47 protein-coding genes and 1 pseudogene (1 of these 48 running past the window's edge) are annotated in these 57671 nt (G+C 63.4%); 17 read left to right on the top strand and 31 right to left on the bottom strand.

All coding sequences use genetic code 11. From position 1 onward, the window contains the following. Together JQ609_RS25220 and JQ609_RS25215 are read right to left on the bottom strand one after the other, a co-directional pair. Positions 1–440: the beginning of a UPF0280 family protein gene (locus JQ609_RS25220; protein ID WP_212275510.1), read on the bottom strand. Its footprint begins 469 nt before the window's first position; 440 of the gene's 909 nt are visible here — the first part of the coding sequence; its start codon is at positions 438–440; its stop codon lies beyond the left edge, outside the window. After that, on the bottom strand, positions 437–1885 hold the full coding sequence (locus JQ609_RS25215) for a 6-hydroxynicotinate reductase (protein ID WP_212275508.1): 1449 nt from the start codon (positions 1883–1885) through the stop codon (positions 437–439). The genes JQ609_RS25220 and JQ609_RS25215 overlap by 4 nt, the downstream gene beginning before the upstream one ends. A 298-nt stretch (positions 1886–2183) precedes the next feature. On the opposite strand from JQ609_RS25215, the gene JQ609_RS25210 reads away from it, so the two are divergent. The 5 genes from JQ609_RS25210 to JQ609_RS25190 all read left to right on the top strand — a co-directional run bounded on the left by JQ609_RS25210 (position 2184) and on the right by JQ609_RS25190 (position 9717). After that, entirely contained in the window at positions 2184–2666 is a 483-nt protein-coding gene (locus tag JQ609_RS25210; RefSeq protein WP_212275506.1) for a (2Fe-2S)-binding protein, read from the top strand. After that, on the top strand, positions 2666–6214 hold the full coding sequence (locus tag JQ609_RS25205; RefSeq protein WP_212275504.1) for a molybdopterin cofactor-binding domain-containing protein: 3549 nt from the start codon (positions 2666–2668) through the stop codon (positions 6212–6214). Before JQ609_RS25210 ends, JQ609_RS25205 begins: the two co-directional genes overlap by 1 nt. A gap of 61 nt (positions 6215–6275) precedes the next feature. Further along, a complete protein-coding gene (gene pncB, locus JQ609_RS25200; RefSeq protein WP_212275501.1) occupies positions 6276–7580 on the top strand; it encodes a nicotinate phosphoribosyltransferase in 1305 nt (434 codons plus the stop codon). A 55-nt stretch (positions 7581–7635) separates the two neighbouring features. Beyond that, complete coding sequence (locus JQ609_RS25195) at positions 7636–8931, top strand: O-acetylhomoserine aminocarboxypropyltransferase (RefSeq protein ID WP_212275499.1); 1296 nt, start codon at positions 7636–7638, stop codon at positions 8929–8931. Between the two features lie 3 nt (positions 8932–8934). Beyond that, entirely contained in the window at positions 8935–9717 is a 783-nt protein-coding gene (locus tag JQ609_RS25190) for an alpha/beta fold hydrolase (RefSeq protein ID WP_212208514.1), read from the top strand. A gap of 194 nt (positions 9718–9911) precedes the next feature. Here the strand turns inward: JQ609_RS25190 and JQ609_RS25185 are convergent, their stop codons facing one another. From JQ609_RS25185 to JQ609_RS35245, 5 genes are all read right to left on the bottom strand, one after another. Further along, positions 9912–10937, bottom strand: a complete 1026-nt coding sequence (locus tag JQ609_RS25185) for a S1C family serine protease (RefSeq protein ID WP_212208515.1) — start codon at positions 10935–10937, stop codon at positions 9912–9914. A gap of 81 nt (positions 10938–11018) precedes the next feature. Beyond that, the gene (locus JQ609_RS25180; RefSeq protein ID WP_212275497.1) at positions 11019–11468 is read right to left on the bottom strand and encodes a hypothetical protein; all 450 of its coding nucleotides are present in this window, start codon (positions 11466–11468) and stop codon (positions 11019–11021) included. 7 nt (positions 11469–11475) lie between these two features. Continuing rightward, complete coding sequence (locus JQ609_RS25175; RefSeq protein WP_212275495.1) at positions 11476–13077, bottom strand: GMC family oxidoreductase; 1602 nt, start codon at positions 13075–13077, stop codon at positions 11476–11478. 137 nt (positions 13078–13214) lie between these two features. After that, positions 13215–13778, bottom strand: a complete 564-nt coding sequence (locus JQ609_RS35250; protein ID WP_249128399.1) for a cytochrome P450 — start codon at positions 13776–13778, stop codon at positions 13215–13217. A gap of 61 nt (positions 13779–13839) precedes the next feature. Next, the gene (locus JQ609_RS35245) at positions 13840–14439 is read right to left on the bottom strand and encodes a hypothetical protein (RefSeq protein ID WP_249128394.1); all 600 of its coding nucleotides are present in this window, start codon (positions 14437–14439) and stop codon (positions 13840–13842) included. A 193-nt stretch (positions 14440–14632) separates the two neighbouring features. Here JQ609_RS35245 and JQ609_RS25165 point away from each other — a divergent pair, with 193 nt between their 5' ends. After that, positions 14633–16243: an NAD(P)/FAD-dependent oxidoreductase gene (locus JQ609_RS25165; protein ID WP_249128392.1), complete on the top strand. Its 1611-nt coding sequence runs from the start codon at positions 14633–14635 to the stop codon at positions 16241–16243. 150 nt (positions 16244–16393) lie between these two features. Here the strand turns inward: JQ609_RS25165 and JQ609_RS25160 are convergent, their stop codons facing one another. The 11 genes from JQ609_RS25160 to JQ609_RS25110 form a co-directional block, all read right to left on the bottom strand. Beyond that, positions 16394–19711: a carboxyl transferase domain-containing protein gene (locus JQ609_RS25160; RefSeq protein WP_212275494.1), complete on the bottom strand. Its 3318-nt coding sequence runs from the start codon at positions 19709–19711 to the stop codon at positions 16394–16396. A 76-nt stretch (positions 19712–19787) separates the two neighbouring features. Then, on the bottom strand, positions 19788–20672 hold the full coding sequence (locus JQ609_RS25155) for an ABC transporter permease (protein ID WP_212275492.1): 885 nt from the start codon (positions 20670–20672) through the stop codon (positions 19788–19790). Further along, positions 20669–21625 (bottom strand): ABC transporter permease, encoded by a 957-nt coding sequence (locus JQ609_RS25150; protein WP_212275490.1) that lies wholly within the window; start codon positions 21623–21625, stop codon positions 20669–20671. The genes JQ609_RS25155 and JQ609_RS25150 overlap by 4 nt, the downstream gene beginning before the upstream one ends. A gap of 4 nt (positions 21626–21629) precedes the next feature. Then, positions 21630–23177, bottom strand: coding sequence for an ABC transporter substrate-binding protein (locus JQ609_RS25145; protein WP_212275488.1), 1548 nt, complete (start codon positions 23175–23177; stop codon positions 21630–21632). 23 nt (positions 23178–23200) lie between these two features. Then, entirely contained in the window at positions 23201–24199 is a 999-nt protein-coding gene (locus JQ609_RS25140; protein ID WP_212275486.1) for an ABC transporter ATP-binding protein, read from the bottom strand. Next, positions 24196–25275 (bottom strand): ABC transporter ATP-binding protein, encoded by a 1080-nt coding sequence (locus JQ609_RS25135; protein ID WP_212275484.1) that lies wholly within the window; start codon positions 25273–25275, stop codon positions 24196–24198. Before JQ609_RS25135 ends, JQ609_RS25140 begins: the two co-directional genes overlap by 4 nt. Next, a complete protein-coding gene (locus tag JQ609_RS25130) occupies positions 25275–27656 on the bottom strand; it encodes a CaiB/BaiF CoA-transferase family protein (RefSeq protein ID WP_212275482.1) in 2382 nt (793 codons plus the stop codon). Before JQ609_RS25130 ends, JQ609_RS25135 begins: the two co-directional genes overlap by 1 nt. A 140-nt stretch (positions 27657–27796) precedes the next feature. Continuing rightward, entirely contained in the window at positions 27797–29239 is a 1443-nt protein-coding gene (locus JQ609_RS25125; protein WP_212275480.1) for an amidohydrolase family protein, read from the bottom strand. Between the two features lie 124 nt (positions 29240–29363). Continuing rightward, a complete protein-coding gene (locus tag JQ609_RS25120) occupies positions 29364–30389 on the bottom strand; it encodes an ABC transporter substrate-binding protein (protein WP_212208599.1) in 1026 nt (341 codons plus the stop codon). A 43-nt stretch (positions 30390–30432) separates the two neighbouring features. Then, the gene (locus JQ609_RS25115) at positions 30433–31209 is read right to left on the bottom strand and encodes an ABC transporter permease (protein WP_212208528.1); all 777 of its coding nucleotides are present in this window, start codon (positions 31207–31209) and stop codon (positions 30433–30435) included. Further along, positions 31206–32072 (bottom strand): ABC transporter ATP-binding protein, encoded by an 867-nt coding sequence (locus JQ609_RS25110; protein WP_212275544.1) that lies wholly within the window; start codon positions 32070–32072, stop codon positions 31206–31208. Before JQ609_RS25110 ends, JQ609_RS25115 begins: the two co-directional genes overlap by 4 nt. A 192-nt stretch (positions 32073–32264) precedes the next feature. Between JQ609_RS25110 and JQ609_RS25105 the strand changes: the two genes are divergently transcribed. Next, the gene (locus tag JQ609_RS25105) at positions 32265–33023 is read left to right on the top strand and encodes a GntR family transcriptional regulator (protein WP_212275478.1); all 759 of its coding nucleotides are present in this window, start codon (positions 32265–32267) and stop codon (positions 33021–33023) included. Between the two features lie 101 nt (positions 33024–33124). On the opposite strand, the gene JQ609_RS25100 is transcribed toward JQ609_RS25105, so the two are convergent. Further along, the gene (locus JQ609_RS25100) at positions 33125–33544 is read right to left on the bottom strand and encodes a nuclear transport factor 2 family protein (protein WP_212275476.1); all 420 of its coding nucleotides are present in this window, start codon (positions 33542–33544) and stop codon (positions 33125–33127) included. Positions 33545–33711: 167 nt separating this feature from the next. Between JQ609_RS25100 and JQ609_RS25095 the strand changes: the two genes are divergently transcribed. Continuing rightward, a complete protein-coding gene (locus JQ609_RS25095; protein ID WP_212208532.1) occupies positions 33712–34953 on the top strand; it encodes an amidohydrolase family protein in 1242 nt (413 codons plus the stop codon). Between the two features lie 103 nt (positions 34954–35056). Further along, entirely contained in the window at positions 35057–36271 is a 1215-nt protein-coding gene (locus JQ609_RS25090) for a mandelate racemase/muconate lactonizing enzyme family protein (RefSeq protein WP_212275474.1), read from the top strand. A 166-nt stretch (positions 36272–36437) separates the two neighbouring features. On the opposite strand, the gene JQ609_RS25085 is transcribed toward JQ609_RS25090, so the two are convergent. From JQ609_RS25085 to JQ609_RS25060, 6 genes are all read right to left on the bottom strand, one after another. Continuing rightward, positions 36438–37673 carry an ABC transporter substrate-binding protein gene (locus JQ609_RS25085; RefSeq protein ID WP_212275473.1) on the bottom strand — a complete coding sequence of 412 codons (1236 nt, stop codon included), beginning with the start codon at positions 37671–37673 and terminating at the stop codon, positions 36438–36440. A 95-nt stretch (positions 37674–37768) separates the two neighbouring features. Further along, complete coding sequence (locus JQ609_RS25080; protein ID WP_212275471.1) at positions 37769–39811, bottom strand: hydantoinase/oxoprolinase family protein; 2043 nt, start codon at positions 39809–39811, stop codon at positions 37769–37771. A 2-nt stretch (positions 39812–39813) separates the two neighbouring features. Beyond that, the gene (locus JQ609_RS25075) at positions 39814–41478 is read right to left on the bottom strand and encodes a hydantoinase B/oxoprolinase family protein (protein WP_212275469.1); all 1665 of its coding nucleotides are present in this window, start codon (positions 41476–41478) and stop codon (positions 39814–39816) included. A gap of 58 nt (positions 41479–41536) precedes the next feature. Beyond that, complete coding sequence (locus JQ609_RS25070) at positions 41537–42853, bottom strand: aspartate aminotransferase family protein (protein WP_212275467.1); 1317 nt, start codon at positions 42851–42853, stop codon at positions 41537–41539. A gap of 34 nt (positions 42854–42887) precedes the next feature. Further along, positions 42888–44123 (bottom strand): MFS transporter, encoded by a 1236-nt coding sequence (locus JQ609_RS25065; protein WP_212275465.1) that lies wholly within the window; start codon positions 44121–44123, stop codon positions 42888–42890. 81 nt (positions 44124–44204) lie between these two features. Further along, positions 44205–45050 (bottom strand): CmcJ/NvfI family oxidoreductase, encoded by an 846-nt coding sequence (locus tag JQ609_RS25060; RefSeq protein ID WP_212275463.1) that lies wholly within the window; start codon positions 45048–45050, stop codon positions 44205–44207. 283 nt (positions 45051–45333) lie between these two features. Between JQ609_RS25060 and JQ609_RS25055 the strand changes: the two genes are divergently transcribed. Next, entirely contained in the window at positions 45334–46113 is a 780-nt protein-coding gene (locus tag JQ609_RS25055; RefSeq protein ID WP_212275461.1) for an SDR family oxidoreductase, read from the top strand. 141 nt (positions 46114–46254) lie between these two features. Here JQ609_RS25055 and JQ609_RS25050 read toward each other — a convergent pair whose 3' ends face one another. Further along, entirely contained in the window at positions 46255–46554 is a 300-nt protein-coding gene (locus JQ609_RS25050; RefSeq protein WP_192734913.1) for an HU family DNA-binding protein, read from the bottom strand. A 128-nt stretch (positions 46555–46682) separates the two neighbouring features. Beyond that, entirely contained in the window at positions 46683–46844 is a 162-nt protein-coding gene (locus JQ609_RS25045) for a hypothetical protein (RefSeq protein ID WP_212275459.1), read from the bottom strand. 58 nt (positions 46845–46902) lie between these two features. Between JQ609_RS25045 and JQ609_RS35240 the strand changes: the two are divergent. Beyond that, a pseudogene (locus JQ609_RS35240) lies at positions 46903–47093 on the top strand (ABC transporter substrate-binding protein); the annotation flags it as partial. A gap of 31 nt (positions 47094–47124) precedes the next feature. Here the strand turns inward: JQ609_RS35240 and JQ609_RS25040 are convergent. After that, positions 47125–48492, bottom strand: a complete 1368-nt coding sequence (locus JQ609_RS25040; protein ID WP_212275542.1) for an FAD-binding oxidoreductase — start codon at positions 48490–48492, stop codon at positions 47125–47127. 73 nt (positions 48493–48565) lie between these two features. Here JQ609_RS25040 and JQ609_RS25035 point away from each other — a divergent pair, with 73 nt between their 5' ends. Together JQ609_RS25035 and JQ609_RS25030 are read left to right on the top strand one after the other, a co-directional pair. After that, a complete protein-coding gene (locus JQ609_RS25035; RefSeq protein WP_212275457.1) occupies positions 48566–49420 on the top strand; it encodes a VOC family protein in 855 nt (284 codons plus the stop codon). Between the two features lie 39 nt (positions 49421–49459). Continuing rightward, positions 49460–50071 carry a TetR/AcrR family transcriptional regulator gene (locus tag JQ609_RS25030; protein ID WP_212275455.1) on the top strand — a complete coding sequence of 204 codons (612 nt, stop codon included), beginning with the start codon at positions 49460–49462 and terminating at the stop codon, positions 50069–50071. On the opposite strand, the gene JQ609_RS25025 is transcribed toward JQ609_RS25030, so the two are convergent. Then, positions 50058–51011, bottom strand: a complete 954-nt coding sequence (locus JQ609_RS25025) for a fatty acid desaturase (protein WP_212275454.1) — start codon at positions 51009–51011, stop codon at positions 50058–50060. The two genes, JQ609_RS25030 and JQ609_RS25025, sit on opposite strands and share 14 nt — an antisense overlap. 25 nt (positions 51012–51036) lie before the next feature. Beyond that, on the bottom strand, positions 51037–52056 hold the full coding sequence (locus tag JQ609_RS25020; RefSeq protein ID WP_212275452.1) for an alpha/beta fold hydrolase: 1020 nt from the start codon (positions 52054–52056) through the stop codon (positions 51037–51039). Positions 52057–52232: 176 nt separating this feature from the next. Here JQ609_RS25020 and JQ609_RS25015 point away from each other — a divergent pair, with 176 nt between their 5' ends. From JQ609_RS25015 to JQ609_RS25005, 3 genes are read left to right on the top strand one after another with little or no spacing between them, the layout of a single operon-like run. After that, complete coding sequence (locus JQ609_RS25015; RefSeq protein WP_212275450.1) at positions 52233–53561, top strand: sugar ABC transporter substrate-binding protein; 1329 nt, start codon at positions 52233–52235, stop codon at positions 53559–53561. Positions 53562–53566: 5 nt separating this feature from the next. Then, positions 53567–54490 carry a carbohydrate ABC transporter permease gene (locus JQ609_RS25010; protein WP_409410526.1) on the top strand — a complete coding sequence of 308 codons (924 nt, stop codon included), beginning with the start codon at positions 53567–53569 and terminating at the stop codon, positions 54488–54490. After that, positions 54487–55311, top strand: a complete 825-nt coding sequence (locus JQ609_RS25005) for a carbohydrate ABC transporter permease (RefSeq protein ID WP_212275446.1) — start codon at positions 54487–54489, stop codon at positions 55309–55311. Before JQ609_RS25010 ends, JQ609_RS25005 begins: the two co-directional genes overlap by 4 nt. On the opposite strand, the gene JQ609_RS25000 is transcribed toward JQ609_RS25005, so the two are convergent. Then, positions 55298–56008 (bottom strand): cysteine hydrolase family protein, encoded by a 711-nt coding sequence (locus JQ609_RS25000; protein ID WP_212275444.1) that lies wholly within the window; start codon positions 56006–56008, stop codon positions 55298–55300. The two genes, JQ609_RS25005 and JQ609_RS25000, sit on opposite strands and share 14 nt — an antisense overlap. Positions 56009–56181: 173 nt before the next feature. Between JQ609_RS25000 and JQ609_RS24995 the strand changes: the two genes are divergently transcribed. Further along, a complete protein-coding gene (locus JQ609_RS24995; protein ID WP_212208552.1) occupies positions 56182–57195 on the top strand; it encodes a formamidase in 1014 nt (337 codons plus the stop codon). Positions 57196–57671: the final 476 nt, after the last annotated feature.

Here is a 57671-nt window from a genome sequence, read left to right as displayed (position 1 = left end):
TCCGGCCGGTCCATCAGGGCGACGGTGAATTGTTCGCCGCCGGTCAGATGCAGCGCGATGTCGCCGCCATTATTGACATAGCCGCGCTCGAGACGGGCCGCGTCCAGCATCGCGCCGAGAATCTCTTCCGCGACGGAGCCGGCCACCGCTGCCATGGGCGTGATGAAATGATGGGCGGCAAACGGAGCGACCGCCGCATGCATGCGGCACGCGACCACGCCTTGCAGGGCGCATTGCACGGGATTTACCGGCTGACGCAGCGTCGTCAATTCCTCGCAGAGTTCATCGAGCAAACCGGTGAAGCGACGCACTGCGGCGTCATAGGCGGCGCGGACCTCCGCCTCCTGCCCCTTGGCCTCAATGATCAGATCGATTGGACCGTCCTGCAAATGCAGCCGCTTGCCGTCAGGAAGAAGCGCTATTTGCGGCAGCCGTTTCATGCGTGCCGTCCCGGAATGTAGGGCATCGGGCGGACTTCGGTGTTGTCCTTGAGCGAGGCCAGCGGCCGGACGTAGTCCATGTGGCCGCCGAGCGCCGCATAGTCCGAAAGCCGCAGCGTGAATTCGATCGGCGCCACCAAGGCAGGCGTCGGCACATAACCGAAGGCGCCGGCTGGCATTTGGGTAACATCGACCATGAACGTGATGCCGCCGCCCGGCCAGACGTAAACCGGCGCACCGCCGCTGGTGACCCGCGTCAGCGCATCCTTGACCGACCGCGTCAGCCGCACCGGATTGTCGGTGACCCCGGCGCGCAGCGAGCCGCCGGCGCCGCCCATGAACAACACCGTGCATAGCGCCGGTTCGCAATTTTCCTGGATACGCTCGACCGAGAGCTTCAGATCGAGCGGAATCTGCGTCTCAACCGGCTTGAGCGCCTCGTCGAGCACGTAGTAGGCGGCGTGCTCGCCGGTGGTCGAAACCATCAGCATGGTCAGGCCGGGCCGCGCCTCCCTTGGATTGAACGGGCCCAGCACGGACAGCGGATCGGAAATCTTGGTGCCGCCCCAGCCGGTGCCGGGCTCAGCGACCTGGAAGTAACGTCCCGGCGTCGAACGCCGCCCCTTCATCTTGATCCCGGTATCGGGAATATCGAGCAGCTTGCCGGCTTGATGCTCCGAGAGAACGCCGGTGATGTGGTCGTCCACGACAACGACCTCATCGACCTTGCCGTGCCATTGCTTGGCGAACATGCCGATCGTGGCCGAGCCGCAGCCGACCCGCATCCGCTCTTCCGCGACGCCGTTGACAACAGGCGGATACCCGGCCTGCACCACGACGGTCGCGCCGCCGTCGATCGTCAGTTCGATCGGCTTGCAATTGGAGAGGTCCATCAACGCGTCGCAGGTGACGCGCCCCTCTTTCTTGGAACCGCCGGTCAGATGATGCACGCCACCGAGCGAGAGCATCTGCGAGCCATATTCGCCTGTTGTGACATGGCCGATCGCCTCGCCCTGCGCGCGGACGGTCGCGGTCTCGGGGCCAAGATGGCGATCGGTGTCGATCTTCACCTTGACGCCGCAATAGCTGAAAATGCCTTCGGTCACGACGGTGACCATGTCGACGCCGTCGATCTCCGACGACACGATGAAGGGCGCCGGCTTGTAGTCGGGGTACGTCGTGCCGGCGCCGATCGCGGTCACGAACACATTGGGCTCACGGACCAGCTTGCCGTCCCAATCGCCGCCGCCGGCCTGGAACGGCACCAGCCGTCCGCCATGCGACACCGTTCGCTCCAGCACGATATGCGGATCGACGCGCACCAATACGCCGTTATGATTGGCATAGCGATCGCACGCGCCCGCCGCGCCCGGTTTGATGTAGCACATCACCGGACAGGCATCGCAGCGGATCTTGTCGTCACCGGCAGTCGTTGTATCCGTCATCGTGAACAAGCCTGCTCGCTGGGAGGCGTCGATCATACCCGCATTCCCGCGAGACGATCATTTTGTTCGTACACGAACGATGTTGCGCGCGGACGGAAACCCTGTCAAGCGGGGCCCCAAGCGAAAAACCGCGATTGCCGCATAAAAACTCATTTGCCTCGCGCCGTGTTTATAAAGCGGGCAAGGCATTGCGTCAGGGAACGCCCCGCTTGCACGTTTGTATACAAACGGTATCTTCGAAGGACGTCCGCACCAAATTTTGCAGCGCAACCGGGGCCCAGGGATCAAGGCGCAGAGCATGACGCAGAGCACGATGCGCCTGACCGTCAACGGCAAAAGCTGCGATGTCGACGCCGCGCCCGACACCGCATTGCTTTATGTGCTGCGCAACGACCTCGCCTTGAACGGACCGAAATATGGCTGCGGGCTCGGCGAGTGCGGCGCCTGCGCGGTGCTGATCGACGGTGAGGCGGCGCGTTCCTGCGTGATCCCGATCGAAGGCTGCGCCGGGCGCGACATTGTGACGCTTGAAGGCCTCGGCTCGCGCGAGCACCCCGATCTGGTTCAAGAGGCCTTCATCCGCGAGCAGGCCGCGCAATGCGGATACTGCCTGAACGGCATGATCATCAGCACCAAGGCGCTGCTGATGCGCAACGCGCATCCTTCCGAGGCCGAAGTGCTGGAAGCACTACGCTACAATCTGTGCCGCTGCGGCGCACATATCGAGATCATCCGTGCCGCGATGCGCGCCGCGGGCCACGCCGTCGAGGCGCACGACTGATGGCAACGTCGGAGACGCCAGCGAGCAGTGAACGAGCGCAGGGATCGCTGTCGGTGGTTCGTCCGGCAGAGGCGAGTGCGTTCGAAACCTTCATCAAGATCACCGCTGATGGTTCGGTCACCGCCTACAACGGCCACGTCGATCTCGGCACCGGAATCCGCACCGCACTCGGACAGATCGTCGCCGAGGAACTCGACGTGTCCTTTGCCCGCGTCGTCGTGGTGCTGGGCGACACCTCTGTCGTTCCCAACCAGGGCGCGACGATCGCCAGCGAAACCATCCAGATCACGGCGGTGCCGCTGCGCAAGGCTGCAGCGCAGGCGCGGCAATTTTTGATCGCGCGTGCGGCGGAACGGCTGGAGGTAGCGGCCAGTGATCTCAACATCGAAGACGGGCTGATCCGCGGCAAGGATAACCGCACTATCAGTTATGGAGAATTGATCGCCGGCGAGATCATTCGGCTCGAACTCACCGAAGACGTAACGGTGAAGGACGTCAGCGCCTATTCCATCGTCGGGCAATCGGTGCCCCGCGTCGACTTGCCGGCGAAGGCCACCGGCGAACTCGTTTACGTTCACGACATGCGCGTGCCCGGTATGCTGCATGGCCGCGTCGTGCGGCCGCCTTATGCCGGCATCGACGCAGGCCCGTTCGTCGGCACCAGCCTGATCGCGGTCGATGAAGCTTCGGTGCGCGATATCCCGGGGCTGGTGGCCGTGGTGAGGATCGGCGATTTCATTGGCGTGGTTGCCGAGCGCGATGAGAACGCGATCAAGGCGGCGGCGCAGCTCAAGGTGAGCTGGAAGCCGGTGCCTGTCCTGCCCGATCTCGGCGATCTCCAAACGGCGCTGCGCGCCAACCCATCGACGCCGCGGACGCTGATCGACAAGGGCAACGTCGACGCCGCCATCGCGTCCGCCGCCAAGCCGATGGCGCGCACCTATGTCTGGCCGTATCAGATGCACGGCTCCATCGGCCCCTCCTGCGCGGTCGCCGACTATCAGGACGGCGCGATCCGGGTGTGGTCCGGCACGCAGAACCCGCACATCCTGCGCACCGATCTAGCACTGCTGATCGAGCGGCCCGAAGCCGAGATCGATGTGATCAGGATGGAAGCCGCCGGATGCTATGGCCGCAACTGCGCCGACGACGTCACCGCCGACGCGCTGCTGCTGTCGCGCGCGGTCGGCCGTCCCGTCCGCGTGCAATTGACGCGCGAGCAGGAACACGCCTGGGAACCAAAGGGCACCGGGCAATTGATGGACGTCAATGGCGGGTTGAACGCCGACGGCAGCGTCGCGGCCTATGATTTTGCGACGCGCTATCCGTCGAACGGCGCGCCGACACTGGCGCTGCTGCTCACCGGGCGGATCGCGCCGGAGCCCGCCGTGTTCGAGATGGGCGATCGCACCGCGATTCCGCCTTACGATTACGATCACATGCGCGTGGTGGCGCACGACATGCCGCCGATCGTGCGCGCCTCCTGGTTCCGCGGCGTCTCGGCGCTGCCCAATACTTTCGCGCATGAATCCTATATCGACGAACTCGCCGCTGAAGCCGGTGTCGATCCGATCGAATATCGGCTGCGTTATCTGAAGGACGCGCGCGCCGTCGATCTCGTCAATGCGGTCGCCGAGCGCGCGGGCTGGAAACCGCGGCCGGTACGGCAGGAGCCTGAAGCCGAGGGCGACATCGTGCGCGGGCGCGGCTTTGCTTATGCGCTCTATGTGCACAGCAAATTCCCGGGCTATGGCGCGGCGTGGTCGGCGTGGATCGCCGATGTTGCCGTCAACAAGGCGACCGGCGATGTCAGCGTCACCCGCGTGGTCGCGGGCCAAGATTCCGGGCTGATGATCAACCCGGAAGGGGTGCGTCATCAGATCCACGGCAACGTGATCCAGTCGACCAGCCGCGCGCTGATGGAAGAAGTCTCGTTCGACCGCGCGTCCGTGACGGCGCGCGAATGGGGCGCCTACCCCATCGTCAAATTTCCTGACCTGCCGAAGATCGATGTCTTGATGCTGCCGCGGCAGGACCAGCCACCGCTCGGCGTCGGCGAGTCCGCCTCGGTCCCCAGCGCTGCCGCCATCGCCAACGCGATCTATGATGCGACCGGTGTGCGCTTTCGCGAATTGCCGTTCACGCCGGAGCGCATTTTGCGGGGATTGCACGGCGACGCGGCGGCGGTGCCGGAGGCATTGCCTGCGCCGCCGCCCGTACCCGATCTCACCAAATGGCAAAACCCGTTTGCCGGACGGCGCGGCGTGCTGGCGACGGCGGCGGCATTATGCGCGGCGGTGGTCGGCATCGGCGCTGCTGTACTGCCGTGGCGCGCGATCGGGCCGATCGCGCGGCCGGATGCGTCAGTCTATTCGGCGGCGACCATCGCGCGCGGCCAGCAACTCGCGGCGCTCGGCGACTGCGCGGTCTGCCACACCAGCATCAATGGCGTGCTCAATGCCGGCGGCCGGCCGCTCGATACGCCGTTCGGGGTTATCTACAGCACCAATATCACGCCCGACGTGGAAACCGGCATCGGCGCATGGTCCTATCCCGCCTTCGAGCGATCGATGCGCGAAGGCATCCATCGCGATGGACGGCACCTCTATCCGGCGTTTCCCTATACGCACTTCGCGAAGACGACCGATGCCGATCTGCAGGCGCTCTACGCCTACCTGATGGCGCAATCGCCGGTGCGCGCGGAAAATCCGGAAAACAAGTTGGCGTTCCCGTTCAACATCCGCCCGCTGCTGGCCGGATGGAACGCGCTGTTCCATCAGCCAAAGCCGTTCCAGGCAGACCCGAGCAAATCGGACGTGTGGAATCGCGGCGCCTATCTGGTCGAAGGCCTCGGCCATTGCAGCGCCTGCCATTCGCCGCGCAATGCGCTGGGAGCGGAAAAGCAAAGTGCTTACCTCGCGGGCGGCTTCGCCGAAGGTTGGGAAGCACCCGCCCTGACGTCACTGTCGCAGGCGCCGATCCCCTGGAGCGAAGATGAGCTCTACGCCTATTTGCGGACCGGCGAGTCGCGCTTGCACGGCGTCGCCGCGGGACCGATGGCGCCGGTCGTGAAGGAACTCGCTGCGCTGCCCGATCAGGATATCCGCGCCATGGCCGTCTATCTCGGCTCGTTCAATGAGACCGCCGCCGACAAGCGGGCACAGGATGCCCTCGCCGCCAAACTCGAGGCGGCGACCAGCACCCGGCTCGTTGCGGCCTCCAGCGTCGGCGCGCGGATCTACCAGGGTGCCTGTGCGGTCTGCCACGAGGTCGGCGGCGCGCCCTTGTTCGGCAGCCGGCCGTCGCTGGCGCTGAACAGCAACCTGCACAGCGCCGTGCCCGACAATCTGATTCAGGTAATCCTGCACGGCATCAAAGCCCCCGTGACCAGCGACCTCGGCTATATGCCCGCCTTCAAGGACAGCCTGACCGACGGCCAGGTTGCGGAGCTGGCCGCCTACCTGCGGCGACAATTTGCCCCGGAGAGGCCGGGATGGGGCGATATCCACGCAACCGTTGGGCGAATCCGGCAGGAAATGGCGCGCTGAGCTGGCATGCCGCCGCCAAAAGCCACTGGTTGGGCCGCCGCGGGCGCGATAGAGTTCCGGCATGGCAGTCACAGATATTGCATCCCGGACCTACAACCACGGCTGGCGGCTCGATCCGATCGTTCGCAGCCTGCTGGATACCGACTTTTACAAGCTGCTGATGCTGCAGATGATTCGGGAATTCTACCCGGATCAGCAGGTGACGTTTTCGGTGATCAACCGCAGCAAGCATGTGCGGCTGGCCGAGATCATCGATGAGGGCGAGTTGCGCGCCCAGCTCGACCACGCCCGCTCCATCCGCTTCACCAAGAAGGAACTGATCTGGCTCGCCGGTAATACGTTCTACGGCAAGACCCAGATGTTCTCGCCCGACTTCATCAACTGGCTCGCCAATTTCCGCCTGCCCGAATACGAGCTGCGCAAGGTGGACGGCCAGTATGAACTGCATTTCCACGGGCCGTGGACCCACACCACGATGTGGGAAATCCCGGCGCTCGCGATCCTGAACGAACTGCGCTCGCGCCAGGCGCTGAAGGGACAGGGGCGATTTGCGCTCGACGTGCTCTATGCCCGCGCCAAGGCAAAACTCTGGACCAAGGTCGAGCGGCTGCGCAAATTGGAAGGCTTGCGGTTGTCCGACTTCGGCACCCGCCGCCGTCACGGTTTTCTGTGGCAACGCTGGTGCGTCGAGGCGGTCAAGGAAGGCCTCGGCTCATCGTTCACAGGCACCTCCAACGTGCTGCTCGCGATGGACAATGATCTCGAAGCGATCGGCACCAATGCGCATGAATTGCCAATGGTCGCGGCGGCCCTTGCGAATGACGATACCGAATTGCGCTGGGCGCCCTATCGCATCCTCGATCAATGGCGCCATACCTATGGCGGCAATTTGCTGATCGCCCTGCCCGACGCCTTCGGCACCAAGCCGTTCCTGCGCGATGCGCCGGACTGGGTCGCCGACTGGACCGGCTTTCGACCCGACAGCGCGCCGCCGATCGCGGCCGGCGAAGACATTATCAAGTGGTGGAAGCAGAAGGGCCGTGATCCCCGGGAGAAGCTGCTGGTGTTCTCCGACGGCATGGACGTCGGCTCGATCGAAGAGACCTATCGGCATTTTACCGGGCGGGTCCGCGTCAGCTTCGGTTGGGGTACCAACCTCACCAATGATTTCGTCGGCTGCGCGCCGGACGGATCGGCCGATCTCGATCCTATCTCGATCGTCTGCAAGGTGACGTCGGTCGATGGACGGCCGGCCGTCAAACTGTCGGACAATCCGGAAAAGGCGACAGGCTCGCCCTCCGAGGTCGAGCGATACCTACGCGTATTCGGAAATGCCGGCCGCGTCCGCGCCGCCGTGCACGTCTGAACCGGCAACACGCAACACGCAATCCCTGGCCACCCAACGATCTGACGAGGCCCGCATGCCCGCACCCAAGCCGCCTGCCTTTGAAACCCTGAGCCTGCATGCCGGCCAGCGCCCGGACCCCGTCACCGGCGCCCGCGCGGTGCCGATCTACCAGACCACGTCCTACGTGTTCCAGGATTCCGACCACGCCGCCGCGCTGTTCAACCTCGAACGCGCCGGGCATATCTATACGCGGATTTCCAATCCGACGACCGCAGTGCTCGAAGAGCGGCTTGCGGCGCTGGAAGCCGGTGTCGGCGCGATCTGCACCGCGAGCGGCATGGCGGCGCTGCATCTGGCGATCGCCACCCTACTCAATGCCGGCGACCATATCGTCGCCTCCTCTTCGCTCTATGGCGGCACCATCAATTTGCTGGCGCACACGCTGCCGCGCTTCGGCATCACGACGACATTCGTGAAACCGCGCGCGCTCGACGAGTTCCGCGACGCGATCAAGCCGAACACAAGGCTTGTCATCGGCGAGACCATCGGCAATCCCGGCCTTGAGGTGCTGGATATTCCGGCGGTCGCGGAAATCGCCCATGACGCCAAGATCCCGCTGCTGATCGACAACACCTTCGCCACGCCGTTCCTCAGCCGGCCGATCGAGCTCGGCGCCGACATCGTGATGAACTCGGCGACCAAATGGATCGGCGGCCACGGCATCGCGATCGGGGGCGTCATCGTCGATGGCGGGCATTTTGACTGGCACGATTCCGGCAAATTCCTTGTCCTGACCGAGCCGTATGCCGGCTATCACGGCATCGTCTTCGACGAGCAATTCGGCCAGGCCGCCTTCATCATGCGCGCCCGCACCGAAGGCCTGCGCGACTTCGGCGCGTGCCTGTCGCCGACCAATGCGTTCCAGCTGCTGCAGGGCGTGGAAACGCTGGGTGTTCGCATGGAACGCCATATGAGCAATACGCTCGCGGTACTGGAATTCCTCAAAGCCAACAAGGCGGTCGAGTGGGTGCTGCATCCCGCGCTGGAAAATCATCCCGACCATCAATTGGCCTTGCGGCTGCTGCCGAAGGGCGCCGGCTCGATCGTCAGCTTCGGCATCAAGGGCGGCCGTCCCGCGGGCAAGAAATTCATCGAGACGCTGCGCATGGTCAGCCACCTCGCCAATGTCGGTGACGCCAAGACGCTGGTGATCCATCCCGCCAGTACGACGCATCAGCAGATGGACGCGGCGCAACTCAAGGCCGCCGGCGTCGGCGAGGAACTGGTGCGGCTATCCGTCGGGATTGAAGCTGTGGCTGACATCATCGACGATCTCGGCCAGGCGCTTCGCGCATCGCAGAAGGTGTGAGCCATGCAACTGTCAGTCAAAGGGTCCGATACGTTCGTTGCCACCGGCGGTCGTCCGTTCGATCCGTCGCTGCCCGCGGTGGTGATGCTGCACGGCGCGGGTTTTGATCATTCGACCTGGGCGCTGCACAGCCGCTGGTTCGCCCATCACGGCTATGCCGTGCTGGCGCCGGATCTGCCGGGCCATGGCCGTTCGGCCGGCAACGCCTTGCCGACGATATCGGACATGGCCGACTGGACCGCGGCACTGCTGGATGCGGCCGGCGCGCCCAAGGCAAAACTGGTCGGACATTCCATGGGATCGCTGATCGCGCTGGAAACCTCGGCGCGTCATCCGGACAAGGTCTCAGGGCTCAGCCTGATCGGAACCGCGGCCACGATGACCGTCGGCCCCGACCTGCTCAAGGCCGCGGAGTTCAACAATCCCGATGCGATCGACATGGTCTCGATCTGGGGTCTCGGCTTCAAGGCCGAACTCGGCGGCAGCCTCGCGCCGGGACTATGGATGCATCAGGGCGCGCAGCGGGTGCTGCAGCAGACCCGTCCGGGCGTGCTGTACAACGATCTCAACGCCTGCAATTCCTACGAGGGCGCGCTCGCTGCCGCAGCGGCGGTCAAGGTGCCAGCGACATTCATTCTCGGCGAACGCGATATGATGACCCCGGCAAAAGCCGGCAAGACGCTGGCAGCGGCAACGCCGAACGCGCGCGTCGTGGTGCTATCAGGCGCCGGCCACATGATGATGGCCGAAGCGCCGGATGAATTGCTGGCGGCGCTGCGGGGGTAACGGCGCGAACATGGGTGTCTCTTCTTCCTTCTCCCCTTGTGGGAGAAGGTGGCGCGCAAGGCGCGCCGGATGAGGGGTTCTATCCACATCGCTCATCTTGCCGTGAGGAGAGAACCCCTCACCCGTCTTCGCTTCGCGAAGCCACCCTCTCCCACAAGGGGAGAGGGGAAGAGCGGCGCCCGCTGATACAATAATTACTGCCTTGCCGCCCTCTTCCGCTCCACCGGATGAATATCCACCGCCCGCAACCTTCCCATGCGGAGCACGTCCATTTCCAGCTTGCGATCGATGCGGTCGCGGTCGAGTGCGCGGATCAGGTCGTCGACGCCGTTGATCTCGACGCCATCCAGTTTTATCACGACATCTCCCGGCAACAGGCCGGCCTGCGCCGCAGGGCTGTCAGCCTCGATCTGCGCCAAGAGCGCGCCCATTGTGTTGTCGACACCGGCCACCACTGCATGTCGCCGCGGGATCGGGGCGGTCTGGCCGGACACACCGATATAGGCGCGGCGCACATAGCCGTGGCGGATGATCTCCGACAGCACGAACTGCGCGGTGTTGCTGGCGACCGCAAAGCAGATACCTTGCGCGCCCTGAATGATCGCGGTGTTGATCCCGATCACTTCCGCTGCCGACGACACCAGCGGCCCGCCGGAATTGCCGGGATTGAGCGCAGCGTCGGTCTGGATCACGTCCTCGATGGTCCGCCCGCTCACCGAGCGGATCGAACGGCCCAGCGCCGACACCACGCCGGCGGTCACGGTCGACTCAAATCCAAGTGGATTGCCGATCGCGACCACCAGCTGGCCGCGGCGCAGGCTCTTGGAATTGCCGAGCGAGGCATAGGGCAGATCGCGCGCGCCGTCGGCGCGCAGCAAGGCGAGATCGGTGTCGGGATCAACGCCAAGCACGTGCGCGTCGGTGACAAAACCTTCGGTATCCCGCAACCGGATTTCTTTCGACGCCCCGACCACATGGCTGTTGGTCAGCACGAAACCATCGGGCGAGATGACGATGCCCGAGCCAAGCCCGCCGCGCTCCCGCGCGGTGCGCACCTTGGGGCCGGTTTCGACGCGCACGACGGCAGGGCCGACGCGTTCGGTCACGCCGATCACGGCGTTGGAATAGGCGTCCAGCAGCGCCTGGTCGTTGGCGGGGGCGTGTTCGGTCGCGCGCGATGACGATCCGTCATCGGCGTTATCTGGGCTAAAATCCAACATGGCGAATTCCTTCGCCGATCAGATGGTTACGGGATTACCTCGCCGCAAGAGCCTCAACCTCCGCGTAACCTGCCCTGAGGCTTACGTGGCCCGCCGCAGATTCGGCGGCTTCGCCTTGACCGGATCGAGCAGCGACCAGTCGCCTTGTTCCAGCGTGTAACCTTGCGGGAACGGCGCGCGGAGCTCCAGCCCGAGCGATCGCAGCACACGATCGTCGCGGTAGTAGCATTGCAGCACGACGCGAACGAGGGTCGCTGCCGCAGCACCACCCGATGCGCGGAACTCCTGCGCCACCGCATCGCGACGCACCGGATCGAGGTCGGCGAGCGGCTTGTCGGCAAGCTGCGCTAGGTGATCGAGCGCCTGTGCTACCAGTGCGGTGTCGCGCCCGAGCGTCGCCAGCATGTCGGCCTGGATCGCAGGGTCATCCGCGCCGGGCACCTTGTACTCGTCGCTGGCGGGGACGATCATCGCAGCGACGATGCGGAGATCGTCGCGCTGGGCTGAGGTCAGTTCATTTGACACGGACATGGCGGCCTCAGTCGAAGAGATTGGCTAGACGTTGTTTCATCTGGTCGGCGACGTAGAGCGCGATCGCCTGGATCGTCGAGGTCGGGTTCACGCCACCTGACGTCACGAACACACTGCCGTCGACGATGAAGAGATTCTTCACATCATGCGACCGGCCCCATTCGTTGACGACGGAGCGCGCCGGATCGGTCCCCATCCGCGCCGTACCCAGCAGATGCCAGCCGCCCCATGGGATCGGGTCGTTGATACAGAGGTCCGTGGCACCCGCAGCTTCGAGGATCTCCCTACCCCGCGCCAGTCCGTGCGCCATCATCTTCCGGCTGTTTTCGCTGATCGTGTAGTCGATCTTCGGTGCGGGAATGCCGTGGCTGTCCTTCAGCACGGGATCGAGCGTGACGCGGTTGTGTTCCTCGGGCAGATCCTCGCAAATCGCTGACACCCCGAGCCGATGGCCATTGAGCCTGCGGAAGACGCGGTGGTGATCCGCGCCCCATGGCAGAATGCCCTTCTGCTCGCTCGCGACGGCTTCGAACACCGGCCCTGCGCCGCGGCCGAACTGGATCCCGTAGCCGCGGACGAAGCCGCGCGACAGATCGGTGTCGTAAAACTCCTTGCTCCAGAGGCAGGTCGGCGGCGCGCGGTTAGAGTCAGTCGGCTCCTTCACGAAACCGTAGATTTGCGCATAGGGATGGAACATCAGGTTCTTGCCGACCAGGCCGGATGAATTGGCGAGGCCATTCGGAAAACGGCCGGAGACCGAGTTCAAGAGCAGCCGCGGTGTGCCGACACCGTTGCAGGCGATGATCACGACCTCGGCCGGCTGGAACTGCTCGACCCCATCCTTGTCGTAATAAACGACGCCCGAAGCCATGCCGTGCTCGTTGGTCAGAATCTCGCGCACCCGGCAATGGGTCTTGAGTTCGACGCCGGCGCGGATCGCGTGCGGCCAATAGGTGATGTCGGTCGAAGCCTTGGCACCTTGCGCGCAGGCCGGCGTGCAATGGCCGAGATTGATGCAGCGCGCCCTGCCCTCATAGTCCATCGTCGCGACCGTGGTGTCCGACGGCCACCAGTGCCAGCCAAGCTTGTTCATGGCCTTGCCGATCAGCGGGCCGGAGAGCCCAAGCGGCTGCGGCGGCATCGGCGGGCGCGTCAGCGGCGAACGCGGGTCGCCCGATAGGCCCGAGACCCCCATCATCCGGTCGTTCTCTTCGAAGAACGGCGTCAGCGTGTCGTAATCGATTGGCCAGTCATCAGCGACGCCGTCGAGTGTCTTCACCTTGAAATCCGACGGATGCAGCCGCGGCCAATGCGCCGTGTACATGACCGTCGAGCCACCGACGCCGTTGAAGTTCACAACCTTGATCGGCGAGTTGTCGTCGTTGATCGGGTAGTCCTCGGGCCGGCCGCGGATATTCGGGCTGGTCGACCAGTCGCCGTAGAATTTTGCTTCCCAGTCACGCCCGGTGCTCGGATATTCCGACGAATTCATCCAGCCGCCCTGGTCGAGGCAGAGAATATGCATCTTGGTATCGGCAAGGCTCCAGGCCACGGCTGCACCGGAAGCACCGGCGCCAATGATCAGGACGTCAACGGGATCGTTCTTCATTCTATTTCCTTGAAGGTCTCTCTTTCGTCATTGCGAGCGCAGCATAGCAATCCATACTTTTTGCGCGGTAGGATGGATTGCTTCCGCCTTCGCTCGTTGAGCTACGGCGGACAAGTCGCTGCGCTCGCAATGACGGCTTAACTCACAATCCTTACCGGTAGCGAACGAACGCCGCGTATGAAATTCGAATAGAGCCGCTGCGGCGGACCGACCATCTCAAAACGAAGCTCCCTTGCCAACACTTCCTCCCAGAGAATGCGGATTTGCTGTTCGGCGAGCCGGTCGCCGACGCAGCGATGGATGCCGGCGCCGAAGGCGAGATGCTGCCGGGGTTTGGCGCGACCGACGATGAACTCGTCGGCGCGATCGATCTTATCCTCGTCGCGATTGCCGGAGATGTACCACATCACGACCTTGTCACCCTTTGCGATTCGGCGCCCGGCCAATTCGACATCGTTGCGCGCAGTGCGGCGCATATGCAGCACCGGCGTGTGGTAGCGGATGGTTTCGGAAACGAGATTTGGAACCAACTCGCGCCTGCTGCGCACCAGTTCGAACTGCTCGGGGTTTTCGACCAGTGCCATCAGCCCGCCGGTCATGGAATTGCGCGTGGTATCGTTGCCGCCGACGATCAAAAGCGCGATCGTTCCGATGAATTCGCGCGCCTGCAGATTACGCGTCGCTTCCGAATGCGCCAGCATCGAGATCAAATCGAAGGTTGGCGCGGCATTCGCGCGGGCATCCCACAACCCTCGGAAATATTCACCCATTCTGGTGAGTTCGGCGATACGTTCTTCCGCCGAATGCACGACCGCATCTGACGCATCGACATTGGCGATCGCGACATCGGACCACCAGGTCAGCCTCTCGCGGTCCGCCCAGGGAAAGTCGAACAAACGTCGCCAGCATCATGTTGGTGAGATCGGTCGAGACCCGCTCGACCCAGTCGAATGGCTCGTTGCGGGGCAATGCGTCCAGCACTTCCGACGTCCGCTTGCGGATCAGCGCCTCGAGGTTGGCGAGGTTCGACGGCGCCACGATGGGGGAAACGGTGCGGCGATGCGCAGTATGGCCTGGCGGGTCCATCCGGATGAAGTTGGCAAACTCCTGGCCGAGGGGCTGGTCGGTGATCTGGATACCGCCGAGCCCCGAACTCGACGAATAGTTCTCGTGGTCGAGTTCGACTGTAAAAATATCGTCGTAGCGCGTTACCGACCAATACGGCCCGAACGGCGAGGCCTCGCAATAATGCACGGGATCGTCGCGGCGCAGCTGCGCGAACAGCGGCCGCCAATTGTCGTCCTGGTACAAATGGGGATCGCTGACGTCGATCGAGGCCAGCTTGCGCAGCGCCTGCACCATCGTGTCCCCCTGTTTCCGTCGCCGCTTGCCGGGCGCTCCTGCCTCCGACGATAGGGGCAGATATGGCCAGGAGTAAAGGCGCGAGAGGCCGCCCGGCGGCAAACCTGCAACCCTGCCACGCGTCCAGGCGGGGTTTGTCCACCGGCGCAAGAACGGATAGTTTTAGGTCCAAGGACATACATAAAGTGCATACTTGGGAGCAACGCAGATTCCGAATCTTGACGTCATCATCATCGGCGCCGGCCTTTCCGGCATGTACCAACTCTACCGGCTGCGTGAACTGGGTTTGCGCGTGCGCGTATTCGAGGCGGGCACCGATGTCGGCGGTACCTGGTACTGGAATCGCTATCCCGGCGCCCGCTTCGATTCAGAGAGTTATTCCTATGGCTATTCTTTCTCCAAGGAGTTGCTGCAGGAGTGGGACTGGTCCGAGCATTTTGCAGGCCAGCCGGAAACGTTGCGCTATTGCAACTACGTCGCCGACAAGTTCGATCTGCGCCGGGACATCCAGTTCGAAGGCCGCGTGAAGGCCGCCCATTACGAGGAGGAAAGCCGAAGCTGGACGATCGCGCTGGAAGACGGCAGCCGGTTCAACTCCCGCTTCCTGATCACGGCGATCGGGCCGCTCTCGACGCCTACGCTGCCGCGAATCGAAGGTCTCGGCGATTTCAAGGGCGCATCGTTCCACACCGCGCGCTGGCCCAAGGAGCCGGTGGATTTCACCGGCAAGCGCGTCGCTGTTATCGGCACCGGCGCAACCGGCATCCAGACCATCCAGACCATCGCCAAAGAGGTCGGACATCTGACGGTGTTCCAGCGAACGGCGAATTGGGCAGCGCCGCTGCACAACGGCAAGATCGACGCCGAGACGCAGAAGAAAATCAAGGCCGGCTATCCCGAGATATTTGCCCGCTGCCAGGAGACATTTGCCTGCTTCGTTCACACGCCTGATACGCGCGGCGCCTTCGAGGTATCCGACGAGGAGCGCGAAGCCAATTACGAGCGGCTCTACGGCGAGCGTGGTTTTGGCATCTGGCAAGGCAATTTCAAGGACATCCTGATCGACCGCAAAGCCAATGCGACGATCAGCGATTTCGTCGCGCGGAAAATCCGCCAGCGGGTTAAAAACCCCGAGGTCGCCGAGAAACTGATCCCGAAGAACCACGGATTCGGCACGCGGCGGCTGCCGCTGGAGACGTTTTACTTCGAGGTCTACAACCAGGACAATGTCGAGCTGGTCGACATCAAGGAGACGCCGATCGAGCGGATCACAACCAAGGGCATCAAGACCAGCGCAAGGGAATTCGAGTTCGACATCATCATCTATGCGACCGGGTTCGACGCGCTCACCGGCAGCTTCGACAAGATCGACTTCCGCGGCGTCAATGATGCGCGGCTGAAGGAGAAGTGGAAGCACGGGCCGCAGACTTACTTGGGCATCATGGTCCACGAATTCCCCAACATGATGATGCTGATGGGGCCGCACACCGCGCTCGGCAACATTCCGCGCAGCATCGAATACAGCGTCGATTGGGTGACCGGGCTGGTGCGCTTTGCGTACGACAACAAACTGACACGACTGGAAGCGACCACCGCCGGTGTGCAGTCATGGACCGATCACGTCAAGGCGCTCGGCGTCGGGCTGTTGTCCAACGAGATCGATTCCTGGATGACCGGCATCAACTCCAACGTCGAAGGCAAGCAGACCCGCATCATCGCCCGCTACAGCGGCAGCGCCCCGGCCTATCGCGCGCGATGCGATGAGGTCGCGGCGAAGGGGTATGATGAGTTGCGATTGGGGTAGACTTCTAACGTCGTCCCGGCCTTGAGCCGGGACCCATACCGCGTGATCTATCGATAGCAGATGTGGCAGACCCCTTGGCTCAACAATAGATGACCGGGGTTATGGGTCCCGGCTCAAGGCCGGGACGACGTGGACGGATTTTCGGCTCTCTCACCACGCATCAATACACGGCCGCTTCCGTCCATTCCGCGGCTCCGGCTTCGGCACCGAGCGCAGCCCCGACATGATCCAATGTCTGGTATCAGCGGGATCGATGACCTCGTCGATCTCCAGCACGGACGCGATCGAGACCGCCTTGCCGTTGGCATAGAGTTCGGCGACCTTGGCCTTGTAGTATTTCTCGCGCTCCTCGGGGTCGGCAATCGCTTCCATTTCCTTGCGGAAGCCGAGCCGGACATAGCCTTCCAGGCCCATGCCGCCGAATTCGCCAGTCGGCCACGCCACCGTGAAGAACGAGGCATGAAAGCCGCCGCCGATCATGGCTTGCGCGCCAAGGCCATAACCCTTGCGCAGCACGACACCGAACAGCGGCACCGTGAGGCTGGCGCCGGTCACGAACATCCGCGCCACGTGGCGCACGATCGCGGTCTTTTCGGCTTCGGGCCCGACCATGAAGCCCGGCGTATCGCACAGCGAAACAATCGGAATGTCGAAGGCATCGCAGAGCTGCAGGAAACGCGCGGCCTTGTCGCCGGCCGCGGCATCGATCGCACCGCCGAGGTGTTTTGGATTGTTGGCGATCAAGCCAAACGGTTTTCCCTCGATGCGGATGAACGCCGTGATCATGCCTACGCCAAAATCGCGGCGGATTTCCAGCACCGATCCCTCGTCGGCGAGAAGGTCGACGACGGTCCTGATGTCATAGACCCGCAGGCGATTTTCCGGGATCGCCCGCCGCAGCAAGCGTTGGTCCGGCGCCTTCCAGTCGGCGACGGCGCCCTGGAAATAGGACAGATATTTTTGCGCGGCGGTTGTTGCCTCCGTTTCGTCCTCGACGAGGATATCGACGACGCCGTTCGGCGACTGGAACGACACCGGGCCGACTTCGGCCGGGTGATAGACGCCAAGGCCGCCACCCTCGATCATGGCCGGCCCGCCCATGCCGATCGACGCATTTTTGGTGGCAATGATCACGTCGCAGCAGCCGAGCATCGCGGCATTGCCGGCGAAGCAATAGCCGGAGACGACGCCGATGACAGGCACCAACCCCGACAGTTTTGCAAATTGCACAAAGGACGGCCCGTCGAGGCCGGTCATGCCGAGCCGGTCGGTATCGCCGGGACGGCCGCCGCCGCCCTCGGCATAAAACACCAGCGGCATCCGCCATTGTTCGGCGAGCCCCAGCATGCGGTCGATCTTCTTGTGGTTCATATGACCCTGGGTGCCCGCCAGCACGGTGTAGTCATAGGAGATCACCATGCAGCGCGCGCCTTCCGCGCCGAATTTTTCCGCATTCACGGTGGCGACGCCGGAGATCAGGCCGTCAGCCGGCGTGTTCTGAATGAGGTCGTCGACCTTGCGCCGCCGCCGCTGCGCCGCGATCGCCAGCGAGCCATATTCGACGAACGATCCTTCATCGACGAGCTGCGCGAGGTTTTCGCGCGCCGTGCGCTGGTTGGTCTTGCGACGGCGCTCGACCGAGGCCGGCCGGTTCTCGTCCAGCGTGATGGCGTGACGCGCGATCAGTTCGGCGAGGTCAGGGCGGATGTGGTCGAGATCGACATCCTCTTCCTCCGCCACATCGTGGGCATCGATCTCGGCCGGTTCGAGAAACAGGATGGCTTCGTCCTGCATCAGCGTGACGCCGGCGTCGGCAGCAATCTTCGTCACCTTGCCGCCATGCGGCGCGGTCACCAGATGCTCCATCTTCATGGATTCGAGCACCGCGATTTGCTGGCCGGGCCGGACGAGGTCGCCTTCGCGAACGTCGATCGCAACGATCGTACCCTGCAGCGGCGCCGGCACCGGGACGGAGCCGGCCGGACCGGCTGACCCGGCCGAGGTTTCGCGGACCTCGGGAATGGTCACGGCAGCGCCCGCTTCCAGCAGCTCAGGCGCTGAAAGGTCGTTCGCCGCGTGGACCAGCGCGGCCACATGGGCGTCGATGAAGCCGGTATTGATGCGGTTGGCGACGAAATCCGGATGCGCCAGCACCGCCCCGAGGAACGGGATATTGGTCGCGACGCCGCCGATGCGGAATTCGCGCAGCGTGCGCGTGGCCTTCTGCACCACGTCGGCCCAGTTCGGGCCGGTCGCGTGCACGATGACCTTGGCGAGCAGCGAGTCAAAGGCGGCGCTGGTCCTGTAGCCGGAATAGCCGAACGTATCGACGCGGACACCGGGGCCGGCCGGCAGATCGAACATGGAGAGCGTGCCGCCGGTCGGCTTGGTGACGCCGTGCTCGTCCATCACCTCCATGTTGACGCGGAGCTGCATCGCGTAGCCGCGCGGTCTTGGGATGTAGGCCTGTGCGAGGCCGAGCGAGCCCAGCGTGGCGCCGCCGGCGACGGCGAGCTGCGCCTGCACCAGATCGACGCCGAGCACCTCCTCGGTCACGGTGTGCTCGACCTGCAGCCGCGGATTGGCCTCGATGAAGGCGAAGGCCTGCGCATCGCCTTTGGCATCGCCATCGACAAGGAATTCGAAGGTGCCGAGATTGTCGTAGTTTGCGGCGCCCGCGAGTTCCCGGGCGGCGTCAATGATCCGCGTGCGCAGACTGTTGCTCAGCGACGGGCTTGGCGCCACCTCGATCAGCTTCTGGTTCCGGCGCTGGATCGTGCATTCGCGTTCCCACAAATGGCTGATCGCGCCATGGTGGTCGCCGATGATCTGCACTTCGATGTGGCGGGCGTTTCGGATCAGGCGCTCGACATAGACGCCGTCGCTGCCGAAGGCCGCCTTGGCCTCGGACTGGCAGCGCGCATAGGCCTCTTCCAGCTTTGCCGCATCGTCCACGATCCGCATGCCGCGGCCGCCGCCGCCGGCGATGGCCTTGATCATGACGGCGGCGCCGGCGCCGAGCGACGCGAAGAAATCCCTGGCCTGGTCGAGCGAGGTCGGGCCGCTGGTGCCCTCGATGATGGGCACGCCAGTCTCTTTTGCCAGCGCCTTGGCCTTGGCCTTGTCGCCGAACAGATCCAGCGCCTCCGACGACGGGCCGACGAAGGTGATGCCCTCTTCCGCGCAACGCCGGGCGAGCAGGGTGTTTTCGCTGAGAAAACCGTAACCGGGATGCAGTGCATCGCAGCCGGTGGCCTTGGCGGCGGCGACGACGGCTTCGATGTCGAGATAGGCGCGTGCGCCCCGCCCCGGGATTTCATGCGCCGCGTCGGCGGAGCGAACGTGCAGCGACAGGGCGTCATCGGCGGGATAGATCGCAACGGTGGCAAGGCCGGTCTCGCCCGCAGCCCGCGCGATTCGAATGGCAATCTCGCCGCGGTTGGCGATCAGGAGTCTATTGAAAGGCATAAGAACTTCCGCAAAAGACTTTTCATTTGAGCATGACCTTATCGGAAAACCGGTGCCCACTTTTCCGGGTCATGCCCTATCGATCCTTCATGGTCGGATCGAGCACGATACGCAAGGACTCTCCCAGCGCATTGAATGCCAACGAGACCACCAGAATGGCAAGCCCTGGGGCATACATCTGCTCCGGCGCGATCTCCATATACTGGTAGGCACGGGCCAGCATCGCCCCCCAGCTCGGGTTTGGCGGCTGGATGCCGAGCCCGAGGAAGCTGAGGCTGGCCTCCGCCAGCAGGGCTGCCGCCAGCAAGAGCGTGACCTGCACGATCACCGGCTGCAGGGCGTTCGGCAGCACGTGTTTCCACAGGATATGCCAGGCCGGCGCCCCAAAGCACCTGGAGGCGTCGACGTAGAGCTCCTGCCGCACGATCAGCGTCCGCGCTCGGACGATTCGCGCCAGCGCCGGAAACATCACGATCCCGACCGCGATCATGCCGTTGGTGAGGCCGATGCCGAGCGCGCCGGTGACCGCGATCGCCAGCACGATCGCCGGGAACGACAGGAACGTGTCGATGACACGGCTGATGATGTCGTCGGTCCAGCCGCCGAAGAACCCGGCGGCCAGGCCGACCGGCAGGCCGATCGCAACCGCGACGCTGACCGCGAGCAGGCTGGCATAGACAGTTGCCGGCGCGCCATAGATCAGCCGGCTGAAGATGTCGCGGCCGAGATCGTCGGTGCCGAGCAGATGCCCGGGGCCCGGCGCCGCCAGCATGTTGTTGGCGTCCTGCGCGGTCGGCAGATAGGGCGCGATCCAGGGCGCGCCGATCGCGACAATCACCAGCACCAGCAGCACCAGGATCGCCAGCGCGGCGCGCAGATCGCCCGCCAGCCAGCGGAAAAACCGCCGCAGCCGGCTCGGCTGGACCAGTCGCTTGGGGGTTTCGAGCGCCATGTCCGTCATTGTTCGATCCGGGGATCAACGGCCGCGCACAGCAAGTCCGCGATCAGGTTCACCAGAATGACTACGATCACCATCGTAAAGACCACGCCCTGCACGATCGGAAAATCACGCTGGATGGCGCCGCGCACGATCAGGCTACCGAGGCCGGGAATCGCAAATACGGCTTCGATCACGACGGTCGCCGCCAGCATGCGGTTGACCAGGATGCTGATGATCGTGAACAGATTGACGCTGACATTCTTCAGCCCGTGCTGCCACAGGATGCGCGTCATCGAGAGGCCCTTGGCGTGCAGGGTGCGCACATATTGCGACGACAGCACTTCCAGCAGCGATCCCCGCAACTGCCGCGCCACCTCGGCCATGCCGTAGGCGGCAATCGCAATGCCCGGCAGCAGCGCATGCCGGATCGCCTCGATGGGCGAAACGCTGAAGGATTTCGCACCGGTCGCCGGCAGCCAGTTCAGCTTGAGGGAAATTTCGGCGACCAGAATCATCGCCAGCCAAAAGCCGGGTATAGCGACACCGAGCGAGGCGATCATGCTCACCATCTTGTCGACCCAGCCATCGGGCTTGATCGCGGCGATCACCCCCATTGGAATTCCCGTGACCAGCGCCAGCACCAGCGCGATCGCCACGATCAAGAGCGTATTGGGAAAGGCCCGCGAGATCGAGGTCGCGACCTTCTCGCCCGTCAGCAGCGATTGCGACAGATCGCCTTGCACAACATTCGCCAGCCACGCGCCGTACTGCACCAGGAACGGCCGATCGAGGCCGTAGATCTTCCGGATTTCGGTAATGCGCGCGTCGGTGGCGTTGTCGCCGGCCAGCGTCACCGCGATGTCGCCGGGCACCAGTTTGAGCAGCGCGAACACCATGAAGGTCGCGAGCAGGATCACGGGCAGCGCCTGCAGCAGGCGGCCGCCGATGACCCTTGTCGGACTTCGTCGCGCCATTCGGTCAGCTCTCCAGCCAGACGTCGTCGTATTTCGGCTTGCCCAGCAGGTTCGGCCTGTAGCCCTGCACTTTCTTGTTCATGGCGACCAGTTCGAACTGGAACGCGAGCGGCGCCACGAAAGCGTTTTCCATCACCAGCCGCTGCACGGTCGCGAACGCCTTGCGGCGCAGCTCGATATCTTCCGACGCCCGCGATTCCTTGATCGCGGCTTCGAGCTCCGGCGGCACCGCGCCCCGGCCGCCATTGTAATAGGCGTCCTTGGTGAACATCAGCGAATAGGTCAGGCTGGGATCGGGCCGCCCGGTCCAGGCCGCAAGAATGCCGGAGCCACGCTTCTCGGCGCCGAAGAACGCAGCAGAGGCTTCCGCGATCGGCGCATTCAGGAACCGCACATTCATGCCGGCTTTGCGGAACTGTTCGATCAGGATTTCCTGGCGCTGCACCGAATCCTGATCGGGATAGCCGACCAGTTCGATCGGCAAGCCATCCTTGAATCCGGCCTCGGCGAGCAGCTTCTTCGCCTTGTCGGGATCGTAGGGATAAAGCCCGGCGACCGACTTGTCGTAGGCCCAATGCGCTTTCGGCAGGTTCATGTAAGCGGGCTCGGCAAGGCCCGCGAGCGCCGCCTTGACGAAGGTTTCGCGATCGATCGCGAAATTGAAGGCCTGACGCACCTTGATATTGTCGAACGGCGGTTTCGCCCAGTTCAGGAAGATCTGAAACACGTACAGCGTCGGGCCGTTGAATATCTTGATGCTGCTGGCGCGCTCCACGATCGCCTTCTGCCGCGGCGGCAGCTGGTACATCAGATCGTTCTGGCCGGCGGTGACCGAACGTGAGCCGGTCGTCAGTTCCGGAATGATCGAGAACTCGATTCCATCAGGGTAAGGACGGTTCGGCTTCCAGTATTTCTCGTTGCGCTTGATGACGATCTTCTCGCCGTCCGCCCAGCTGACGAAGGCATAGGCGCCGGCGCCAACCGGCGTACGTGCGATGTTGCCGGCTGAGCTGGCCTTGACCGCGGCCGGCGACACCATCATGCCGGCGCGGTCGGAGAGAATGCCGGGCAATGCTGCGTCGGGTGTGCTCAACTTCAACGTGACCTGCAACGGACCGGTCACCGCAGCCGATTCCATCGCGGCGAGATCGGCCTTGATGTTGGATTTCGGATCGCTCTTGTTGCGCTCCAGGTTGAACTTGATCGCCTCCGCATCGAGCGGCGTGCCATCGTGGAACGTCACACCGGAGCGGATGTTGAGCACCAGCGTGGTCGGGTCGGTAAAGCTCCAGCTTTCGGCCAGGCCGGGCTTGGGCTTTAGCGTCTCGAAATCCCATTCGGTCAGCGTGTCGTACATCGTGAACAGGAAGGCATGGTCCGAACCGGCGCCGCCGGTTGCGGGATCAAGGCTCGACGGATTGGCGGGCGCCGAGATGCGCAGGATGCCGCCGCGCTTCGGCGTGCCTTGTGCAAATGCGTGGCCGCCGAGGGTTGCACCAGCCAGCGCGCCCGATATCAGCGCCATTACCTCGCGTCGCGTCGTCTGTGTCATGGCAATTCCTCCGGCGGTTCTTGTTAGTTCGGTGAAAAATTCGTGCGGTCGGCGAAATGGCAGGCGACCCAGTGATCGGGCATCAGCTCGCGCCAGTCCGGCGTCTTTTCGGCGCAGACGGCTTGCGCATATTGGCAGCGGGTCCGGAAGCGGCATCCGGACGGCGGATCGATCGGGCTCGGGATTTCGCCCTGCAGGACGATGCGATTGTTGCCGCGCATGGTCGATGGCAGCGGTCGCGGCTCCGCGGACAGCAGCGCCTGGGTATAGGGATGCAGCGGCCGTTCCGAGACTTTTTCCGTCGGCCCCAATTCGACAAAGCGGCCGAGATACATCACCGCGATCCGCTCGCTGATGTGGGACACCACGGCGAGATCATGGGTGATGAAAACGTAGGTAAGCCCGAGGTCGCGCTGCAGCTCGGCGAACAGATTGAGCACGTCGCCGCGGATCGACATGTCGAGCGCCGCCACCACCTCGTCGCAGACGATCAGCTTTGGACGCAGCGTGAGCGCGCGGGCGATCACCACGCGCTGCTTCTGGCCGCCGGACAGCTGGTGCGGATAGCGCTCGCCAAGGTCCAGCGGCAACCCTACCCGATCCATCGCCTCATGCGCCCGCTGCAGCCGCTCGGCCCTCGATCCCGCCCGCGCCAGTTCGAGCGGCTCCAGCACCGATGAAAGGATCGTCATGCGCGGATTCAATGCCGCATTCGGGTCCTGGAAGATGATCTGATAGTCGCGGCGATGGTTCTGGAACTGCTGCCGCGGCATCGCCAGCGGATCGACGCCATTGTGCAGGATCGCGCCGCCACTGGGTTTGAGCAGGAACACCAGCGCGCGGCCGATCGTGGTCTTGCCCGATCCAGATTCACCGATGATGCCAAAGGTCTCGCCGCGGCGAACGTCGAAGCTGACACCGTCGACGGCCTTCACAACGGCGCGGCGATCAGTGGTTTGAAAGCCGACCTGGAGATCGCGGACCGAGACGATGGCATTATCGGCGGCGTGCGGCGTCGTCATGGGCTGGCCACCATCGCCGCGATTGGCGACGTCGCTGCGTGCTGCAAGGCGCCGGGCAGCTCGAGTTCGCGAAAACGCCAGCAACGGACCTTGCGGCCATGGCCGGCATCGAGCAGCGCCTGTTCCTTCTCGCAGCCGGCGACCGCATGCGAGCACCGCGCCTTGAAACGGCAGCCATTGGGCATGTCCATGATCGATGGCACGCGGCCCGGGATCGACGGCAGCTTGCCGTGCCGCGGACTGAGATGCGGCAACGAGCGCAGCAGGCCGGACGTGTAGGGATGCAGCGGCCGCACCAGCGCGTCATCGACCGCGGCGTCCTCGATCACCTCGCCCGCATACATCGTGATCATGCGCGTGCAGGTCTCGGCGACGACGCCGAGATCATGCGTGATCAGCATCAGCGCGGTATTCGACGTCTCGCTGAGGTCGCGCAGCAATTCCAGGATCTGGGCCTGCACCGTGACGTCGAGCGCCGTGGTCGGCTCGTCCGCGATCAACAGCTGCGGTCCGCAGATCAGGCTTGCTGCGATCATCACGCGCTGGCGCATGCCACCGGAAAGCTGGTGTGGATAATCGTCGATGCGGCGCTCCGGCGAGGCGATGCCGACCCGGCGCAGCATCTCGAGCGTGCGCTCCCTCGCCTCTTCCCTGGTGACGCCGGTATGAACGCGCAGCGTCTCGGCGATCTGATGGCCGACCGTGAATACCGGATCGAGCGCGCTCGTCGGCTCCTGAAAGATCATCGCGATGCGCCGACCGCGGATCGCACGCATCTCCCGCGTGCTGCAGGACGCCAGATCGGTGCCATCGAAATGGATCGATCCGTCGAGCCCGGCCAGATTGTTCGGCAACAACCGCAGGATCGACAGCCCGGTGATGGTCTTGCCGCAGCCGCTTTCGCCGACAATGCCGACGCGCTCGCCAGGGGCGATGTCGAAATCGATCTTGCGGGTCGCCTGCCAGACACCGAGCGAGGTCTTGAAGCGGATGCCGAGGCCGCGCACCGACATCAGCGCCTGCGGGCCGCCCGCAACCGCTTCCGATCCGCGCTGTGCCGGCTGAGCCGCTGCCATCAACCCGCCGCCCGCTTCTTCACAAGCTGTTCCTCCATCAGCATCTCGGTTCCGATGATGCCATCGCGGACCAGCTGATCGATCTCGGCATCGGAAAGCCCGAGCAGCGCGCCGAGAATTTCCTGATTGTGTTCGCCGAGCGTCGGCGGCGCCGTTCGGATCGGAAACGGCTTTGCGCCCTCACGGAACGGCATCGAGGGTTGCGGATGTTTTCCGATAAAGGCGCGGTCGACCTCCTGAATGAAGCCGCGCGCATGCAGTTGCGGATCCTGCAACAGTTCGATCGGCAATCGCGCCACGCCTGATGCGATGCCCGCGGCTTGCAATGCGTTCATCGCCGCTTCGGGGTCGCGCGTTGACGTCCATGCGGTGATAGCGGCCTCGATCTCACGCTCGATGGCGCGCCGTCCCGCCGCCCTCTTCAGCCAGGCGTCAGTGGCCCAATCGGCCCGGCCGAGCAGCTTCGCAAGCCCTGGCCACATTGCATCACTGGAAACCGCGATCACGATCCAGCTGTCGGCGCCGGCGCAGGGAAAGCAGCCATGCGGCACGAAGTCCGGATGGCGGTTGCCGTATCTGACCGGTTCTTTGCCGTCGATCGAATGCGCCACGATCCAGGGCGCCGCAAACGGCATCATGCATTCGATCTGCGCCAGATCGATGAACTGGCCCTTGCCGGTGAGTTTGGCATGGATCAGCGCGGTGAGCACCGCCGCGCAGCCGTTCAAGCCGCCGACCGCATCGCCGAACGCGGTGTGGCTCATCACAGGCGGACCGCTGGGATCGCCGACCACGCTAGGCAGGCCCGAGCCTTGTTCGAGCGTCGAGCCATAGGCGCGGCAGTCGCGGTTCACACTGCCCGCACCGAACGCCGACATCGACATCATGACCAGCTTTGGATTGAGCTTGCTCAGCACCTCATAGCCGAGCCCGAGCTTCGGCAATACCTCGACGGAGTAATTGTCGACGACGACGTCGGCATCCGCCAACAGTCGTTTTGCGAGATTGAGGCCCTGCTGGCGAGTCAGGTCGAGCGTGATGCCGCGCTTGTTGCGGTTCATGATGCAATAGCGCACCGATTTCTCGTACATCTGTTCGAGAACATAGGCCGGCCGCCGGTCCACCCCGCGCCACCAATCCGGATATTGCGTGGCCTCGATCTTGATGACGTCGGCGCCGAGATCAATGCCTTCCAGCGGCAGACGGCCTGATCCCTGCTCTGCAGGCACCGGCACCCGTTTCGCGGCCTCGCTGACATGCGCGCAGCCGAGCATTTGCTCGCCGATATCGGGAACCGCGCCGCCGCGGCGTGGCGGTGTTCCGGTCAAGCGATGCATCGAGCCTGCCGTAAAGCCGGTTTCGTTGCCGATCATAACCGGCACGATCGCGCCACGCGCCTTCTTCTCCTCGTCGGCGATGAGGTCGCTGATGTCGGGCACCGGCACGATCGGAATCTTGCGCTGCATGCCCTCGGCAAACCACTCCTGCGCGGTGCGCTGTTTCAGTCTCGGAATGATCTTGCCCTCGATCAAGTCGATATGCTGCAGGCGATCGACGCCCATGAACAGCGCCGGGTCGTCGCGCAATTCCGGCAGCCCCAGCATGTCGCAGAAGGCGCGCCATTGCGCCGGTGTCACCGTGGTAACGCCGAGCCAGCCTTGCTTCGTGTCGTAGATGCCGACCGGGAACGTCGGCCAGAAACGGTTGACGCCGATGCGCCGCATGATGTCGCCGCGCACGAACGATTCGAACATGATGTATTCGGTCACCGCGATACTGGATTCGAAAATGCTCAGGGAGTTCGACCGTCCCCGCCCGTCCTGCATCCGGCCCAGCACCGAGGAAGCCGCCGCGATGAACCCCCAGAGGCCGGCGAAGATGCCCGTCTGGAAGTCCGGCGCATGCATCGGCGGTCCCTCAACCGGCCCGACCAATTTTACCAGTCCGGTCAGTGCACGTATCGTCGAGTCCGTCGCATCGAATTCTGCATACGGCCCCTCACGGCCGAACCAGCTCACGTCGAGATGAATGAAGCCGGGGTTGCGCTGCTTGATCGCCGCAAGATCGAAGGCCGGACAATCCGCCACATTGATGTCGCGGCCATCGAGCAAAATGTCGCACGCCGCGATCAGTTCGGTCAGGCGCGATGAAGCGTCGACGTTGCTGGAATCGAGCGCCACGCTCGACTTGTTGAAATTAAGAAACGCAAACCAGGCACTGTGACCTTTTGGCGTCAACGGCGCGGCGCGGCGAAGCGGATCACCCGTGGGCGGTTCGATCTTCTGCACCGTCGCACCGAAATCGGCGAACAGCCGCGCGCAATAGCTCGTCGCCGCAGCGCTTCCGATCTCGACAATCCGCAGATGCGCCAACGCGCCCATCACGCTTCCTCATGGCCAAACGACCGACGTCGTGCGCGCGCCGGTTCAGTTTCTTGTTGCTGACCATGAAACCTTGCCCGCCTGTCGATGCAAGCGGAATTTTCTTCCGTGATACGGAATTGGCGAACGATGCGATGCGCTTAACTGCAATCCAGTTGCGCTTCGAACCAGTTTTGAAGCGAAGTCGAAAGCAGCGGCCACGCGCGCCGGAAATTTCCGAGTTTGCCGGCATTGACCCGGTAGATGCCGCGCAACTCCTTCTCGATCGCGGGAAGATCGACGCCGGTGCAACGGCCTTCGCTGACGATCGCGCGTCCGTCGACAACCACCTCGCGCAACAGCGACGCGTTGCCTCTCGCGAACAGCAGTTCAATCGGATCGACCGGCATGATCTCGTCGCGATCGAGGCGATCGAGATCGATCGTCACAAAGTCTGCCGGCGCGCCGGGCGTCAACGCGCCCGTACCCGGCGCGCCGGTCGCCTTGCGGCCATTGGCGACGGCAAGACCGAAAAACTCCGCGGGCGTCCAGGTTCGCTTGAAGCCGAGACCGCCGTGGAACATCTGCACCAGCCGCATCTCGCGCAGCACATCGTCATCCTCGTCCAGCGCCAGACCGTCGACGCCGACGGCGATGGCGCAGCCGCATTGATGCGCGGCCGCGATCGGCGCTAGGCCCGAGCGCAAATGCATGTTGGAACTGAAATTGGTCACGATGCGTGTTCCTGACGCGGCGATCATCTCGATTTCATTCGGCCGCGCATGAATGCAGTGCGCCAGTGTCAGCCGCTCCGACAGGAAGCCGATGTCGCGGAGGTAGCGAACGATACCATCAGGGAAATGCTCATCCGCCCAGGCGCGTTGATAGACCGTTTCCAGCAGGTGCATGTGGATCCGGCGGCCGGTCAGCGCGGAATTCTCCGCCACCGCCTCAAGCAGCGGCTTCGAACACCACTGCACGCCTGCGGGACCCAGCTGCACATCGACCTTGGGACTCGCAATTGCTGCCGCAATCGCGTCGGTCAATTCGATAAAGGCTTTGGGCGACATCGGCGCACGAACGAACAGTTCCTCGATCGTCTTCCGGTCATCACCGGGTAACTCTGACAGCACCGATTCACTATCGCCATAGACGATTGGATTCTGGTCGCGCACCGCAAGGGCGAACGCGATGCGGATGCCGACATCGGAGGCCGCTCGCGCGATCGCCTTGGCTTCGTCGACCAGCGGCATGGTCCCGCTCGGCCGCGTGTAATGCACCATCATCGAGGCGCACCCCGCCCGCGCCGAACGCGCCAGCGCGGAGGCCGCGGTGAGATAGGGATCGACCGGCGTACCGAGCGCGGATCGCAGGATCCAGCTTTCCAGCGGCATCCCGATCGCGCCGAACGAAGACGCCGTCGGCCGCGCATGGTCGTGGGCGTTGACGAAGGCGGGAAGGATGAGGGAGCGCGGGCCGGCGGCGGGCGGCGCGCCCTCGGTGATGGAAGTGATCAGGCCATCATCGTGCCGCAGCACGGCGTTTTCGATTAGACCGGCGTCAGGGCCAGAGAATAGGCTGTGTGCGGCAACGGCTATTGGCATTATAGCACTCCGTCATTGCCTGCAACAAACGCAAGGCGTTTGTGCAAAGGAGCGAAGCGACGAAGCAATCCATCTTTCTCCGCGTGATAGCATGGATTGCTTCGCTGCGCTCGCAATGACGCGGTTAGTTCGCGGTATACTTCAATTCACGCTCCGCGCGTGGCGGCAGGAATTCGCGCGAGAATATTTCCGATGCCGCCGGCGCCCGGGCAAGCTGATAGCCTTCGACGATGATGCCGATCGCGCGGGTCATGCGGTCGTCCTTGACGTCGCCGACGCCGATTTCCTTCATCTCGGCCGAGACGATCAGCTTGTCGAAGGAATATTGCAGCCGACGCTTTTCGACGTCGACATTGATCAGATTGTCGTAATTCAGCGCCGCCTTCATGCCGGCGTTCTGGTCCTTTGCGACCGCGATCATGCCCTTGTTGACGGCGCGAACGAGCCCGGCGACCGCCTTTGGATTGGACGCGATCAGCTTCCGGGAGACCATCAGGCCGTTGGAATAGAGATCGAGGCCGTAATCACCGAACGAGAACCACTTATAGTCCTTGTCGGGATCCTGGCGGTTCAGCACCAGGTTGAAATAGCTGGTGATGTTGAACACCAGCGCGGCATCGATGTCGCCCTTGATCAGCATCGGCTCCTGCAGGTTCGGCGCCATGTTGGAGATCTTGATCTTCTCGCCCTCGAGCTTGTTCTTCTGCGCGAACACCGGCAGCAGTCGCGTGGTCGGCGTGCCCTGCGCGCCGCCGAGCGTGCGGCCTTCGAAATCCTTGATGGTGTTGATGCCGCTGGTCTTCTTCGTAACGATTGCAAACGGCGGCTGGTTCCAGATCTGGTAGACCATCACCGGCGCGTCCTGCGGCTTGGTCGAGGCGTTCTGGATGATGGCGTTGACGTCGCCGAAACCGGCGTCATAGGCGCCCGACATGATCCGCGTCACCGTCGCGCCGGAGCCCTCGCCCTGGTCGATCACGACGTTGAGACCCTCTTCCTTGAAGTAGCCATTGTCCTTGGCATAGAAGAACGCGGCGTCGCTGCCCTGGGTTTTCCAGCCCAGCGTCAGCTTGATGGTGGTTTCCTGGGCGTTCGCGGCACCCGCGAACAAAGATAGTCCCAACAGCGCGGCGCTTATTCTCGTTAACATCATGAACCTCCTCGACTGGGTTGGATGGCGTTTGGTGAAATCGTCATGTCGCGATCATGTCGTTCTTTCGGGTGGCCCAGCCGGTGACGCGGCCCTCGATCAGCGAGAAGATCACGTAGAGCGCGACGCCGAGACCGGCGAGCACGAACAGGCCGGCGAACACCAGCGGCACGTTGAAATTCGAGGACGCGGTCATCATCACGTTGCCGATGCCGCGGTTCGACGCCACGGTTTCGGAGAGAACGGCGCCGACAAAGGCGTAGCTGATCGCAACCTTCAATGACGCGAAGAAGAACGGCATGGTGCGGGGCAGGCCGACATTCCAGAGGATGTCGAGCTTGCTGGCCCCGAGCGCTTTCAACACGTCTTCGAGTTCGGGTTCGGTGGTCGCAAGCCCCGTCGCGATGTTGACGACGATCGGAAAGAAGCAGATCGACAGCGCGGTCAGCACCGCCGGCACCGAGCCGGAGCCAAACCACAGCACGAAGATCGGAACGACAGCGACTTTCGGGATCGAGGAGAATCCGACCAGCAGCGGATACGCCGTGTCGTAAGCCGTCTTGGAAACGCCGATGACCGCGCCGAGCACGACGCCAAGACCGACACCGAGAACGAAGCCGATCATCGTCGTCGCCAGCGTCTGCAGGATATGCGGCCACAGCAGCGGGAATTTCTGGTACAGCGTCACGAAGACTTCCGACGGCCGCGGCAGCACCAGGTCGGACATCCCGGTCATCACGCAAAACAGTTCCCAGGCGACAAAGAACAGCACGATCAGTGCCGCCGACCAGGCCTTTTGTCTGATATCCCTTGCGGTCATGATGCCGCTCCCTCGGCTGGCGCGCTGCGCGCATCGACGATGAAGGTGCGCAGCTTCTGGTTCAGGGCTACGAAATCGGACTCGAACGTCATCGCCACCGTGCGCGGGCGGCTGAAGGTGACCGGGCTGTCGTCGACGATGCGGCCGGGGCGCGCGCTCATCACGCAGATGCGGCTGGCGAGAAAAGCGGCTTCACGCAGATCATGCGTCACCAGCAGCACGGTCGCCTTGTGGGTCATCCAGAGGTCCTGCAGGATCGACCAAAGTTCCTCGCGGGTGAACTGGTCCAGCGCGCCGAAGGGCTCGTCGAGCAGCAGCATGCGCGGCTCGTGGATCAGCGCGCGGCACAGATTGGCGCGCTGAAGCATGCCGCCGGAGAGCTGCCAGGGATAACGGCTGCCGAATCCCTTGAGGCCGACCTGCTCCAGCAGCGCGTTGGCCTTGTCGCGGAATTCGGTCTTGCGAAGCTTGCGGAATTGCGAGCGAAACGGCTCGACGATCTTGAGCGGCAGCATGATGTTCCGCTCGATCGTCATCCAGGGCAGCATGGTCGGATTCTGGAACGCCATGCCGACGCGCAGCGCCCGCGCCGCGACTTCCCGGCCGCCGACGATCACGACGCCGGTGGTCGGCTGGACGAGCCCGCTGGCCAGGCGCAGGATAGTGGACTTGCCGCAGCCGGACGGGCCGACCAGCGCGACGAACTCGCCGTCGGCAATCCGAAGCGTGGTTTTCGACAGCGCCGGCACCGCCCTCTCGCCGCGGCCGAAGGTGACGGAGGCGTCAGAGAGCTCAATGGCGATGGGGGCGGCGGAGGCCGAAACCGGCGCGCCGGAGAATTCGGAATGTGGCTGCATGCGCATCATGGCTACAAGTGCATGCAAGCCGGATGCCAGCAGAACTCGCGTTTGAAATCAATGGCATCGCAAAGGCCGCCCAAACCAGCGGATTCCTTTTAGGCAATCCGGCCGCCAAACTGCATGCAATTCAGGCGCTCAATTGTCGTCCATTTGTGATATGAGGGCGCATTCGAAGCACTCCTTCAGGATTCGTCCATGGCGCCTCGTTCGGCCGGCAAGAATGCGGAATCATCCGACAAGGTCGGGGTGATCTGCCGCGCGCTGCGCCGCGCCATCATCGAGCAGGCGCTGGAGCCCGGCGCGAAACTGCCTGAGGATTCCTTGGGCGAGCGCTTCGGCGTCAGCCGCACCATTGCGCGCCACGCGCTGGGACAACTCGCCGCGGAAGGCCTCGTCGAACTTCGCCGCAACCGGATCGCGGTCGTGGCAACGCCGAGCTGGCAGGAAGCCCGCGACGCCTTTGATATCCGGATCGAGCTCGAACGGCTCGTGGTGCGTCAGCTCGCCGGCAAGCTGACCAAAGCCCAGATCGCGACGTTGAACGCGCATGTCGACGCCGAGGATGGCGCGCGAGACGGCACAGACGCGGTATCGATCCGGCTTGCGACCGAATTCCACATCCTGCTCGCGCAGATGACGAACAGCCCGATCCTGGTGCGTTACGTCAGCGAAGTCGCCTATCGCTGCTGCCTGACGCTATCCCTGTACAGCCGCCCGCATTCGTCGGAATGCGCCATCAATGAGCACCGCGGAATTATCGCAGCCTTGGTCAAGGGCGACGAGGCCAAGGTGATGAACCTGATGCACAGCCATCTGGATTCCGTGGCGAACCGGGCTTTGGTCGCGCCGGCCCCGCAACGCGGCCGCGATTTGCTGGATATTCTGGCACCCTATGCCGATGAGGGCGAGAGCGACCGCGTGGCGAAAATGCCGAAGGTGGTGAGGGTTAGGTAGCGCGGTCTATGACCGTCATTGCGAGCGCAGCGAAGCAATCCATAGCGCGGCTTAACGGATAGATGGATTGCTTCGTCGCTTCGCTCTTCGCAATGACGACCTCACGCCTCGATCCCCCGCTGCACCAGAATTCTCTCGGCGCTATCGTTCCAAACGTCCATCTTCACGATCTGGCCGCCCCTCACGACAAAGCGATCGACATAGCGGTTGCCCTCGAACGGAGTGCCGTCGATCCATTCGCCGTAGAGCGTGCCGATGCTGTAGACTACGGTCTCGTCCGCCCCCGGACAGACATCAAAACGATCCATCTTCTTCTTGACCCAGCGATAGCGCCCTGCGTTGAAGCCGGTCGGTCCGCGCGGATGATCGAACTCGCGCCCGCCGGTGAAGGTGATGATGGTGCCCGGCCTCATATAGGCCGCCGCCGCATCCGGATCCGGGATCATCGAGGCCGTAAGATAGGCTTCGACCACCTCGGCGTCCGACATCGGTTTGCTTTCGGCTTTGGCGGCAATGGTCATGGCTGGCTGCTCCTGATCCCCGGAATACTACAATCGGGGCCCCGAATTGCATGCACATATTTTGAACAGTTTGGCCTATAAACTGCACACAATCTGGAGCTGCCTCTAAACCTCTCTTCCGCTAGGCTCCCTCACCTCGAACCAGCCAAGAAACAGCTAAAGTCCTGATGACCGCGCGCGCCGCCTTCGACCTGATCTTCCGCAACGCCCGGACCCGGGCCTCGGCCCTCCCGGTCGATATCGGCGTATCCGAGGGGCGGATCGCCGCCATCGAGCCGCGGCTTGCCTGCAACGCGCCCGAGATCGATGTCGGCGGCAAGCTCGCCCTCGCCGGCTTTGTCGACACCCACATCCATCTCGACAAGGCCTGCCTGCTCGGCCGCTGCGGGCACGACCATGCCACGGTCAGCGAGGCCATCGCTGCGGTCGCCGCCATGAAACGGGATTTCACCGTCGAGGACGTCTATGCCCGCGGTGCGCGGGTGCTCGAGCGCGCCATCGTGCACGGCACCACGCGGATGCGTACGCATGTCGAGATCGACCCGCGCATCGCGCTGCGCGGTTTCGAGGCGATCAAGGCGCTGAAGCGCGACTATGCCTGGGCGATCGATCTGTCGATCTGCGTGTTCCCGCAAGAAGGCCTGACCAACGATCCCGGCGCAGATGAACTCCTGGTCGCGGCGCTGCGCGACGGCGGCGAAGCGATCGGCGGCTGTCCCTATATGGACACCGACCCGAACGCACATCTCGAAAGACTGTTCGATCTCGCCCAGGAATTCGACGTCGATGTCGACCTGCATCTCGACTTCGATCTCGATCCGTCCTGGTGGCATCTGGAGGAAGTCTGCCGGCAAACCGAGCGGCGCAACTATCACGGCCGCGTAGCGATCGGCCACGCGACCAAGCTCTCGGCGCTGCCGCCGGATCGGCTGAAAGCCGCGACCGAACGGCTGGCAAAGGCCGGTGTCGCCGTCACGGTGCTGCCGGCAACCGATCTGTATTTGATGGGGCGCGATGCCACTCACAATGCACCACGCGGCCTCACCGCGGCGCATCGGCTGGTGGAAAACGGCGTGCTGTGTTCGGTCGCAACCAACAACGTGCTCAATCCCTTCACGCCGTTCGGCGATGCGTCGCTACTGCGGATGGCCAATTTCTACGCCAATGTCGCCCACGCCGGGATCAGCGAATTCAACGCCTGCCTCGATCTGGTGACGGACTTGCCGGCGCGCCTGATGAACCTGCGGGATTACGGCATCGCGCCGGGCAATCCCGCCGATCTTGTCATCCTCGACACCGACACCGGCCCGAACGCGATCGCGGAACTGCCCGATGTGCTGATGGGCTTCAAGAACGGGCGTCAGGTATTCGAGCGACGCCAACCGACGCTGTTTCCACCGCAGGCTTAGGCAGCGCATCCGCCGCATACGGGCATCGCGCTACGCGCGATTGACGCCCCTGCCAATCCGTTGTTGTTATCGGTCAACGAAAACAACAGCCGGGCAGGAAATCATGACTAAATCATCCAAGATCAGAAGCGTTGAAACGCTCTCCTGCGACGCCGGTTGGCGTAACTATCACTTCGTCAAGATCATGACCGAAGACGGCATCGTCGGCTGGAGCGAGTACGACGAGGGTTTTGGCGCGCCCGGCGTCACGGCGGCAATCGAACGGCTGTCGGCGCGGGTGGTCGGCAAGGATGCCTTTCAGCATGAGCGGATTTACGCAGAGCTGTTTGCCGCAACGCGGCCGGCCGCCGGCGGCGTGGTGGCGCTGGCGCTTGGCGCCATCGAGAACGCGCTGCTCGACGTCAAGGCAAAGGCGCTCGGCGTGCCCTGCTATGAGCTGCTGGGAGGAAAAATCCGCGACCGCGTCCGGGTCTACTGGTCGCATTGCGCGACCTGGCGCATCAATCATCCGGATTGGTACAAGCCGGCGATATCAGATCTCGACGGCGTCAAGTCGATGGGCCGCGAAGTCCGCGAAAAGCGCTTCACCGCGATGAAGACCAACATCTTCGTCTACACCGACGGCAAGCCGCAGGGCTGGCGGCCTGGCTTCGGTTCGCCATTTGAGCCGGGGATCAACGTCGATCGCACGGTGATCCGCAATCTCTGCATGCACCTCGAAGCTATCAGGGACGGCGCCGGGCCCGATGTCGATCTGCTGCTCGACCTCAACTTCAACGCCAAGACCGAGGGCTATCTGAAGATCCTGCGCGCGATCAAGGATATGGACATGTTCTGGGTCGAGATCGACACCTTCAATCCGCAGGCGCTGGGCTATATCCGCCGCCAGAGCCCGCACCCTATCTCATCCTGCGAGACGCTGCTGGGCCTCCGCGAATTCCTGCCCTACTTCAACGAACAGGCCATGGATGTCGCGATCATCGACACGCCCTGGAACGGGGTGTGGCAATCGATGAAGATTGCGGCCGCCGCCGAGCATTTCGAGGTCAACGTCGCCCCGCATAATTTCTACGGCCATCTCTGCACCATGATGAACGCGCACTTCTGCGCCGCGGTGCCGAATTTGCGGATCATGGAAACCGATATCGACCGGCTGGCGTGGGACCACGAACTGTTCACCCATCTGCCCGAGATCGTCGACGGCCACCTCGTGATCTCGGACCGGCCGGGCTGGGGCACCGAACCCAATGAGGAAGGCCTGCGCGCCCATCCGGCAAAGAGCAAGGGCGGGCTGTTGAGTTACGGGCAGAAGAAGTAGGCGCCGCGTAGGATGGGTAGCGGCAGCCTTAGCTTGTGTCGTCCCGGCCTTGAGCCGGGACCCATAACCACCGGCCTTCATTTTGCGGAAGGCATCGACCATATCGCTTCATCGAGAGATCACGCGGTATGGGTCCCGGCGTTCGCCGGGACGACGGAGGGAAAGTTCAATTATCGCCCGGCTTGCTCGCAAACGCGCTCTCGATCACGTCGCCGATCGGCTGCCAGGCGCTGCCGTCGAATTGCACCAGCCGCATCTGCTTGATGGGGTGAAAATCCGCAGGTCCCGTGTTGATGGCAATGCCCGGCAGAATGATCGGGCTCTGATAATTCTTCAGCGACGCGGCCTGCCGCATGATGTTCTCGCGCGACAGGTCGTCGCCGCACTGGGTCAAGACCTGGACCAGGGTTTCGGCCGCGGCATAGCCGAAGATGGCGTAACTGTCCTCCCTGTCGCCGTCGGGATAATACTTGTCCATGAATGACAGCCACGCCTTGATCGAAGGGTCTTCCGTCCAGGTGGTGTCGCCTGCGTCCTTGAGGAACGAGGTCGAGATCACGCCCGTGGCGTTCGCAAGCCCGGCAGGTCTCAGCGCATTCGCGATCGAAGCCGCCGCATTGACCAGCACCACCACCGGATACCAACCCAGTTCGGCCGCTCTTCGGATGGCACGCGCCGAGATTGGCGGCGCGCAATTGAGCACGAGCACCTCAGCCCCGGAATTCTTGAGAATGTCGACCTGGGCATCGATCGACATATCGGCCTCGATGGCGATATCAGCCACGATCATGCGGGCCGTGACGCCGAGCCCTTCCTGCAATCCCCTGAATAGATCGCGTCCGAACTGATCGTTCTGCCAGAGCACCGCGATCTTGCGATCCGGATAGGATGCCTGAATGTAGTTGGCGTAGATCCGTCCCTCGGCGCGAAACGTCGGCTGCCAGCCCATGGACCAAGGAAATCGCTTGGGATGCGCCCACTCCTCGTCGCCGGACGCGACAAAGAGTTGCGGCACCTTCTTCTCGTTGAGATAGGTCCGCGTCGCCAGATTGCTCGGCGTCCCGAACGAGCCGAACATCAGCAGCACGTTCTCCTGCTCCACCAATTGACTTGTGTGCTCGGCCGCCATCCTTGGATTGGAACTGTCGTCGCGGGAGATGAATTTGATCTTGCGGCCGTTGATGCCGCCGCGGTCGTTGATCATGTCGAAATAGGCGGCTTCGGCTCTGCCGATCGCCGCGAATGCAGCCAGCGGCCCGCTATAGGGCATGATGTTGCCGATGCGGATTTCGGTATCGGTGACGCCGCCGCCATGGGCTTGCCGCGCTGATATCGGCATGCCGGCAAACAGCGCGGCGGCTAACAGGGCCAGGATAGTTCCAGTTGCCTTTATTGTTTTCATCAGCATGGCCTCACGCTAACTCAAGCTTGTGACGCCTAACCCAGCGCTTGCGACCATACTGCCCAGTCCGGCGCTGTTGAAATCAATTTTTGTGTTCAGCGCAGCGTAATATCGAGCCACCCCAGCGCATTGACGCTGACACGGTCGCCGGTATCGACCAGCACCGTGGTGGTTTCCGCCTCAATGATGGCAGGGCCGGTCAGCGAATGCCCGGGCTGCAGCGCATCGAGCGCGTAGACCGGCACTTCGCGCCAGCCGCCAAAGAACGCCTGTCGCTTGCCGCGTGGCACGCAAGCGCTGGCGGATGCTGCCGGCCGCGTGTTCTGATCGTTCGGCGCCACCGCACCGACCGCCGCGACCCGCGCATTGACGAACACGACCTCCTGGCCGGGCGATGCGTAGGTATAGAGTTCCTCGTGCTTGCGATGGAAGCGCTGCTCGATCCGGTCGACGAGATCGGGCGCATTCCAGTCGAGACCGTCCAGCGATACGTCGATCTCGAAAATCTGCTCGCCGTAACGCATTTCAGCGGAGCGTTCGATCGACAGCAGACCGTTGAACCATGAGCGCAGCCGACCGGTAGCCGATTGTTCCAGTTCGGCGAACAGCTCACGCACTTCGCCGGCTGAAATGCGCGCTGCCTTGCCATAATGCGTGCGGCTCATCTCATAGCGCAGATCGCTGGTTAGCATTCCCCATGCCGACAGCACGGAGGCCACCGTCGGCACGATGATGCGCTTGATCTCCAGTTCGCGCGCGACTTCGGCCGCGTGCAGACCCGCCGCGCCGCCGAAACTCAGCAGCGCGAATTTCCTGGGATCGACGCCGCGGCGCAACGTCATCAACCGGATGCCGTCGGCCATGTTCAAATTGATCATGCGGTAAATGCCGGCCGCGGCCTCGACGCGCGAGAGCTCCATGGCTGCGGCGACACGATCGACAGCCGCTTCCGACGCCGCGCGGTCGAGTGGGCGCTGCCCGCCCATGAAAGCCGCCGCATCGAGATAGCCGAGCACGACATTGGCGTCGGTGACAGCAGCCGCCTGCCCGCCATTGCCGTAACAGGCTGGGCCCGGAATCGAGCCGGCGCTTTCCGGACCAACCCGCAGCGTGCGGCTGCCATCGACGCTGGCGATCGAGCCCCCGCCAGCCGCAATGCTCGCAATGTCGAGGCTGCGCAACGCAATGCGCTGACCCGCGAGCAGGCCATCAGCGGAGAGCGAGGCCTGCCCGTCCGAAATGAGAGAGATGTCCGTGCTGGTTCCGCCCATGTCGAACGGCACCAGATCGGGAATGCCGAGCAGCTCAGCACAGCGTCGGCCGCCTGACATCCCGCCCGCCGGCCCTGACAGCACCGTGCCCGCGGCGAGGCGTGAGGCTTCCTCGACCGGCGCCATGCCGCCATGCGACAGGATGACGAACAGGCTGCCCTTGAGGCCGGCCTCCTTCAGCCGCCGTTCGAGATTGGTGAGATAACGCCGCACGATCGGTTCGACATAGGCGTTCACGATCGTGGTCGAGACGCGCTCATATTCCTTGATCTGCGGCAGCACGTCGCTGGAGCGCGACACGCTGACGTCAGGCAGTTCCCTGGCGAGCCGTTCGACCACGGCGAGTTCATGGACCGGGTTGAGATAGGAATGCAGGAAGCAGATCGCGACCGAAGTTGCACCGGATTTCCGGATGCCAGCGATGGCCTCATCAAGCGAGGGCTGGTCCAGTGCAATCAAGACCTCGCCATTCGCCTTGAGCCGCTCGCGAACGCCAAAACGCAGTTCGCGCGGCACCAGGGGCTCCGGCGGCGGCGAGCGCAGATCGTAGCGATCGGGCTTGAGGCCTTCGCGCATTTCGATGACGTCGCGATGGCCCTCGGTGGTCAAGAGCGCGACCTTGGCGCCCTTGCGCTCCAGCAACGCGTTGGTCGCAACCGTGGTTCCGTGCACCAGCCGATCTGTGGCGGCTAGCATCTCCGCACGCGTCGTGTTCAATCGCCGCGCCAGTTCTTCCAGCCCGGTCATGACGCCGATCGACTGGTCGGCCGGCGTGGATGGTGATTTTGCGAATATCGTGCGCCCGGACGCATCCGTGGCCACCAGGTCGGTATAGGTTCCGCCGACGTCAACCCCGATTGTGTACATCGTCAGCCACGTCGCTCCGCGGAAACACTGGTCAATCCCTGCTCGGCATCGCGCCGCCGCGCCTCCGCCGATCGCTTCGACGGTGGCCCCCAGCCACCGCCGCCGGATGAGCGGATCTCGAGGCAATCGCCGGGATGGAGTTCGATGCCGACTTCCTTGGTGCGCAACACGCGCGGCTCGCGGCCTTCGGACAGCAGGCGATAATGATGCGGTTCGCCGTCCTCGCCGCCGAGCATGCCGCAGGGACCATGGCGTGCGCCATCGCCCGCGGTGTTGCCGCGCGACGGCTTTTCGGTTTCCAGCACCAGATCGAGGGCAACGCCGAGACCGCCGCGGAACTGGCCGTCGCCGCCGGAGCCCGGTCGGAATTCATGCTGGCGGAAGTGCAACGGAAAGCGCGCCTCGGCAACCTCGATACTTCCGAACTTCAATCCACCGACGCTGTGCCATTCGCCGATCGACGAGTAACCATCGCCGCCGGACGAAGCACCGCCGCCCGGTCGAGCCTGAAACAAATGCCAGATGAACTGCTTTCCGGTGCGCGGATCCTCGCCCTGAATCGCGATCCGGAATCTGCGGCTCCATCCGGCCATCGCGCGCTGCGGACAGGAGGCGGACATGGCCTTCACGATCGCTTCAACGATCTCGTTGGAGGGATGGCTGGTGCACAACGTCACCGGCCGGCCCGGATCGGCCCAGACGATCGTCCCCTGCTTGGCGATCACCTTTAACGGGCGCAGCGCGCCGGTGTTCTTGGGGATGTCAGCGTCGATCAGATAGGCAAAGGCCATCGCGACCGCGGCTTGCATGTTGGCATGCGAGGAATTCACAAAGCTGGTCGACTGCGGATCGGACTCCGACAGATCAACCTCGACATCGCTGCCCTTCTTGGTAACCTTGGCCGCGATCCTGATATCCGTGCGGCCATGGCCGTCATCGTCGAGAAACGCCTCGCCGCGGAAGACGCCGTCCTTCCAGGTCGAGACCACGGCGCGGGTCTGCTGTTCAGTTGCATCCAGGATCGCTTCGATCGCCGCTTCGACGACCGGCGCGCCGAATTCGCTGAACAGTTTTGCGACGCGACGTTCGCCGAGATGCGCCGCGCCCAGCATCGCAGCAAGGTCGCCGCGAAACTCGCGCGGGTTTCGCACATTCAGCGCCAGCATCTCGAGCAGGTCTTCGCGCGGCCGCCCCGCCTCGGACAGTCTGATCGGCGGAATGCGCAGGCCCTCCTGCCAGATTTCCGTTGCCCCGGGATTGTAGGCGCCATGCGTGGCGCCGCCGATATCGCTTTGGTGGGCGCGCACGATGGTCCAGAGCAACCGCTTGTCGCCGTCGAACACCGGCACGAAGACGGTGAGATCAGGCAGGTGGCTGCCGCCATAATAGGGATCGTTGAGCAGGAAGACGTCGCCCGGCTTGACGTCCTTGAAGCGCTCCTCCACCGCGATCGTCGCCCATGGCAACGCGCCGACATGCACCGGCAGATGATCGGCCTGGGCGATCAGGCGGGCCTGCGTATCGCAAATCCCTAACGAAAAATCGCGGCTGGAATTGAGGATCTGCGAATAGGAGGTGCGAAGCATGGCCTCGCCCATCTCTTTTACGATCGAACTGAGCCGATGCTGGACGACGGACCGTGTGATGGGATCGATCTTGGCGGACATTCTTGCCTTGTTGTTCTTGCTTGCCTTGTTGTTCTTGCTTGCCTTGTTGTTCTTGAACCTAGAGCGAGGCCGACACTTCCGATATCGCGCCCGATACGGCATCGATGATCGCATGAATATCGGCATCCGTCATCGGGGTCGACAATGCCATCAATCCATTGCCCGCCGCCAGCACGCCACGATTGAGCAGCGCCTGATTGAAAACCACCTGACGCCTGGCTTCCGCTTCGGTCGGATAGGCCGAGCGATAGTCGCGCACCGGACGATCGACGAGATGTATCTTCAGCAGCGACCCGAGCCCGACCGTGCGGCCGGGAACATTGTGGCGGCGGAACGCTGCGTCGATCCCTGATCGGACCGCCTCCCCCATCGCATCGAGCCGCGCGAACGCCGCCTCGTCCAGCAGTTCCATCGCGGCGATACCGGCGCGCATCGTCACCGGATTGGCGGAGAACGTGCCGCCATGCGGCAGCGCAGGCTTGCCCGGCCGGGGGTCGAACACCGCCATGAATTCCTTGTGACCGCACACCGCGCCAACCGGAAACCCGCCGCCGATGATTTTTGCGAGCGTGGTCAGATCGGGGTCGATATTGAACAGACCCTGCGCGCCGCGATAGCCGAGCCGGAACGTGATCACTTCATCGAACACCAGCAGCGCGCCGACCTCGCGCGTCACCTTGCGCAGCGCCTCCAGATAGGCCTGATCAGCTGGCGCCAACCCGGCGCGATTGGGCATGGGATCGACAAGGACGCAGGCGAGTTCAGGGCCATGCTCGCGGATCAGGCTGACCGCGGCCTCGGTGTCGTTGAACGGAATGGTCAGGACATCGGCCAGCACATTGTCGGGCGTACCCTTGGCATAGGCGACGGAAACCGGCGCGTTGCGGCCCCAGGCTTCCGGCGTCGGATCGAGGCTGACCTCGGCGTAGTCATAGGAGCCATGATACGCGCCCTCGCACTTTGCAATTTTGGGGCGGCCGGTATGGGCGCGGGCGGCCTTCAACGCCATCATGACAGCTTCAGTACCCGAATTGCAAAAGCGCACCTGGTCGACCGACGGCAATCGCGCAGCGAGCAGTTCGGCAAGGTCGACCTCGGATTCGGTCGGCATCCCGAACGCCGATCCCAGCACAAGTTGCGCGGTCGCGGCCTTGATCAACACCGGGTGTGCATGGCCGTGAATCTGCGAGGTGAAATTGTTGATGCAATCGATGTACTCGTTGCCATCGAGGTCCCACACCCGACATCCCTCGCCGCGCGCGGCGTAGATCGGATACGGTTTCATGAAGACGGTGGTGCGCGTATTGCCACCGGGTAGACTCGCCAGTGCGCGGTTGTACATTTTTTGCGACGAGGAATTTGGATCCGGATACATGCGATCTTCCACCAGTGCTCGAACTCAACCTGATCTAGGTATACAACAAAAATACGATTGTCCCGATGATCAGCGCCGCGGCCATGAACAGCAGCACGGCAGGCAGTCCAAGGAGCGCCGCGACCACGCCGGTTGCCGATTGCATCAGCGCCGCTCCCAGGAAGAACGCCAGATTGACCGCTGACAGCGCCTTACCGGTATTCTGCTCGTCGACGAGTTGCCGCGTCATGCCGAACACCAGTGGCTGGGCCGACATGGCAAAACCGATCAACACCAGCAGGACAATGTCATACTGAGCCGGCATCGCCGCTACGCCGAACAGGTCCGAGACCGGAAAATGAGACGCGCCCGCCGCCATGAAGGCGAGCAGCAGCGCCGCCAGGAAATGCGTGGCCGCGAGCACCTCGCGGCGATGACCAAAGCTTCGGTCGAAAAGACCGATCAGAGCCGGCCCAACGATCAGCGCGATCGTGAACAGGCCAAGCGCGTTGCCTGCCCCGATCCGGCTGAGCCCTTTGACCTCCATCAGCCACGGCCCGCCCCACAATCCCCGCAGCACCAGCACGGCCGCCAGCGAGACCAGCGCAATGGCAATCAAGCCGCGCAGCCGATACGACACGCCGATACGCAAGACGCTAGCCATCTGCGAGAGCGGTGACGAACGGTCGGCATGTGCGGCCGGCTGGTTCGGCACCACGGCGTAGACGGCGAGCGCCACCGCCACGCCGAAGCCGGCCGAGATCCAGAACCCTGCCCGCCATCCCCAGAGTTCGACGACAAAGGCGAGCGGGCTCGACGACAGCAGCATGCCGATATTGCCGATCGACAGGATCAGTCCGGACCACAGGCCGAACCGCGCCGGAGATAATTGCTTTGCGGCCAGCGTCATCGGGCACATCAGCATGCCCGAGTTCGCAACCCCGAGCAGGAATTGTCCGAACAGAAAACTCTCCGGCCCGGTTGCCAGGCCGGACGCCAACGCGCCGACAATCGTTCCAATCAGCAGACTAAGCGAAACCGGCCGCACGCCGAAGCGATCCATCGCGGCGCCGACCGGTATCTGCGATGCCGCGAACGAGAAATGATAGATCGAGGTCAGGCTCGCCAGCGCCTGCGGCGACGTCTTGAAATCGGCGGCCATCACGTCGAGGCTGACGGCCGGGATCGTGCGCAGCAGGGTCGACAGCATGTGACCGCAGGCCAGCGCCAGAAGCGCAAAAATCAGTGCGCGGATGTTGACATCCGCGTCGTCGGCCTTGCCGCCGTCCATGTTCCGTTTCTTCCCGGCCTTGTTGCAGCCGGGGTAACACCAATACGCCGGGAATACCAAATGGTATTCCCGGCGACGCGATCAGTGCTTGTGGAACACCAGCGTCCGCAACTCGATGCTTTCGCGCGGCGCTGCGTCTTTCGGCGTCGTCGGATCGATGAAGGCGGTGTGCGGTCCGAACCGCGTACGCCCGTCGGTCGCCGAATCGTAGCACTTCAGCAGCAGCGCTTCGTCCGCGGTCATCTCCGGAATGTAGTACCAGCGATGGTCCGCGTTGTACTTCACCGAATAGGTTTCGCCCTGCCGGTTCGGATAGATCAGGTCGGAGGCGACGAGATCGCCGGGCGCCACGGTCTGGCCATCGAGCATCGCGAGCGGCGCATCGCGCAGCGGTCCGCAAATCGGCCGCCACAGATTGATCACCTGGACCCGGCCCTTCAGCAGTTCGTCCGCTTCGTCAGGCAGATGCTCACGAACGCGATTGGCGCCTGATAGATCGGTCTGGTCGACATGGACCCGCGTGGCCGGCTGGCGCGGGCCGGCGCCCCGCACATCGGCCGCACCGTCGACGCGCTTGCGAACGGTATGGTCGAATATCACGACGCGATCGGCTTTCAGCGTAGCGCGGAGAAAAGCTTCGGCGGCGGGATAGTAGACGTTCCGCACCTCCTTATCGTCGTAGAAATTCCGGACGCTGGTCGGGTGGCGGACCAGGGCAAAACCCTCGCGGTCCAGCGAAAGACTGCCCGAGATCAGGCGGGCGTCGAAGATCGGAACTTGATGGGGTTCGGGCAGCGCCGTCGATCTGGGCTCGCCCGGCGGCGGATCGAAGGCGTAGGTGCGCGGCTTTCCGGGGGTGGGCGCGAGGTAGTTGAGCTCGCCGGTGACGAAGGGGAGCGACTCGAGTTTTGCTTGTTGCAGGCCCATGGCATTCTCCTGGACTCTATTGTTGGTTCGATTTGATTTTGGCTGGCTGGCCCTCCCCCACAAGACCGCATTGGAAATAGCAAAATTGCCGTTCCCGCAGGTGCGATGCGGGAAAGATCCTTGTCGCGCGCACCGGTTCTCCCGGATGGATATTTCTGCACTTCACGGGTTCGTTAGCCCGCAAAACGCACGCCTTGCCATGTCCGGGTTGATCTACTCTCCCCGCCCGTCCAGCGTTACAGCACTGAACGGCCGCAGAATCGCCGCACCCAGGGAGGAGAAAATGAACGTCACCATGAAGGGCCGCGTTGCGGCCGTCACCGGCGGCAGCAAGGGCATCGGGCTTGCCGTCGCGCGGCGCTTTGCCGAGTCAGGCGCCAAGGTCGCGATCCTGGCGCGCGGCGCACAGGACTTGCAGGCCGCGCGCGAGGCACTCGCCAAGGAAGGCGTCGAGGTCCGCGACTATGTCTGCGACGTCTCGAAGGCGGCGGATATCGCCAAGGCGCATGAGTCGATCGCCGCCGATCTCGGCCCGGTCGACGTCCTCGTCAACAATGCCGGCACCTCGCGCGCGATGGCGTTCGAGACCGTGACCGACGAAATGTGGCAGGACGACCTTGACCTGAAACTGTTCGCCGCGATCCGTTTCAGCCGGCTGGTCTGGCCGGGCATGAAGGCGCGCAAATGGGGCCGCATCATCAACGTGCTGAACATCGGAGCCAAGGCGCCGGCTGCCGCGTCAACCCCGACCTCGGTCTCCCGGGCAGCCGGCATGGCGCTGACCAAGGCCATGGCGAACGAAGGCGGCCCGCACAACGTCCTGGTCAATGCGATGCTGGTCGGGCTGATCGTGAGCGATCAATGGGTCAAGCGGCACGCCGAGAAGGCGCCGGATACGGATTTCGACGATTTTACCCGCGACCTCGCCAAGGGCGTCCCGCTCGGGCGGATGGGCACGGCGGAGGAATTCGCCAACCTCGCCTGCTTCCTCGCCTCGCAGCATGGCTCTTACATCACCGGGACAGCCATCAATGTCGATGGCGGCCGGTCGCCGGTGGTCTAGCGGCACCCCGGCTCTGATGGGCTCAGAACCGGAACCCGCTTTATCCTTCGCGTTTCGCTTGCGCGAACCGGTGACCACTTCGCTCGAAAGCGCCATGGCCCCGGGCAAAAAAGGCCTCCGTCGCCGGAGGCCTTTTCGCTATCACACCGCGTCTTTGGCGGCCTTGACCGGGCGGGCGCGGACGATCTTGCGCGCCGGCTTGGCCTTGAACATCATTTCTTCGCCCGTGAAGGGGTTGGTGCCCTTGCGAGCCTTGGTCGCGGGCTTCTTGACCACGACGAACTTGGCGAAGCCGGGGACGAGGAACACCCCGTTCTTCTTCAGCTCCTTGTGACCAACGTCAACGAGCGCGTCCATCACGCCCTTGACTTCCTTCTTCGAAACTTCGGTGGACGTCGCGATCTTCTCGATCAGCTGCGACTTAGACATTTGGGTAGCCATGGTTGCTCCATTTGATTCTGGAAGAGGCACGATATGGCGGAAATTGCCTAAAAAAACAGGCTTTTCGACATTCTGCACAACTATATCGCTATTTGACTTGCACTGATTCGCGGGAAATAGGCTAGTTTTTAAGGCTTTGGCGGTGCATTAAACCAGCTGAATGCGGCGAAATGCCTTGCCAGACAGCCTTTTTCGACGATCTCCGACCACTCCCCGCGCCTGATCGCGCCATGGCGAGCGATGGTTTTGATGCCGAATAAAACGGCGGCGATCGCAACGCTGATGCGCATGTCCGGATTTCCGGAAGGATTTTCCGAACCGGGCGGCGATTAGAAAATGACTCCAGTTCCGATGCGGGCCTTCGCGCAGGCCCCCCCGAAGAAGGGCGGCGTGCTCAACGTTCATACCGCGCCGAACAGCGCCAGCTCAATCCAAGCCTTCATGCGTCCACCGGCGTGTACATCATCAGCGGCAAGATTCAGGAAATTCTGGTTGACCTCGACGCCAACGGCAAACCCGTCGGCGCACTCGCCGAGAGTTCGCGCTCCGTAGAGAATCTGTGTGGCGATATCACTGCGGACGGCGCGAGGCGAGCAGACGCTCCGCCCATGGCAGCAACTCGAATCGATTACCCTTCGTCAGTTCCTGTGCGTCGCGCCGCCGGTAGAACAGCAGCATCCAGGGTGCGATCTTGCGCAGCAATCCGTGCGCCACGAACGGCACAGGTTCGGTGAACGGCAACGCCAGTTCGGTTTCCGGCACGCCGCGTACCGCCTTTGACAATTCGTTGCCAAGCGGGATCGTCAGCGCGACCGCGCGGCCGTTGCAGCCGGTCCAGCCATAAGCGTTGGGCCCGAGTTTGTGGATGCGCGGTAAGAAGTCCGCCGTCATCCCCACATAGCCGTTCCAGACATAATCGAACGAGACCTCGCCGATCTGTGGCCACAGCCGCTGCAAGCGCTCCGTCACGATAGCCTTGATCCGTTCGACCTTGTTGCCGGGGCCGAGCACCGCACCGCCGGTGACCAGTCGATTGCGCGCGTCGTAACGCGCAAAATACAGTTCGCCATGGGTATCGGACAGCGCCTGGCGGCCGGGCATGATGGTCTTGCGCACGTTGTCGGACAGCGGCTGCGTCGACATCTGCCAGGACAGCACCGGCATGACCTCGTGCGCCATGTCAGGCACCAGCGATTTCGAGAATTCTCCGCTATAGGCGTTGCTTGCCACCACCAGCGCACGGCCGCTGATCGCGCCCTTTTCGGTCTTCACCACCCAGCGATCGCCGCGACGCTCGAAACTGATTGCCGGCGAACGGGCGTAGATGCGTGCGCCGAGCCCGAGCACGGTGTGCGCCAATCCGCGTGCTAGTGCCAGCGGATTGATGTGGCCGCCGGTCTTGTTCCAGAAGCCGCCGTACCACGCGTCCGAACCCGTCATGTCGCGCGCCTGCTCGCGCGACAGCAGTTCAACCGGCGCGCCGAACTTCGACCATTGCCGCACACGCCTTTCCGCGATCTTGATGCGGCCAGGCGAATGTACCGGCTGCACCCATCCGGTCTGCTCCTGCTCGGCCTCGATCTTGTAACGCCGCGCCACCTCGAACAGCGTCGACGCGCTGTCGCGCAGCATGCCGACGAAGCGCTCGCCGACCACCCCGTGTTTGGCAATGATGTCTTCCGGATCGGGCCGCGACAGCGTCGGAATGACCTGGCCGTTGTTACGACCCGACGCGCCCCACCCAGGCTCCGCGGCTTCCACGATCGCGACATCGACGCCGGCCTCGCGTAGATGCAGCGCCGTCGATAGTCCGGTGAAGCCCGCGCCGATCACGATCACATCGGCCTGCTGCGTCCCGATCAATTCCGGAAGCTCAGGCCCTGATGGCGTCACCGCGGCCCACAGCGAAGGCGGCCAGCGGACTTCAGCGCTATTCATCATGATCCTTTCTTGCGGGCGGCAGATCGAATGGTTAGCTTAGTACGCATCATCAGCCCGGGGAAATAGCAGAGTGGCACTCGAGAACGTCGTCGGAATAGATCACGCCGTGGTCATGGTGAAGGACCTCGACAAATCAGCTGAAAATTACAGGCGGCTCGGCTTTACTGTGTCGCCGCGCGGCACCCACAGCGCGCATATGGGATCGGGCAATTACACCATCATGTTCGACCCTGACTATATGGAATTGCTCGGCGTCCTGACGCCGACAGAACATAATGCTCCGGCGCGCGCGTTTCTGGAAAAGCGCGGCGAGGGCATCGAGCGCATCGCTTTTACCGCGGTGGATTCCGCCGACGGCGCCGAAGAGATCCGCGCGCGCGGCTATCCGCCGGTTGGCCCCACCGATTTCGAACGGCCGGTGACGATGCCCGATGGCACCGTCTCTGCAGCAAAATTCCGGACCTTCCAGTGGCCGACCGCGGAAGCGCCGGGCGGCGTGCGTATCTTCGCCTGCCAGCACAAGACCCGCGAGACGGTATGGATTCCCGAACTGATGAAGCACGCCAATGGCGCCAAGCGCCTGCGGCAGGTGCTGATCGTTTCGCCGGAGCCCGCCAACGACGCCGCGCATATGTCGCGCATGATCGATCGCGACGTGAGGAGCGAGCAGGACGGCGCCATCGCCGTGCCCTCGGGCTCCGATCGCGCCGACTTCGTGTTCCTGACCAGGGATCAACTGAGCAAGCGCTATCCCGAGGTATCGCTGACCGGTCTGCCCGAGCGTGGCGGCGCGGGATTGGTGATTGAGGCCGACGTCGCTGCAGCCGAGAAGGCGCTCGGTGGCACTGGTGTTCACAGCGGTGGCGGCGTCATCGTGCCACCGGCAGCCGGCAACGGCACCCTGCTCGCCTTCGTCGAGGCGTAGCCGACCGCGCTTGTCGCTGTATCGAGGGACAGCCGGATCATGGCGAAGGGCAAGATCGAACCGGACGGCGACACGGCAACGACCCGCCGTGGTCGTCCCCGTTCCGCCGAGACGACCAACGCCATTCTGCAGAGCGCCTACACCCTGATGGCCACCACGGGCCTTGCCGCCACCAGCATCGATGCGGTGGCGCGGGATTCGAACGTCTCGAAGATGACCATCTACAAATGGTGGCCGTCGCGCGAGGCGCTGCTGATCGATGCGTTCCTGGACCATGCTTCGTTGATGCTGCCGCTGCCGAGCACCGGCACGCCGGCAGACCGCCTGAGAAGCCACGCGGCCGCCTATGCGAAGGCGCTGCAGGGTGAGTTCGGCAAGGTGCAGCTCGCCGTGATCTCCGAATGCATTTCGAACACCGGTTCCGCGGAGATTTTCTACGAGCGCTATCTCCGGTATCGAAGGACAGCGCTGGTCGAACTGATTGCGGCCGGCCAGCAGGACGGCAGCGTTGGCGCCGCCGGGACGCCCGAAGACCTCTATGACGCGATCTACGGCAGCCTGTTCTATCGCTACATCTTCGGCATCAAGCCGATCTCGCCGGCGCAAGCGCGTAACCTCGTCGACACGCTGCTGATGATCAAGGTTCGGTGACGGCTCCCTTACGTCGCTCGCGTCGGAACCAGTTCCACGTTTCCCGCGTCACCGCGAGATAACCTCGGCCCCGATACACGATCTGTCCATCAACGATACCGTTCAGCTTCGGCAGCGCATGAAACGGAATCGAAGGATAGGCATGGTGCTCGACATGGTAGGGCATATTCCAGGCAAACCACTTCGTGAATATGCCGGTATAGGTCGTACGGGTGTTCTGGAAAGCGCTGCGCGTCCGATCGCAGCCGGTATGTTCGGCATAGAGATAAGGACGCAGGAATAGCTGCCCTACCACCAGCGGCGCGACCCATACCCAGAGCAGGATCGTGGTCTGCAATGCGAGTGAGGCGAGCACCAGCACCGCATAGCCGAGCAAATAGAGGCGCGCCTCCCTCACCACGATGTGGCGCTTGGCTTCCGGTATCCAGGGGGCGGAGGCGTTGCCCGTCACGCCATGGCGAAGCATCAGACCTAGCCGGAAGCCGACCTGCCGAAGACCGCTATAGGCGATTGCAAGCTGCGTATCGGAGGTAGGCATCGGGCCGACCAGCAGTTCCGGATCCCTCGCCGGATCCTGCGTGTAGCGATGGTGGTCCCAGTGGAACAGGCAATAATATTCGTAAGGCAGTCCGATCGCGAACGAAGACAGATGGCCGAACACGAGATTGAGTGCGCGACTCCGGAACGCCGTCTTGTGCGCGGTCTCGTGCACGACCATGAACAGGAAGGCGACGAAGTACCCCTGCGCAACGATCAGCGGTATCGCCCAGAGCAGGCCATGGATCGAGGCGACCTGCCAGATCAGCGTGCCGAAAACGACGATAGCGCCGTAGTGACTGACCGCGCGGATGATGCCCGGAAGGTTCGATCGCACCGATAGCTTGCGGAGATCAGCCGAACTTAAGAGCTTCTCTCCTGTTGCGGTAATCGCTGTGCTCATGGTCGCACTGCCTCCAAGATGATTTTCAACGCTGCAGAAGGGCCGATATCTCGGCGTTGATGAATGCGCGATCCGCGGGATAGTTGATCGGATTTCCGGCGCGGTGACCGTGGATCGACGGAATCGGATGAAGCTCTGCCGACTTCGCATTGACGAGCTTGCCGATCTCGGCCTCGTTGTCGCGCACGTCGAAGTAACGGTCGGTCTGCCCCGGCATCAGCAGCACATGCGCCCTGATCGCCGTGAGCGCGCGGGTAATGTCGCCGCCAAATTCCGGGCACTGGCTGATGTCGCCACGCTGCCAGATGCCGATCTGCGCCAGCAGATCGTTGGCGTCGCGCCGTGCGAAGGCACCATCCCACGAGCCTGCCAGATAGTCTTCCAGCGATTTGAATCCTGCCTCGCGCCAGACCTCATCCCGGTAGAAGGCGTGCGACATCGCCCATCCCGCATAGATGCGACCCATGGCGCGAAGGCCGGCGGAAGGTTTGGCGATGAAGCGGCCATCCCGGAAATTCGGGTCCGTGGTCAGCGCCGCCTTCACGCCCTCCAGGAATACGTGGTTGTAGGGCGAGCACCGCGCGCTGCCGCAGACGATGGCGGCGCGCTCCACCATGTCAGGATGGCAGGCCGCCCAGTGATAGGCCTGCATGCCGCCCATCGACCAGCCATAGACCAGCGCGATCTTCGCTATGCCGAATTGCTCCACCAGCAGGCGGCGCTGCACCGCGACCGCGTCGTGATAGCTGATCGCCGGAAACGGTGTGATGTCGGAATTCGACGGCGAGGAAGACAGGCCGTTGCCGAACAGATTCGGAATGATGATGAAGTAGCGCTCGGGATCGAGAATGCCGCCGGGCTGGATCAGCCACTCGGTGTCGAAGTGCTGCGCGCTGAACGATGTCGGATAGACAATCACATTGTCCTTCCGCGCATTCAGGCTGCCATAGGTCTTGTAGGCGAGACGCATGGAAGGGAACATGACGCCCGACTGAAGCGGAACGTCGCCCGCCTCGAAGACCTGATAGTCGCCGCTCGTCGTCATTCGCCCGGCTCCGACATTAACTGTACTGTTTGTACACTATATTAGTTCGATTGCAAGCGCGATCAACCAATGGCATCGCCTGCGCACCGCCATAATACCGCACGAAGGGGGCTAGGCAGGCCACGCACGGACGTTACTATCGCCGCAAAACAAGCCGACCCAGGGAGAGAAAAATAATGAAGAATCATCTGATCTCGCGCCGTTCCGTTCTGGTCGGCACCGCCGCCGCAGGGGCGCTGAGCCTGACCGGCTTCCCGGCCCGCGCGGCCGAACCGCAGTGGAAGAAGTACGCCGGCACCAAGCTTGAGGTGATCCTCGCCAAGGGTCCGCGCGGCGACAATTTTCAAAAGAACATCAAGGAATTTACTGAACTCACCGGCATCCAGGTCGAATCGGAGCAGATCCCCGAACAGCAACAGCGCCAGAAGGCCGTAATCGAACTCGCTTCGGGCAAGCCGAGCTTCGACGTGGTTCATCTGAGCTACCACGTGCAGAAGCGCCAGTTCGAGAAGGCCGGCTGGCTCGCCGACATCTCCGGCTACATGAAAGACCCGAACCTCACCGCGCCCGACCTCGTCGAAAGCGATTTTTCGGCCGGCGGCCTGCAATACGCCAAGAACGACAAGGGGCAGATGCACTCCCTGCCGTGGTCGGTCGACTATTTCATCCTCTATTACAACAAGGAGCTGTTCCAGAAGAAGGGCGTCGCGGTGCCGAAGACCTTCGACGAGATGGTCGCGGCGGCCGAAAAGCTCACCGACGCCAAGGAAGGCACCTTCGGCTTCGTCGGGCGCGGCCTGCGCAACGCCAACATGACGCTGTGGACCAACTTCTTCCTCAACGCTGGCGGCGAATTCCTCGATGCCAAGGGCGGCATCCTGACCGACGGCCCGGAGGCGATCGAAGCCACCAAGCTGTATCAGACGCTGCTGACCAAGGTCGCGCCTCCCGGCGTCGCCGGCTTCAACTGGATGGAGTCGATGGCCTCGTTCACGCAAGGCCGTTCGGCGATGTGGATCGACGGCGTCGGCTGGGCCCCCCCGCTGGAAGACCCGGCCGCCTCGCGCGTCGTCGGCAAGGTCGGCTACACCGTCGTGCCCAAGGGATCCAAGGGACAATATTCGGCAACCTATGGCGACGGCATCGGCATCGCGGCCGCCAGCAAGAACAAGGAAGCCGCCTATCTGCTCTGCCAATGGGCGGTCTCGAAGAAGCAAGGCGCGCGGCTGCTGCAGGCCGGCGGCGGCGTGCCGTTCCGCAACTCCGTGCTCAACGACCCGGAGATCCAGGCCGGCGTCAAGATGCCGAAGGAATGGCTGCAATCGGTGATCGATTCCGCCAAGATCAGCAAGCTCGGCCTGCCCGTGATCATTCCGGTCGCCGAATTCCGAGATCTCGTCGGTGCAGCCCTCACCTCCACCCTTGCGGGCGCTGATCCGGCAACGGAGCTGAAGAAGGCTCATGAGCAGTTCCGCCCGATCCTGGAGCGCAGCGAAAAAGCGTGAAGGCCATAGCAGAAGTCACTCCGGCCGCGGCTGATGCCGCGCCGGAGCAGGAATGGCGGCCGCCGTCCTACTGGCCGTTCGTGGTGCCGGCGCTGGTCGTCGTGCTCGCCGTAATCGTGTTCCCATGGGTGTTCACGATCTGGATGAGCCTCAACGAGTGGAAGGTCGGCTCGCCGACCACCTTTGTCGGCTTCGCCAATTATCTTCGAATGCCGAACGATCCACGCTTCGTCGAAGCGGTCGGACACACCCTGCTTTACACCGCCTTGTCGGTGCTGCTGCCGCTGATCCTCGGCACCTTTGCCGCCGTGGTGTTTCACGCCAAATTTCCCGGCCGCGGTTTTCTGCGCGGGGTCTTCATCATGCCGATGATGGCGACGCCGGTGGCGATCGCGCTGGTCTGGACCATGATGTTCCACCCGCAGCTCGGCATTTTGAATTACCTGCTGTCGCTGGTCGGCCTGCCGCCGCAATTGTGGGTGTTCCATCCCGGCACCGTGATCCCCTCGCTGGTGCTGGTCGAGACCTGGCAATGGACCCCCTTGGTGATGCTGATCGTGCTCGGCGGCCTCGCCGCGATCCCGACCGAGCCCTATGAGAGTGCGCAGATCGACGGCGCCAGCGTCTGGCAGGTGTTCCGCTACATCACGCTGCCGCTGATCACGCCGTTCCTGTTCATCGCCGGCATGATCCGCATGATCGATGCCGTCAAGAGCTTCGACATCATCTTCGCCATCACGCAAGGCGGGCCCGGCTCGGCGTCCGAGACCATCAACCTCTATCTCTACAGCGTCGCCTTCATCTATTACGACCTCGGCTATGGTTCGGCGATCGCGGTGATCTTCTTCCTCTTGATCGTCGCCATGGCGGCGCTGATGCTGCATCTGCGCCAGCGCATGATGTGGACCGAGATCGGGAGCGGCGCATGAATCTGCGTCAGATCCTCGGCAAGATCGCGCTGTGGTTTGCGGTCTTCGTGGTCGTGTCACCCGCGATCCTGTTCTTTCTCTGGATGGCCTCGCTGTCGGTCAAGTTCGAGGTCGACAACGCGGCCTACCCGCCGGTGTTTTTCCCCGAGCGATTTGCCTGGAAGAATTATGCCGACGTGCTCGCCTCCAACCGCTTCCTGACCTACTTCATCAACAGCCTCGTGGTGACCGGCACCGCGACCGGCCTTGCCATGCTGGTCGGTGTCCCCGCCGGCTACGGCATCGCGCGGATGGCGGCGCATAAATCCGCGATCGTGATCCTGATCGCCCGCATCACGCCGGGATTGTCGTATCTCATCCCGCTGTTCCTGCTGTTCCAGTGGCTCGGATTGCTCGGCACGCTGGTGCCGCAGATCATCATCCACCTCGTGGTGACGGTGCCGATCGTGATCTGGATCATGATCGGCTATTTCGAGACCACGCCGCTGGAGCTCGAGGAAGCCGCCCTGATCGACGGCGCCACCCGCTGGCAGGTGTTCCTTCACGTGGCGCTGCCGATCGCGCGTCCGGGACTTGCGGTGGCCTTCATTCTCGCGGTGATCTTCTCCTGGAACAATTTCGTGTTCGGCATCGTGCTGGCGGGACGGGAGACGCGCACCTTGCCCGTCGCCGTCTACAACATGATTTCGTTCGACCAGCTGAGCTGGGGACCGCTTGCGGCAGCCGCGCTCATCGTGACCTTCCCCGTTCTGTTGCTGACGGTGCTCGCGCAGCGGCAGATCGTGGCCGGACTGACCGCAGGCGCCGTCAAGGGCGGTTAGCCGCAAGCTCCGGTGCAAGCGCCTCCAGTACCGCGGCTGAGTCCGTGACCCAGCCGAAAATGCCGCCCTGGGCCTTGATCATCTTCAGGCCCATCTCGTGGAATTCGGGGAAGTAGGAGGCGCAGCCGTCGGCCAGCACCACGCAGCGATAACCGCGGTCGTTGGCCTCGCGCACGGTCGTGTTGACGCAGACTTCGGTGGTGACGCCGCACACCAGCAAATTCTCGATGCCATATTTCTCCAGGATGTCGCCAAGCTCGGTGGCGTAGAACGCGCCCTTGCCCGGCTTGTCGATCACGATCTCGGAGTCGAGCGGATAGAGTTCGGAAATGATGTCGTGGCCGGCCTCGCCGCGAATGAGAATGCGCCCCATCGGTCCGGGATCGCCGATCCGCAAGGAGGGCGCGCCGCGTTCGACCTTGGCCGGCGGCGCGTCGGACAGGTCGGGCAGATGTCCCTCGCGGGTGTGGATGACCAGCATGCCGGTTTCGCGCGCCGCTGACAGCACCGAAGCGATCGGCTTCACCGCGCGCGCCAGCTGCGACACGTCATTGCCCAGCGTCTCGCCGAAGCCGCCGGGTTCCATGAAGTCGCGCTGCATGTCGATGATGAGGAGCGCGGTGGCCGCCCACTCAAGCGCGATCGGCTCCGGCTCGGCGGCGACCTTGCCGATGGATGGCCTCTTTGAGTTCGTCATGATGCAAGCGCCCGACCGAGAGTAATTTTCGAAGAGATTAAGCAAGGCGCATGCCATTGTACAATTCTTGCGCAAGCCGGGAATGAGTTGGCACGCTTGTTGCAAAATATCGCGGTATCGCAACGTCGAAACGCTGGCGGTCTGGCGCAGCGCCACAAATTCGGGAGGAACACATGAACGGACTCGGAGGCCTCAACAAATCGCCGGAGGGCGTCGTGATCGGGCTGGTTCAGCTGCAATTGCCTGTTGTCGTGACCAAGGCGGACCTCGCGCGGCAGACCGAGCGCATCGTCACCATGGTCGGCAAGGCGCGGCGCAATCTCGGCACCATGGATCTCGTCGTATTTCCGGAATATTCGCTGCATGGCCTGTCGATGGACACCAACCCGGAGATCATGTGCCGGCTCGACGGCCCTGAGGTCGCCGCCTTCAAGCAGGCCTGCATCGACCACAAGATCTGGGGCTGCTTCTCCATCATGGAGTTCAACCCGAACGGCAATCCCTACAATTCCGGCCTGATCATCGATAACAACGGCGAGATCAAGCTCTATTACCGGAAATTCCATCCGTGGATTCCGGTCGAGCCGTGGGAGCCCGGCGATATCGGCATTCCCGTGATCGAGGGACCGAAAGGCGCCAAGCTCGCGCTGATCATCTGCCATGACGGCATGTTCCCGGAGATGGCGCGCGAATGCGCCTACAAGGGCGCCGAGATCATGATCCGCACGGCCGGCTACACCGCGCCGATCCGCGAAAGCTGGCGTTTTACAAATCAAGCGAACGCGTTCCAGAATTTGATGGTGACCGCGAATGTCTGCATGTGCGGCTCCGACGGCTCGTTCGATTCCATGGGCGAAGGCATGATCGTGAATTTCGATGGTAGCATCATCGCCCACGGCACCACCGGCCGCGCCGACGAAATCATCACCGCCGAAGTCCGCCCTGACCTGGTGCGTGAGGCGCGGATCCACTGGGGCGTCGAGAACAACATCTACCAGCTCTGGCACCGCGGCTACGTCGCGGTGAAAGGCGGCGCGATGGATTGCCCGTATACGTTCATGCAGGACATGGTGGCGGGCACGTTCCGGCTGCCGTGGGAGGATCAGGTCAAGGTGACGGACGGAACGTCGTGCGGTTTTCCGGCGCCGACACGGATGTTCGGGAAAACGGCGAAGGCGGCGGAGTAGCGCGTCGCGCCAATCTTTCCGGTTGTCATCCCCGCGCATGCGGGGATCCAGTACGCCGCGGCCTCTCGGTTCTGGCATTGGCGTCTCTGGGATACTGGGTCCCCGCCTTCGCGGGGACGACAATTGTGGGTGTGACACACACTTCGACATTCTCGCGACGCATTGCGCCCGAGGTTTGCCAGAAACTTCCCGCCCTAAATACAGAGGGCGCAGGGAAGACCGGGTGCGCGCTGCACCCGCGGTCTCGTGTGCGGTTAGCACTGAAAAAGTTGCACACGAGCATACAGGGCAGCGGAGAACACCCGGCCTTCCCTGCGCAATGGCTTTACGGCTTATGCCGTGCTCTCCCCGGAGACGAGTTCTTAGTTGACTCCGTCGCTGCCGTTTCGGCTCTCGCCTACCCGACAGCTTGACGCCAGCAACGGGCGCCAGGACCACACGGTTTTGCCGTACGCTTATCCACGCCGTCGTCGAGG

Origin of the sequence: Bradyrhizobium sp. AUGA SZCCT0169 (assembly GCF_018130085.1) — a bacterium.
Taxonomy (GTDB): Bacteria; Pseudomonadota; Alphaproteobacteria; order Rhizobiales; family Xanthobacteraceae; genus Bradyrhizobium.
The sequence above is the reverse complement of the archived record's forward strand: the minus strand, read 5'-3'. Positions and strand labels throughout refer to the sequence as shown.

Coding starts and splice junctions, on each gene's coding strand:
- JQ609_RS25085 (WP_212275473.1), bottom strand. CDS start 37,673: ATGAAAACAATAAAGGCAACTGGAACTATCCTGGCCCTGTTAGCCGCC.
- JQ609_RS25050 (WP_192734913.1), bottom strand. CDS start 46,554: ATGGCTACCCAAATGTCTAAGTCGCAGCTGATCGAGAAGATCGCGACG.
- JQ609_RS25105 (WP_212275478.1), top strand. CDS start 32,265: ATGGCGCCTCGTTCGGCCGGCAAGAATGCGGAATCATCCGACAAGGTC.
- JQ609_RS35245 (WP_249128394.1), bottom strand. CDS start 14,439: ATGGTGCAGGCGCTGCGCAAGCTGGCCTCGATCGACGTCAGCGATCCC.
- JQ609_RS25140 (WP_212275486.1), bottom strand. CDS start 24,199: ATGACGACGCCGCACGCCGCCGATAATGCCATCGTCTCGGTCCGCGAT.
- JQ609_RS25120 (WP_212208599.1), bottom strand. CDS start 30,389: ATGTTAACGAGAATAAGCGCCGCGCTGTTGGGACTATCTTTGTTCGCG.
- JQ609_RS25000 (WP_212275444.1), bottom strand. CDS start 56,008: ATGACGAACTCAAAGAGGCCATCCATCGGCAAGGTCGCCGCCGAGCCG.
- JQ609_RS25145 (WP_212275488.1), bottom strand. CDS start 23,177: ATGACACAGACGACGCGACGCGAGGTAATGGCGCTGATATCGGGCGCG.
- JQ609_RS25100 (WP_212275476.1), bottom strand. CDS start 33,544: ATGACCATTGCCGCCAAAGCCGAAAGCAAACCGATGTCGGACGCCGAG.
- JQ609_RS35250 (WP_249128399.1), bottom strand. CDS start 13,778: ATGCTGGCGCATTCGGAAGCGACGCGTAATCTGCAGGCGCGCGAATTC.
- JQ609_RS25045 (WP_212275459.1), bottom strand. CDS start 46,844: ATGCGCATCAGCGTTGCGATCGCCGCCGTTTTATTCGGCATCAAAACC.
- JQ609_RS25215 (WP_212275508.1), bottom strand. CDS start 1,885: ATGACGGATACAACGACTGCCGGTGACGACAAGATCCGCTGCGATGCC.
- JQ609_RS25130 (WP_212275482.1), bottom strand. CDS start 27,656: ATGGGCGCGTTGGCGCATCTGCGGATTGTCGAGATCGGAAGCGCTGCG.
- JQ609_RS25030 (WP_212275455.1), top strand. CDS start 49,460: ATGGCGAAGGGCAAGATCGAACCGGACGGCGACACGGCAACGACCCGC.
- JQ609_RS25160 (WP_212275494.1), bottom strand. CDS start 19,711: ATGCCTTTCAATAGACTCCTGATCGCCAACCGCGGCGAGATTGCCATT.
- JQ609_RS25090 (WP_212275474.1), top strand. CDS start 35,057: ATGACTAAATCATCCAAGATCAGAAGCGTTGAAACGCTCTCCTGCGAC.
- JQ609_RS25025 (WP_212275454.1), bottom strand. CDS start 51,011: ATGAGCACAGCGATTACCGCAACAGGAGAGAAGCTCTTAAGTTCGGCT.
- JQ609_RS25150 (WP_212275490.1), bottom strand. CDS start 21,625: ATGGCGCGACGAAGTCCGACAAGGGTCATCGGCGGCCGCCTGCTGCAG.
- JQ609_RS25210 (WP_212275506.1), top strand. CDS start 2,184: ATGACGCAGAGCACGATGCGCCTGACCGTCAACGGCAAAAGCTGCGAT.
- JQ609_RS25110 (WP_212275544.1), bottom strand. CDS start 32,072: ATGCGCATGCAGCCACATTCCGAATTCTCCGGCGCGCCGGTTTCGGCC.
- JQ609_RS25135 (WP_212275484.1), bottom strand. CDS start 25,275: ATGGCAGCGGCTCAGCCGGCACAGCGCGGATCGGAAGCGGTTGCGGGC.
- JQ609_RS25040 (WP_212275542.1), bottom strand. CDS start 48,492: ATGAATAGCGCTGAAGTCCGCTGGCCGCCTTCGCTGTGGGCCGCGGTG.
- JQ609_RS25015 (WP_212275450.1), top strand. CDS start 52,233: ATGAAGAATCATCTGATCTCGCGCCGTTCCGTTCTGGTCGGCACCGCC.
- JQ609_RS25020 (WP_212275452.1), bottom strand. CDS start 52,056: ATGACGACGAGCGGCGACTATCAGGTCTTCGAGGCGGGCGACGTTCCG.
- JQ609_RS25065 (WP_212275465.1), bottom strand. CDS start 44,123: ATGGACGGCGGCAAGGCCGACGACGCGGATGTCAACATCCGCGCACTG.
- JQ609_RS24995 (WP_212208552.1), top strand. CDS start 56,182: ATGAACGGACTCGGAGGCCTCAACAAATCGCCGGAGGGCGTCGTGATC.
- JQ609_RS25115 (WP_212208528.1), bottom strand. CDS start 31,209: ATGACCGCAAGGGATATCAGACAAAAGGCCTGGTCGGCGGCACTGATC.
- JQ609_RS25180 (WP_212275497.1), bottom strand. CDS start 11,468: ATGTCCGTGTCAAATGAACTGACCTCAGCCCAGCGCGACGATCTCCGC.
- JQ609_RS25095 (WP_212208532.1), top strand. CDS start 33,712: ATGACCGCGCGCGCCGCCTTCGACCTGATCTTCCGCAACGCCCGGACC.
- JQ609_RS25080 (WP_212275471.1), bottom strand. CDS start 39,811: ATGTACACAATCGGGGTTGACGTCGGCGGAACCTATACCGACCTGGTG.
- JQ609_RS25175 (WP_212275495.1), bottom strand. CDS start 13,077: ATGAAGAACGATCCCGTTGACGTCCTGATCATTGGCGCCGGTGCTTCC.
- JQ609_RS25125 (WP_212275480.1), bottom strand. CDS start 29,239: ATGCCAATAGCCGTTGCCGCACACAGCCTATTCTCTGGCCCTGACGCC.
- JQ609_RS25070 (WP_212275467.1), bottom strand. CDS start 42,853: ATGTATCCGGATCCAAATTCCTCGTCGCAAAAAATGTACAACCGCGCA.
- pncB (WP_212275501.1), top strand. CDS start 6,276: ATGGCAGTCACAGATATTGCATCCCGGACCTACAACCACGGCTGGCGG.
- JQ609_RS25205 (WP_212275504.1), top strand. CDS start 2,666: ATGGCAACGTCGGAGACGCCAGCGAGCAGTGAACGAGCGCAGGGATCG.
- JQ609_RS25060 (WP_212275463.1), bottom strand. CDS start 45,050: ATGGGCCTGCAACAAGCAAAACTCGAGTCGCTCCCCTTCGTCACCGGC.
- JQ609_RS25005 (WP_212275446.1), top strand. CDS start 54,487: ATGAATCTGCGTCAGATCCTCGGCAAGATCGCGCTGTGGTTTGCGGTC.
- JQ609_RS25195 (WP_212275499.1), top strand. CDS start 7,636: ATGCCCGCACCCAAGCCGCCTGCCTTTGAAACCCTGAGCCTGCATGCC.
- JQ609_RS25155 (WP_212275492.1), bottom strand. CDS start 20,672: ATGACGGACATGGCGCTCGAAACCCCCAAGCGACTGGTCCAGCCGAGC.
- JQ609_RS25075 (WP_212275469.1), bottom strand. CDS start 41,478: ATGTCCGCCAAGATCGATCCCATCACACGGTCCGTCGTCCAGCATCGG.
- JQ609_RS25055 (WP_212275461.1), top strand. CDS start 45,334: ATGAACGTCACCATGAAGGGCCGCGTTGCGGCCGTCACCGGCGGCAGC.
- JQ609_RS25190 (WP_212208514.1), top strand. CDS start 8,935: ATGCAACTGTCAGTCAAAGGGTCCGATACGTTCGTTGCCACCGGCGGT.
- JQ609_RS25185 (WP_212208515.1), bottom strand. CDS start 10,937: ATGTTGGATTTTAGCCCAGATAACGCCGATGACGGATCGTCATCGCGC.